The organism is Thermoleptolyngbya sichuanensis A183 (assembly GCF_013177315.1).
GTDB lineage: Bacteria > Cyanobacteriota > Cyanobacteriia > Elainellales > Elainellaceae > Thermoleptolyngbya > Thermoleptolyngbya sichuanensis.
This window is the reverse complement of sequence record NZ_CP053661.1, coordinates 4,604,394-4,661,437: the sequence shown is the minus strand read 5'-3', so window position 1 is coordinate 4,661,437 and position 57,044 is coordinate 4,604,394. Positions and strand designations below refer to the sequence as shown.

Below are 57,044 nucleotides of genomic sequence, written 5' to 3'. Positions count from 1 at the left end.
GCCTTCTAGACTATCGAGCCCCTCTCGGTTGCTATTGCGATACAAAATCTCGGCGATCTCTGCTGTACAAGTTTCCAATCGCTTTTGGTCTTCAGGTGTCATGGTGAGTCATCCCTGGGGCTACCCTCCCATTCTCACCCTTCGCACTGTTTTCGCGAAAGTGGGATGCTCCCTCTCAAGTTTTTATATTGCTAGCATAATTTACAATATTTTCATCAGAAACGCGGTTCCTGCGGCGCTACTTACGCAGAAAAATCATGAAGAATCCGTGAAGAAGTATTAAGAGCTAATTTATGAAGCAAATCTTAAGAAGCCTGAAACTCTTGGCATGTGTGGCTTTGAGGTCATGTTTGCCCAGGAAAAGAGGTTTCTCGGAAATCCTTGATTAACAAGGCTTTCAGGCTCCTTTACAAATTAGCTCTAAAAAAGTCCGAAAAACACCTAAGCAAGCCGCAAAGCCCCGTCTAGCGAGTTTCCAGGGCGATTGTTTGCAAGTCATACTCGTTATGAGTATGCTTAAGAGAAGCAGGCTGCTGGCTGACTGCCTGACACATCTCCTAAAATCCTTGAAACTACGTTACGTACTTCCCCCATTTGAGGCACTTGTGTCAGGCAGCCAAGGCTGCTGGTGCAGATGCAGCCTCACCAGACCTGCCTTGCACAAACTACATTGCACAAACTGCACTGCACACGACGTTCCACCACCCTTTTCACTGCCATGAGAATCGAAGCAATCCCCATTCGCTTAATCCAGCGACCGCTCTTTCGCCAAAATGACCAAGAAAAAGTCCGGGCGCTGATGGAATCCATCCAAGAAATTGGACTCCAGGAGCCGATTGACGTACTAGAAGTAGACGGGCAATATTACGGATTTTCAGGCTGCCACCGTTTTGAGGCCTGTTCGCGCCTGGGACATGAGACGATTTTATGCAAGGTGCGGCGGGCCTCTCCGTCGATTCTTAAGATGCACTTGGCATAGCGTCTGGCTCACCGCGTGTTTGGCTCACCGCATGGCTTCGTCTAAAGATTCGTTTCCCTATACGCCGCAGTTGCGATCGCTCATGCAGCAGGCTGGCATCCCCAGCTTTGCCGCCCTAGCTCAGCAAGCAGGCGTGTCCACCTGGCAAATCGACCAAATGCGGCGCGGCAGCGTGCTAAAGCTGCGCGTGGGAGCGATCGCCCGACTCAGCCACGCCTTAGACACCTCGATTAGCAACCTGATTGCCACCTTTTCGGGTTCTCCGCCCGTCGCACGTCTAGACCTACAGTCCACTTCAAAAGCTGCTCGATCCGAATCGCCTACGACCCTGCAAAATACGACTCTGCAAAATACGACCCTGCAAAATACGACCCTGCAAAATACGACTCTGCAAAAAGAGTATGAGCGGTTGCAGCGCCAAGTCGAACGGCAGACCGCCGAAGCCGTCCAGTCCTGCCAGCGGGCCGCGCTGTTGCAGCTAGAGCCGTTGCTCGAAAAACTGCCCGTCTTCCTGAATGTGATTGAGCAAAACCCCGACTTTCCAGCTCGGCAACTCGTGCCCCACTTGCGCCCGCTTGAGCGACTGCTCACCGATTGGGACGTGACCACCATTGCGCCGATTGGCAGCGAAGCAGGCTATGACCCCCAAAAGCACGAGCTGATGGAGGCTTCCAGGACAGCAGTGCAACCGGGCGATCGCATTCGGGTGCGCTTTGCTGGATACTATTGGGGCGATCGCTTGCTGTTTCGAGCCAAAGTCAGCCCGGTGCAGCCCAACGATGCCCACCCTTCATAGATCCACCCCTAAGAGTCTGTCGAAGAGACTGTCAAAATGCGCTTTAGCGAAATTGTCTACCAGCTTGGCAAGCCAGGTCACACCCTGGATAGCAGCCTCCCCCAGCAGCCCGACCTTGACCCAGAGATCAGCGCGATCGCTCCCATCGAATCGGCCCCCAGCGGCACCCTCAGCTACATCGAAGGCGGTAAATTTGCCAAGCAGGTCGCTACCACCGCCGCCAGCGCCCTGATCTTGCCCCAGGATGCCGCCCTGCAACAGGCCGCCAGCGATCGCTCCATCGCCTGGGTCGCCACCCCCAACCCGCGCCTCCTCTTTGCCCAGGCGATCGCCCTGTTTTACCAACCCTTTCAGCCCGCCCCCGGCATTCACCCCAGCGCCATCATCGACCCCACCACCACCCTCGGCAAGCATATCTCCATCGGCGCAAATGTGGTGATCCAGACAGGCTGCGTCCTTGGCGACCACGTTTGCATCCATCCCAACGTCGTGCTGTATCCCGGCGTTTCCGTGGGCGATCGCACCATCCTCCATGCCAACTGCACCCTCCACGAGCGCACCCAAATCGGCGCAGATTGCGTCATCCACAGCGGCGCAGTCATCGGTTCCGAAGGCTTCGGTTTCGTCCCCACCCGCGACGGCTGGCTCAAGATGGAGCAATCCGGCCGCACCGTCCTCGAAGACGGCGTAGAAATCGGTTGCAACAGTGCCGTCGATCGCCCCGCCGTCGGCGAAACCCGCATCCGCCGCAACACCAAGATCGACAATCTCGTCCAGATCGGTCACGGCTGCACCATTGGCGAAGCCTGCGCGATCGCCGCTCAAACAGGCATGGCCGGCGGCAGCAGCCTGGGCGATCGCGTCATCGTTGGCGGACAGGTCGGCATCAATAACCAAATACACATCGGCAACTTCAGCCAAATTGCCGGGAAATCCATGCTCCACGCCGATATTCCGCCCAACAGCATCATCATGGGCGCACCCGCCATGCCCGCCACCGAATTTCGCCGCATCGCCGCCGCCTGGAAACGCCTCCCCGACATGCAGCGCACCCTGCGGCAGGTGCAAAAACATTTGGGATTGTAGGCAAGGTTCAATGAGGTTTAATCTAGACGCAGAAACCAGACAAACGCCCAATCCATCCTCCGTAGCGCTGCGAATAAAATCGCTGAAAGCTGCCCAAAAGCTTAATCGGCAATCCAAAATCCAAAATCCAAAACCCCGCCTAGTCCACTCGCTCAATTTGGGCGCGAACCCCGTTCTGACGCAGAATATCAATCACTTCCTGAGCATTGGCTTCGCTATTGAACGCGCCCACCTGCATAACCACCGACTGACGGCGATCGTAGGTGAGAAACGCGCCAGGAAACACGCTCAGCACGCGATCCTGCACAGCCGCACTGGCAGCGGGAACCACCACCCGATAGCGCAGCCCTAGCTCACTGGCGCGGCTGGCAACGGGCGTAGTGGGGCGGGGACGAGCGCCAGACACAGGCACACTGGGCACACCGCCGACATTGCCAATCGGCGCATTGGGGTCGGGCACGGGCAGCAGCGTGTATTGCGTGTATGGAGGGGCAGGCGGAACAGCGACGGGCGATCGCCCCACCGCAGGCGGCCGCTCATATCGCTGCACTGTTCCCCCAGACTGGCGCGGAGCCACACGTCCAGAGCTTTCTGGCGGCGGTACAGGAATCTCAATCACGCCCTGAAAATTCGCAACGGGTTCCTGACGAGACGGCGAGAGCGCCACTGCACCACCCTGGGAGGTGCGCTGGGGCAAAGGACGAAAGGCACGCTGCTCAACCGGCCGCCGCCCAGGAGTCGGCGCAGCAAAGCCCCCGGACGAAAGGGGCTGGCTAGGCATGGGCTGGCCAATAAACTGACTAGACAATGGGCTGTTGCCATCTCCAGCGTGAGATTGTTGCGGGTAGATCACCGCAGGCGGCGCAACGGAAATGGGAATGCCCTGGAGAGACTGGGGCGCAATCTGCGTTGGCATCGAACCCTGCATTGGCATAGACCCATGCGTTGGCATCGGCGCTGCGGATGCACTGGCAGACGAGGGCGATCGCCCTCCAGCCGCCCGCCCAAACGTGCGCGGGGCGGCTCCTCGCTGCGGGTTCAGCCCACTGGATACCGGAAAATCGCCCGTCGGCGTGGTTGGCAAAAACCCTGCGCCCGCTGCTGCAAAGGGAAACGGCACGGCGGGTTCTTCCACAACCTCAGCACTGATGCTCGCCTGCGGCGCAATTGGCATAGCAGACTGGGCGGCTGGGCGCGGCGTAGCTGGGCGCGGCATAACATTAGGGGCAGCAGGGGCAGCAGGGGCAGCAGTCACAGCCATCGGGGTCGCACCGCCCTGCGCGATTTGCCCCTGAATCACCACCCCCTCGCCGCCCGTGGTCGGGTCTGCCTGCACCGCCACCCCCGGCGGCAGCAAAATCGGAAACCGTTCCCCGTTGGCCGCTGCATAGGTTCCCGCTGCAAGCAGAATGACCGTATTGGGCGGCGCAAGTCGGGCCGCGTGGGTAATCGTGCGGAAGGGCGATCGCGGCGATCCGTCTCCCGTGGCATCGCTGCCCAGCACCGGATGCACAAAGATCAGTTGGGAAACGGCCGCTTGCACCACAGGTTCATTGGCCTGGGCAGATCGGCGAGGCACACCCTCCAGCGCTCCCAACGTCCCCAACAGCCCCAACATTAGAACAGCCAACTGGCTCCACTGCTGGATGTGCAGAGTCGCTGGAGATTGCCGAATCGACCGAATAGATTGCACTCGCATCCCAACTGGCGGCCGTACCCATCCCTTTAGAGTCATCGTTGCCCTCCCAAAAAAGCTGGAAATTCTGACGGGGTTATGGTGTTTAGAAATTCAGCCATTCATACTAGCGAATCTCTCAAAAACTGCTCACTTTTCTATGTAAAAAAGTTCTGAAGCCGGTCGAATAAAGACAACTTCTGGCGATCGCCCCCATCATTTCCCCCGCTCCTTCTAGCGCCCTCTGCCCCAATTTCTCCCCAGCAACATTCACACTTCCCCTCCCGCCTTTGCCCCCGCTACCCAAATTCGCTACGATCGCTCTTGGCATGGCTCTCGGCTCTGTTTTGCTGCAACTTGCTCCCCGATTCCGCCTACCCCCCTCTAAAGCCCATCATTTCCACCCCCATTCCTTATCGTATGAACCACCCAGTCGACCGCCCCCTCACCGCGATTCACCGCATTTTGGATGCCAACCTGGATCGGGCCCGCGAGGGACTGCGAATCGTAGAAGAATGGTGCCGCTTTGGGCTGAACGATGCCAGCCTGACCGCAGAATGCAAAGACCTGCGCCAGCACCTCGCCCAGTGGCACACCGCCGACCTGCGAGCCGCCCGCGACACCCCCGGCGACCCCGGCACCGACCTGACCCACACTGCCGAAATGGAGCGTCCCAGCCTGGGTGCGCTGCTACAAGCCAACCTCTGCCGGGTGCAAGAGGCGCTGCGAGTGCTAGAAGAATACGGCAAGCTCGATCGACCAGAGATGGCCGCCGCCTGCAAGCAACTCCGCTATCGCGTCTATGCGCTGGACAGCCAGCTAATGGGGCGATCGCACGACGGACGGATGCACAAACTGCGGCGATCGCCCCTCTACCTCGTCACCTCGCCCCACGAACATCTGCTGCCCATTGTGGAAGCCGCGCTCCAGGGCGGGCTGAGCCTAGTGCAATATCGCGACAAAACCGCCGAAGACCCCACCCGGCTCCAGCTTGCCGAAAAGCTGTGTCACCTCTGCCGTCGCTACGATGCCCTGTTTTTGGTCAACGACCGAGTAGACATTGCCCTGGCCGTCGATGCCGACGGCGTGCATCTGGGTCAGCAGGACATTCCCATCGCCCTGGCCCGGCAAATCCTGGGTCCCAGCCGCATCATCGGCCGCTCCACCACCAACCCCGACGAAATGCAGCGGGCCCTTAGCGAAGGCGCAGACTACATCGGCGTGGGCCCCGTATACGAAACGCCAACCAAAGCGGGCAAAGCCGCTGCTGGGCTGGACTACGTGCGCTACGCCGCAGCCCATTCGCCCATACCCTGGTTTGCCATCGGCGGCATCGATGCCGAAAATCTGGGCGACGTAATCGCTGCTGGCGCAACCCAGGTTGCCGTCGTGCGAGCCATCATGCAAGCGCAGCAGCCGACCCAAGCTACCCAAGCGCTGCTAACCAAGCTAGGAGCTGGGGCGTAGCGCTTAGGCCTTGAACCGGGTTTTGCTGAAGAAACCCCCTTCTCCGTCGCCCCTATTGTTCAGGCACTTAGCTAGGCGGCAACTGGTCTGGATCAAAGCCGTGCGATCGCAAAAACGCCTCCAGTTGTTCTCGCCGCCGCCGTTCGGCTTCAGCTTCACTCAGGTAGCGATCGCCCTTCGCATCAAACCACGCCAACTGCTCCTGCGGCAGATTGCCAAACAGCGCTTGATGTCGCCCAATTCCCAGCCCAACTTCCGGCATCCAGTACGGCTCCCCAATCTGCAACTCGTACTGCCCATTGGTTAATTTGTACACCTCAAAGGGCTGATGCCCGTCCCGCTGCCAAAACTCTGGATTGTAGATGACATAGTACAGCACTCCCAGGCGGGCGTAGATGTCCATCTTTTCGTCATACTCCCCGCCATAGCTGTGGGAAACCAGCTCCAGCGTCAAAATCGGCGGAATATTGTTCTCTTCCCACAGCACATAGCTGAGCCGTCCTCGTCCCTTGCGGCTCGGCTTGCGACGTTCAACCCCCAAGCTCAAAAAACCATCCGGAATCACAGGCACCTTCGGACTCTTGCCCGTCGTGTGATAAATGCCCATGTCCACGCCAAAGTACCAATCGTTGCGGTTCGCCCAAATCGAGTTGAGCAAAAACAGCAGGATATTGGGCAAAAGATTCTGGTCTTCATTGTCCACGGGCGTATCATCCGAGCAAGGTAGCTCTTCGCTGGAGGGCAAATGCTGTAGGTCAATCGGCAGCATAGCGAAACCTCAAACGTCCTCGAATGTATCTCTCGAATGCATCTATTCTAGGCGGGCAGGGAAATAAGGGAGGTTCGGAATGCAAGGTCACATGCAATGTGCAACGCAATGTGCAACTTTGCCAATCTCCCTCACCCTTTTCTGGTGTGCCGAAGGCTTTAAACCCTCTCCCAGAGCGGGCTACTGTGTATACACATCTCGATAGTTTGCGTGAGGCTCTGAAAGATCCCCCTAATCCCCCTTAACAAGGGGGACTTTCGATCCAGTTCTCCCTGCTTCGGGTCACTCCGGGTTCTGAAAGATCCCCCTAATCCCCCTTAACAAGGGGGACTTTCGATCCAGTTCTCCCTGCTTCGGGTCACTCCGGGTTCGATTCCCCCCTTGTTTAAGGGGGGTTAGGGGGGATCAAAGCATCGCCACTCAAGCATAGAGGGTTCAAAAAATATTGCTAGTCAAGCCTCTACGCTCTAATCCTTCCAGAATGTTGTGAGCCTCCACCAACTCACGATTTTCTGGTTTTTGCAGCCACTCTGTCAGAGCTTCCACTGCAATATCACTGAGCGTCCAGTCTTTCCCTGCGTTTTTGAAGGGGGCGATCGCCCGAATCAGGAAATCAATATCCTGTGGAACCTGCGCTCTAAACTGAACAGTTTTAACCTTAACCATTGCGAAGACAGATAAACATTATTGCAATTCTGTCATAGGGCAATATGCGCTGTGGCAGAATTGCTTATCCGTTTAACTGCTTATTTGCTTTTGTACAATAATGCAGAGACTTGGTAAATACTAACAACGGAGCTTCAGCAAATGGTGGTCTCGTCTGACGATGAAGTGGCACTGATTCGCGCTTTGCTGAGGGCCGTGCGGGCGATTAAAGTGCAGGATATTGAAAAAGCCCTGGTGATTTTGGCGAAAGGCGAAAAACGGGGAACACCGCCGAATCCAGCGGCACGGCTAGACTAACGGGCTATGGCAAATCTGGTGGCGGGTGCGTGGGATGATGCAAGGGCAAACGCTGTGGCGAACCTTGTGACCGGTAGATGGGGGTCAGGCAAAACGTGGAGGCGCGGCTGGGCAGGCAACTGAAGCAACCGTGGGCAGGCTTGCGGAGGCTGGGATGGGTCGGGGCGGTGGCGTTGCTGGTGCTGGCGATTGCGCTGGGATGGATGCCTCCCGCCCAGGCCGCAGCCCCGCTACAAGATCAGCAGCCCCTGACGCTGGAGCTATTGCAGCAGCGGCTCAAACAGCCCTTGACCCTGGACGATGGCGCAGCAATTGATCTGCGGAATGTAGCGATCGACCTGCGGCCGGAAAATATCGCCTTCCGCGACCAGTTTTATCGGCTGGTGCAGGCAACCTTGCGGCGATCGCCCACACCCCTCGGCCTCGACCTCAGCAACAGCCTCATCCAGGGCAAGCTCGACATCGCCCAACTGGGCTTGCAGGCTCCGGTCTTTGGCGACGAGCTATCCGATTTGCTAACGGAAGACGAGCAAAACCAACTCAAGCGCGATCGCCGTCGAATTACCCAACTCAGCCAGCTATCCAGATCCCTGCTCACCCAGGACCCACCCCCCGTACTTAAGCTGACCCTACTGCGCGGCCCCCTGCTGCTGGCCCAGGCGCGCATCGAGGGTGTAGCAGATTTCAGCAACACATTTTTTTTGGGCAAAGTAGACATCGCCGGAGCCGATTTTAGCCAAGAAGCAGATTGGTCCGATGCCCGCTTTGGGCAGCCCACTAGCTTTGCCGATGCTCGCTTTCGTCAGGAGGCCCGGTTTCGCAGCGTCATCTTTTTTGAGCGAGCCACCTTCGGGCGATCGCGCTTCCTGAGCGCAGCCACCTTCCAAAGCAGCGAGTTTCAGGGCGCAGCAAATTTCAATCGGGCGACGTTCCAGCAAGTCGCCAACTTCAGCCGGGTGCGCTGGCAGGGGAATGCCGACTTTGCCCAAACCCATTGGGAAGCAGCGGCAATTTTCAACCAGAGCCAGTTTGCCCAGTCGCTATTCCTCTCGGATGCAGTGTTTGAGCAGGCAGCAACCTTCCGCGAAGTGCAGTTTGGGCAGCCCGTGAATCTGCGCGGCGCAGTCATTCAGGCGCAGACCGACTTTGGTGATGCCAGCTTTGCCCCAGGGGCCTATCTCAACGTTGCAGGGCTACAATTCAACCCCGATCGCGCCAAAATCCTCGGCAGTCCAGGGCAGATCGGCCGGGCCATTTCCGTGCCCACCCTGCAAGGCAACGAAACCATTCTGCGAAACCTAGTGCGAAACTTCCGCTCCATCGAGCAAATTGACGATGCCAACCAGATCGGCTACTTGGCGCAACGACTGCGATCGCGCCAAATCGAGCGCTCCCTCTGGGGCCTGAACCTGAACACCGCTTCCCAGGCACAGCTTCAGCAGATTGGCTTTTCGGCAAAACAGGCCGAGGCGATCGCCCTTTCCCGCACCCAGCACCCCTTTCGCAGCCTGGGCGACCTGCTCAAACTCGACAGCATCGACCTGGCCACCTATGTCAAAGTGCGCGATCGCGTCGTTGCCAGCGAACCCCGCTCTATCTTTGGCTGGCTGGGCACTGCGCTAAACTGGGTCGGGCTAGCGCTCCTGCTCACCCTGACCCGCTACGGCACCAGTTCCGGACTCACCTTCGGCGTGGGGCTAATTGCCGTCGCCTACTTTGCGCTCGTATTCTGGCTAGTAGACCGCGTGCGGCGGCTCCATCCCCAGCCCATCTTGCCCACCCCCACCGAAGCCGTGTGGATGCTTAGCAGCACCGGGCTACTGGCCACCGTCGGACTATCCATCGTCTTTCGGCTCGCAGAATCACCCTGGCTCACCCTCGCCTGTCTGGGCACAGTCATCATTCCCGTCCCGGCGATCCTGCTGTTTTTGCTCTATCGCGGCGGGCGGTTCCATCCCAAAATGGACGTGAGCTACTTCGTCGAAGAAGGCACGCTGCGCCAGTTGCGGATTCTCATCGGACGCTTGCCCACCATTCCCCGCTACCCCATGTTTCGGGAACGTTATGCACCGCTACTGTGGGATCGCCGCTGGAACTGGCTCAACTATCTCGACCTCAGCGCCAACAACCTGCTGCGCTTCGGGTTCAACGACATCCGCCTGCGCGACGAGCATCTGCCGGGGCTAATCACCACCCTGGTCTGGTATCAGTGGGCCTTTGGACTGAATCTACACCGGCCTGTTGCTGTGGACACTCTCGCGCACCATTCCGGGGCTAAACTTGCTTATTTACTTCAAGTAAATTACTTCAAGTAAAGTACCTCAAGTAACTAATCTTCAAAGGATTCACAAACACCCTACGGCAAGCAATCCAGATACACACCCTCAAACCCAGTCACCCTGTCGGCAGTTCCAAACGGTTCACAAACACCCTACGGCAAGCAATCCAGATACATCTCCACATCCCAGTCTGAGGTCGTCGCCAGAAACTTCTCCCATTCATCTCGCTTGTACCAGGCGTAGAGTTTGTACATCTCACCCGGCAGCGCAGACCGAATCACCTCATCCTCATCCAGTCGTACCAGCGCCTCCCCCAGCGACATCGGCAGCTTCTTCACCTGCTTTCCAGCCTCCATCGCTTCATAGAGGTTTCGGCTTTCCGGCTCACCCGGATCGAGGTTGCGCCGAATCCCATCATCAAACGCCTTCAGCAGAGCAGCCGCCATCAAATACGGGTTGACCATCGAATCCACCGCGCGATACTCAAACCGACCCGGTGCCGAGACTCGCAGCCCGCAGGTACGATTCTGAAAGCCCCAATCCGCATAGACCGGGGCCCACAGTCCCTTATCCCACAGGCGGCGATAGGAGTTGACCGTAGAGCAGCCAATCGCCGTCAACGCCCCCAAATGCTCAATCACGCCGCCAATCGACTGTAGCCCGATCGGGCCAGGCTTGGTCTTGCTGAGGCTGGGGTCGGGCAGGAAGGTGTTTTCGCCGCCCTTGCGATAGCTAAACGTACCAGGCATTCCAGGCAGCGAATCCAGCCCCAGGGCGTTGACCTCATCCTGTCCGCCATACCATAGTGACAGGTTGTGGTGGCAGCCGTTGGCCGATAGCCCCATAAACGGCTTCGACATAAAGCAGGCAATCAGATTGAATTCGCGGGCCACTTGGGCGCAGATCTGGCGATAGGTCGTGAGGCGATCGCACGTCCGCAGCGCCTCATCAAACATAAAATTCAGCTCCAACTGCCCCGGCGCATCCTCATGATCGCCCTGAATCATATCCAGCCCCATCGCATTCGCATACTCAATCACCCGCAGCACCACCGGCCGCAATTCCTCAAACTGGTGGATATGGTAGCAGTTGGGCTTCGTCACTCCGCCATCCGGCTTGCCATCTGGCCCCTTCTTCAGCCACATCATCTCCGGCTCTGTGCCATGACGCAGGTGCAGCCCGTTATGATCCGCCTGAAACTGGGCATGGATACGGCGCAAATTGCCGCGACAGTCAGCCGTCAGATAAGATCCGGGCGCTTCCGGCTCCTCGCGGTTGCGGAAGCACGTACAAAAGACACGAGCCACCCGCTTGTCCCACGGTAACTGGCAAAAGGTATCCGGGTCAGGAATCGCCACCAGTTCCGACGCTTCGGGCCCGTAGCCAATATAGTTGCCGTAGCGGTCGAGAAACAGATTGGCCATCGCCCCATACACAAGCTGGATGCCGCGTTCTGCAACGCTTTCCCAGTGGGCCGCAGGAACCCCCTTACCCGTAATCCGCCCCGTCACCGACACAAACTGGTAATAGATGTACTGGATACCCAGTTCATCAATCTTGGCGCGAACTTGGGCCACCAGGTCTGCACGCCCCGGCTGAGCGACGTAGGCTTCTAGGTGGGTCAGGGTTTCTGGCTTGGGAACGAGAGCAGTCACGGGTCAACCTCCTTAGTGCAAAATCTTAGTGCAAAATCCAGGTCAGTTCTGGTAGGTCTCAAGTCAGTTCGACACAAGCAGCGAAGCATCAGGAACCGGGACGCTAGTTCCCTAACTAGTTCCCCAACTAGTTCCCTAAGAAGCTAGCCAGCGAATCATCCATCGCCTCAATCCACGGGGTATGGTGTACCGTTGCTTCCGTCCCCGTGCAGGGAGATCGAAACACCTTATCTCGATAGCCCAAAATGCTCTGTTCCTTATCGTGTTCCCAAACCTTAAATAGCTCCGTCGTCAGTTCCCAATCACAGGAAGGATAGTCCACCTGATCCGCCAGATCGACAATGTAATCCTTCTGAAAGTCAATCTGCTCAAAGGGATTGGCCAGACTCTCTTCCCGCGCCTGCCAGTGGGCAATGTCGGCAGCCATCTCCTCATAAGACGGCAAAGCAATGCGCCCCAGCATCACATCCCGCGCATACCATGCTTGCACATCAAACATGCTGAAGGTATAAAACTGATCCTGCATTCCCAAATACATCAGCTTGGGATTGGACATCCAAAAAATGCCCTTGTAGAGGGAGCCGGGATAGAGTCGGTTCTTGGTTTTGAGCCGCAGACTGTCTTCCACAAACGGAAAGTTGTGCTGGTAGCCCACGCAGAATACGATAGCATCCACCTTTTTGCTGCTGCCGTCCTGGAAATGCGCCACTTTGCCCTCCAGCTTGGTCAGCAGCGGCACTTCTTCAATGCCCTCCGGCCACTTGAACCCCATTGGCGCAGTGCGATAGCTGATGGTGACCGATTTCGCGCCGTACTTATAGGTTTGCAGCGCAATGTCCTCGGCCGAATAGCTGCTGCCTACCACCAGCAAATCCTTCCCTGCAAATTCGCGGGCTTCCCGAAAGTCGTGGCTATGCAGAACGCGGCCGGGAAACTGCTCAATCCCCTCGAACTTGGGCAGGTTGGGAATTGAAAAGTGCCCCGTTGCAACCACCACAAAGTCAAAGGTTTCAACGCGCTCCTGGTCAGCCACCAAGTCTTTGACGCGGACGCGAAACTGTCCTTCGGTAAACTCCACCTGCCGCACAACCGTACTGAACCGGATGTAGCGCCGGAGATGATTCTTCTTAGCCCGCCCGGTGATGTAGTCGTACAGCACTTCGCGCGGCGGAAACGAGGGAATTGGGCGCTGGAAGTGTTCGTCAAAGGTGTAGTCCGCAAACTCCAGGCATTCCTTGGGGCCATTCGACCAGAGGTAGCGATACATGCTGCCGTGGACGGGTTCGCCATACTCGTCCAGCCCAGTGCGCCAGGTATAGTTCCACAGCCCGCCCCAGTCGGCCTGCTTTTCAAAGCAGACGATTTCTGGAATGTCGGCCCCCTTCAGCCGCGCCTGCTCGAAGGCTTGAAGCTGAGAGAGTCCGCAAGGGCCCGCCCCAATGATTGCCACGCGAGGAGTCATCGTTTGGTTTCACCTCTTTTGCCCGACAGTTTGGAGCTGAGATTAACGCTCTGAGCCTAGAGCGATCGCCCGCTCCAAATACTGGGGTTTATAGCTTGTTCCGACAAGCTGATTTTGCTAAAGCGGATACTGAATGCCGTCGGCAGGAGCAGAGGGGGGCAGTCCTTCGGTCTGGGGTGCTTGCTGGGCGGGACTTTGTGAATTTTGACCAGGTTCGATGGGGTTTGGATCGGGTGAGCAGAAATGTTTTCCTCTGGTCAGAGTTCTGGGCTTCGTTGGGTCAGGGTTCTGGGCTTCGTTGTAGGGCGCTTCTAAGGGGCGATCGCCCGCTGGTCTTCCTCCATCCCCGCGTCCGCCATCTGCGCCCGCACCAGGGGCACATCAGCGGTGGCCAGGTGGAGGTCGAGCCGGGGTTGCCCCAACCACTCGTGATGCCAAATTAGAACAGCAATGCCATCCAGTCGGGCAGGAACCGCGCGATCGCCCGGCAGCGGTTGCAGCGTATACAGCGGCTTGGTCGTGGCCCGCCGATAGAGCCAGGAGAGGCCCGGCCCAACAGGCAGCGTGAGTGCAGTCAGGTAGGGCGATCGCGCCACCCAGACCCGCCAGGGCAGCGGACGAATCAGCTCATTCAGCGCCAACGCCTGGGGCAAGGCAACCCGAAAGTTGTTTTCACACAGCCGCAGCACAGCGCAGGGATAGCCTTGCAGCGCCGTGGTCAGGGATTGGAACGGGCTAATGTGGGCAATGGACTCACCAAACAGGTGGCGGGCGACTTGCAGCCCGTCAATTCCAGCAAAGTCCCAGAGCGTGCGATCGGTCGAGGGGGCGAGGGGCATAGAACGCAGCGTAGATGGAGATGGGGATACAAGTGTTGCGGAACGCCAAAAGGTGGAGACGGAGGTAGAGATACAAGCGTTGCGGAACACCAAAAGTCGGAGTCTGCTGGCTATCTATGCTTTGACCCGGCTTTTGGTGGGGTCGTAGGGGGAAAGGGGGCCGACCGTTGCGCGATCGCGCCGCTTAATGCCATCCAAAAAGCCAACCTCAACGACCGTCCCCAGTTGGGCATAGTCCGGCGCAATCTGGGCGATCGCAATGCTGCGGTTCAGCACAGGCGAAAACGTCCCGCTCGTCACCTGCCCAATCCGCCAGGGCTGCCCTGCGGCATAGACCCCCTGCCCGCCACAGGCGACCTCATTCCCCGCCAGGGTTAGCCCAACCGCGACGAAGGGGGGGCGCGATCGCAGCGCTTCCAGAGCTGCCCGACCGATAAAATCGCCCTTACTCTTCAGCGCCACACTCCAGCCAATGCCCGCCTGATACGGCGAGATCAAATCACTAAACTCGCGACCAGCCGCCAGCAGCCCAGCTTCGATGCGGGCGCAGTCGATCGCTTCCATCCCCATCGGCAACAGCCCAAAAGGTTTGCCCGCCTGCATCACGGCATCCCACAGCGCCAGTCCGTCGCAGGGGTCTACAAACAGTTCATAGCCCAACTCTCCCGTGTAGCCCGTGCGCGAAATAAACACCGGGATGCCCTCCAGCGTCCCCGTGGCAAAGCGGAAGTAGCCCAGTTCCGCCAGCGTCGAGAGGCCCCACTGGGGGTCGAACCGGATTAGCGGAGTCAGCAAATCGCGGGAGCAGGGGCCCTGCACGGATAAGTTATGGAGGCGATCGCTCATCGGCAGAATCTCCACCGCAAAGCCCCGCTCCTGGGCCACGGTGTGCAGCCACAGGGCATCGGTGTCGCAGTTGCCCACATAGCGAAAAGCCGCCTCCCCCAAGCGAAACACAATCCCATCGTCCACGATCCCCCCGTGGGGATTCAGCAAGCAGCCATAAGCCGACTGCCCCACCGCCAGTTGAGCCACATTGCGCGAAAACACCCACTGGAGCAGCACCAGCGCATCTGCTCCAGTGAGGTCAAACTTTCGCAACGCCGACAGATCCATCACCGCCACCCGCTCCCGCAGGGCCCAATAGTCCGCCGCCTTGCCCTGCTGAGGATACGAGAGGGGAACCCAAAAGCCGTTGTAGTCTGCCAGATGCCGCGTCAGGTCTCGAATGCGCGGCGTGAAGGCGCTGTCTTGCGTCAGGCGCAGCGGCAGACTGGGCGCAGCGCGATGGCCCCTCAGCCTGGGGAACGAAGACTCTGCCCCATAGATGCGGACGTGAATGGGCGTAGGGTTCCAGCCATTTACAGGGTCGATGTCGTCGGGGCAGGCCGAACTAGCACAGAGCAAGTCCTGGTGCGCCCTCAGCAGCACATAATCCCCCGGACGCGACCAGGCTTCTCCGGCGATAATTGCGCCCGTGCCATCCACCTCAGTATTAAAAAAGAAATTGATCGCAGGCCAGCCCAGCCGGGGCGCAATGCCGTAGGGCCCAAGCACCTGATTAAAATTTTCGCTGCAACTGGGATGCCCTGGATAGCCTGCATCTTCGTAATAGCGGCGAGTGCAGGCCAGCATGAAGCTATCATGGCGACCGCAGGTATCCTGCACCACTTCCACCAGCGGCCGCATCTGCTGAGAAAAATAGTGGCCGAACAAACCCACCTGGGGCATCGCCAAGCCCAGCAGCGTCCGCGTCACAGTGCCGTCCAGTTCCTCCCCATAGCCCTCGCCCGCAAAAGCCAGAAAATCTGAACACTGGCTGCCGTCTACGTCGATAATCTGGATGAATTGACCCGCTTTGACCGGATAGGCGATCGCCGTTCCGGGCGCAATCCGATACTCTGCCACAACAGACGCGAGGGGCGCGGGCAGGTCATCATAGCGGTCTGGCGCGGACACCCAAGCCTGCTGCATCATAGCCCCCACTACACAGCCCCCACTACATAGCCTCCACTACACAAACGGAAACGGTCGCCAGGGAATCCACTGGCCCCACAGCGCCGCCAGCGTGCCGTCGCTGAGCAGCGCCTCTAGGGTCTGATCCAGCGCCTGTCGCAGGTCTTCGTCGGTCGGTCGGAGGGCGATCGCAAACGGATGCCGCGTTTCCACCGTAAACGCCAGCCGCAGCGACGGGTCAGCCTCGGCCGCCGTGATCAGCACCAGTTCATCATCCACCAGCGCGTCAATCTCGCCCGCCCGCAGCGCCGCCAGCATCTCCGGCAACACCTGATCGCTCCCCGGAAACGGCACCAGCGTCACGTCGGCAAATTGCTCCCCCAGCGCCAGGTTTGTGCTATCCGCCAGCCCGCCCAGCTTCATGCCCTGAAGATCAGTCGCCGTGTGGATGGGGCTATCGGCCCGCACAATCACCGCTTCGTCATAGATCCCGTAGGGCCGAGTAAAGCGGCTGTGGCTGAGGCGCTCTGCCGTCACCGCCTGGTTAAACCACACCACATCACACTGGCCCGCGTGCAGTGTGGAATAAAACTCAGACATGGGCAAATTTTGCCACACGGGCACCAGCCCTAGCTTGGCACACACCGCCCGCGCCACAGCGGGTTCATACCCCAGCCGCTCGCCGTTTTCAAGGTAGCTCATTGGGCGAGCATCAAAATCACTGGCGGCGATCGTGAGATGCCCCGGCGTTAGCGTTGAAAATTCCATAATCCTGCACAAACAGACGCACCCCATTGTGCGGAACTTGGCCTCCGCAGACCGTAGCGAATTTCACAAATAGAGTGGGCAGGCAGCGCTACAGTGGCCCTCGATGCCGGGGGCCTGTCCTGCTGGTTGTCCAAACAGGCTCGATTCCCCCCACGTTTCACTCGGAATTTCTGCGGTATGGCTTATTCTCCCCTTCAGATTACTGAGGACGACATTCAACGGTTTCAGACAGACGGGTTTATCATTCTGGAGCAGTTTATTGATCTGGAGCTAGTGCAGCAGTTGCGCGATCGCATCGAGCCGCTGTTTCGGGGTGAATTTGAAACGACGGTCTACCCCGACGAGTGGCACTGGCGACCAGGGCTGAGCCTGCCAGACGTGACCCGCGAAATTTGCAATGCGTGGAAGAGCGATCGCACGATTGCCAGTGTCGCTCTATCAGCAGAGGTCGGCCGCATCAGCGCCCAACTGGCGGGCTGGCCAGGGGCACGCATCGGCCAGGATAGCCTCTGGTATAAACCACCCGGTGGCGGCAAGGAGATTGCCCTGCATCAGGACGGAGCCTACATCAACTATCTCACGCCCGCCGAAATGGTCACCTGCTGGATTGCGCTGGATGATGTGAGCCTGGAAACGGGCACGCTTCAGTATGTGCGAGGGTCCCACCGCTGGCCCTTGCTTGAGGTCGCGGGAGAGTTTCATGCGCCCCAAAAAGACTATCGCTGGGCCATGCTGGAAACCGCAAAAGCAGCCGGAGTCAGCGAGCCAGACATTGTGCCCCTGACAATCCCCGCCGGGGGCTGCGCCTTCCATCACGGGCTATTGTGGCACGGCTCTGGCAAAAACCTGAGTGAAACCACCCCGCGCCGCAGCCTGGGCATTCACACGATCAGTTCTGAAGCACGGTTTAGCGACGTTCCCCCCGGTTATATCTACGGTCGCTACAAGCGGATTAACGACAGCACCCTGGATGAATCCTTCTTCCCCATCCTGTGGACGCAGGAGGGCTACCGATCGCCCCATCTAGCCAGCTATTGCAGAGATGCGATCGCCCTACCCGCCCTAGTTTAGCCCTGGTTTAGCCCTGGTTTAGCCCATCTCTAATCCAATCCCAAATCTGCCGAAATACCCCCAATCGGTCTGCGCTACAGGCAGCAGAAGTTGCGCTCCGCCAAACTGGAAGATCGCATCTTGATGATTCCGCTGGGCCCGCTGCCCCCTAGCTGTGTAAGGCGTTTGGCGATGAATTCGATCGGTCAAGGCATCGTCAAAGTAAAGCTGGGAGGTAAACTCATAGCTGCTTGGGGCGATCGCCCCTGAGGGAGACCCGGTGCGAATCTTGAAGTGAATATGAACGGCTCTGCCAGGATACCAACCCGGATAGATAGTCAGGAACTCAGCCACACCGTTTTGATCAGTCCGCTGGTAGCCCCGTAGAAAGGCCTGACCTGTGGTGTCTGACCGGCGATCGCGCACGCCAGAATATACGCCCGCTGCATCACACTGCCAAACATCCACCACAGCATTGGGCAGCGGCACACACCTGCGGGGGCCTTCCGGCTGAAAGCTTTCCACCTGAAAGACCTGAAAAAGCAACCCCAACGGCACTCCCGCACTGATCTGCCCTGTGGCAGGGTCAGTGCGAAGATCAACCCGATTGAGCTGCGTATCGACAAAGAAAGGCCCTGCCGTTTGCTGAGGCCGCACAATGCAATCGAGCAGGGCTTCCGCCTGCGCCGAGCCAGAAGACGCAATGGGCGGCAACCCCTCCGGCTGACGGGAACACCCAAACAGCGCCGTACCCGCAACGCTGCCCAAAAAGCCAAGGACTTCTCGCCGAGATCGCGCAAGCCTGCGGACTGGGGAGCGTGAAATTGCTGGCGATCGCAGTGGATTCATGGCGCTAACTCTTTTGAATGCAGGTTTGGATACAGGCTCAGTCATTGGCAGACACTCGCACTTAATCCATACACCTAATCCATGTTAGACCTCCTGCACGAAGACCTCTTTGAGGCCGTGAATCGTTGCGCGGCGTTACTACACAACGATTCACGCAGGAATTTCCTGGTCGATCCCCCTTGAATCCCCCTTAGAAAGGGGGACCTCCGGAGCATTGCAGCCCAGTCCCCCCCTTCCTAAAGCAGTGCCGCTCAGCTTCCCCCCCTTCTAAGGGGGGCTAGGGGGGATCTAAGGGAGGCTAGGGGAGATCAAACGGTTTAGCACACCCTAGGACTGCTGCTTAAAGGAAGCCAGCCATTCGCGAAGCTGCTCCGCGGCAACCTCACGCCCGCCCAGCCCAAAGGCGATCGCCAGCGCCACGGCGATCGCCCCCAGCAGCAGCCCAAACGCCAGCGCCACAATATTGGTCGCAATGCCCATCTGCTGGAGCGCCATCGCAGAAACCAGCGCAATAATCGCAATCCGAGCCGCCTGCGCCAAAATTCGCGCCTGCCGACCGCCCGATCCCGCAATGAGATTGAAGGCCAAATTCGCCAGGTACAACCCCACGCCAAAGACAATAACCCCCACCAGCACCCGCGCCGACACTGCCAAAATACCATTCACAATGGCCGTTAGCTGCTGGAATTGCAAGACCTCAGCCGCTGCCACGGCGGCAAACAGCATAATCCCCACCAGCGCCAAAATGCCGACAATTTCCGAAGGGGTGCGCCGAGGCAGCGTCGCAGCAGGCTGGACGACCGTGGGTTCTCCTCCCGGCGTTGCATCGTAGGGCGAGCTGGACGGCGAGGGCGAAACCGTGGCCACCGTTTGTCTAGGCAGCCCCATCCACTCAAACACATTGTTGAAGCCGAAGCTGGTCAGCAGGTTCGTCACCAAGTCTGCAATAAATCGCCCAATGACATAAAACACGATCAGCAGCACTGCCGCCGTGAAGATGCGAGGCAACGCGGTCAGAATGTCGTTCAGCATGGCGACTGCCGGATCGGAAATCGCCCGAATTCCCAGTGCTTGCAACGCGGCGATCGCCGTCGGAATCAAAATCAGCACATAAACCAGCGTGCCAATCAAGCTAGAAAGCGACAGCGCCCCCTGAGTGCGGGAAAGGCCGAACTGAGTGCCCAGCCGATCGACCCGCGCTGCCCGCAGCAGATTCGTAACGATATTCCGCACGACCTGGGCAATGAACCAGCCTGCCGCACCAATGGCGATCGCGCTCAAAATTCGTGGCAAAATCACCAAAAAGTCGTTGAGCAAAGTCTGCACAGGCTGCAACGGCCCCTGCAATTGCAGCACATCTAAAATCAGCGGCAAGAAAAACAGAAAGACAAACCAATACAGCACATTGCCCAGCGTTTCACTCAAGAGAAACGGGCTTTCGGCTACGGGCTGTCGGGATGGATCGACCACGCCTGCCTCTGCGCTTCTTGCAGCCACATTGGGATCAGCCATCCCCGTTTCTGCCTCTTTTGGGGCAACATTTAGCTTTTCGTCTAATCCAAATCGAGCCAATCCGCGAGTTACCAAGGCTTTAACCAGACTTGCCAAAACCCAGGCTAACGCCACCAAAATTGCAGCACCGCCCAGCCGAGGCAGATAGCTGAAAATCTGCTGGAGGAAATTATTCAAAGGTTGCGAAACCACATCCAGCCGCAGCGCATTTAGAAACGCCACGATAGCAAAGATCATAATGATCCAAAACACCAGCGCCGCGCCCCACTGCTCTACATGGGGACGAGCCGTTGATCCGGCGGGTAAAAAGGTAGAGACCAGTCGGTTGTCTAGGTTCGTTCGCAGCAGAATTCGCTTGGTAATCGAAGCTGCGATCGCCGCCAGAACCCAACCGGCAATAAGAATGAAGACTGCACCCAGCAGACTGGGCAAAAAACTTCCCAACTGAGTACTAATGTTTGTCAGAAAAGCAGAATCAAACACCATAAAACCATTCAGATGCAAAGAGGACAACCCAACTGTTCAGACGGCATCCTGAGAACTGATGAAGAAGTTCCCCAAGGATCGACCGAACCTTTAAGGTAATGGAGGCGTATGATGCAAAATCTCAGCAGCCCTGACCAACATCAGCTAGAACAAGACTTATCTAGAAACACCACACCACCAACAGTATATTAACCACCCCTTAGACAAGAGAGGTCACTCTATCGATAGACAAATCTTTAACAATGCTGTCTGACAATTGGGCAACTGTAGTGTATTTGTTTTACTACTTGGATTAGTGAGCGGCAGGATACATAAGGTACAGCGCTGACTGCCTGACACATCTCTGGAAACCCCTGATTTCTCGTAGGGGACGCTGGCCCAAAAGCTCCTCTGACCAAGCCCTCCGGCTCCAACTCAGGAGCTATGGGCCTGACTGCCTGACACAAGTGGTTGAAAGAGTTGAGACCTCGTCAACAGAGGGAAAAGGTGAGCTGACATGAGATGCTGAAATTTGCGTCATCTCAGGGTCTGTATCATGCCAGCCACCACCTGCCTCTATGATCAAGTGCTGTCGTTATTGCGTCAATCCAGTAATGCCCGCGACCTGCGCCACCTCAAAGCGCTGGCGTGGATGGTGACGGCCCTGGTGTGCAGCGGTCGGTTGAGCCTGCCGCAGTGGGAAGCCTATGTGCCCAGTCGGGCCCGTCAGGCGCAAAGCACCGAACGCCGGTGGCAGCGCTTCCTAGGCAATCGCCGGGTGCGGGTCAAAAGTCTGTACGTGCCGCTGGTGCTAGCCGCCATCCATCGCTGGCAAGGTCGGCGGCTTTACCTGGCGCTCGATACGACGGTGTTGTGGAATCGCTACTGCAGGATTCACCTGACGGTTACCTGTTGCGGACGAGCGGTGCCGCTGCTGTGGCGGGTTTTGGAGCATCCCAGTGCCACCGTCAGCACAAAGCGATACCTCCCCATGCTGCGGTTAGCCCATCGGCTGTTGCAGTCGTACCCCGATGTGATGGTTATGGGGAGACAGAACCGCAACAGAGAGGAGACGACCATGCATTGAGCGACAGTCAGATGTCTACTAACATATCGCTTCGCTCCTCTCATACAGCTCACTAAGAGCCAGAGAAATGGTAATAGGAAAAGGGACTGGGCTAGGGATTGAGGACGACCATCCAACGTCAGACATCTCGATGTCTACTAACATATTGCATCGCCTCAACCTTGACCAGCTTCCTTCAACGAATTCTCAGGGAGTGGTGACAGACACCTTCCATAATCTCTTCGCTCAGAAGCAGGCAGCCCAGTTCCAGACAACAAACTATCCCCAACTTAGCTGATGGAAAGAACCTTTGTCGCCTACATCGGCATTGACTGGTCAGATCGCAAACACGACATCTGTCTGTACGACCCCGAGAGCGCACAGCGAGAATACAGCGTGATTGGCGCTCAACCGCAAGAGATTGCCAACTGGGTTGCGACCTTGCAACAGCGATACGGCAACAGCCCAATTGCCATCTGCCTGGAGCAAAAGCGAGGACCCCTGATTTACGCGCTGTGCCAGTACGACAACCTAGTGCTGTTTCCCATCAATCCGCGCACGGTTTCTAACTATCGACGAGCCTTTCAGCCCTCACGAGCAAAATCAGACCCCGTAGATGCCCAGATTTTGATTGAGCTGCTGCTCAAGCACCCAGACAAGATCCCCCCGTGGCAAGCCGCATCTTGTGAACTGCGAGCGTTGCGGCAGTGGAGTGAATCCCGCCGCATGCTGGTGGGAGAGAAGGTACGACTGACCAATCGCATCACCGCTGCTTTGAAAAACTTTTATCCTCAAGTGCTGGAGTGGTTTGAGGATAAAGACACCCAAGTGTTTTGTGACTTTATCACTCAATACCCTTCAAGGCGCTGTTGCATCGACTCGATGAGTTAAATCAAACGATTGAGCAATTGTTTCAGTCTTTGCCAGATGCGGCGTTTTTCGATGCTTTACCCGGAGCAGGACCCCATCTTGCGCCCCGGCTACTGATTGCGTTTGGCGATGACCGCAGTCGCTTCGGCAGCGCCCAGGCGTTTATGAGCTATATCGGCATTGCACCCGTCAAAGAGGAGAGTGGCAAGAAACGTTGGACGCATTGGCGCTGGAGTTGTCCAAAGTTCTTGCGGCAGTCCTTTGTAGAGTGGGCTGACCAGTCGCGGCGGCACTCATCGTGGGCCAATGCGTTCTATCAGCAGCAGCGGCGATCGGGCAAAAGTCATCCCAAAGCGATTCGCGCTCTGGCGTATAAGTGGGGACGGATTCTCTGGCGCTGCTGGCAAGACCGAGTGCCCTATGACGAAGACCGCTATCTGGCGGCGCTCCAGCGGAAGAGGTCACCACTGGCGGTAATGCTAGTTCAAAGCGCTGCTGAAGTGACGACGAGTGCAGGAGGTGAGTGCAGTAATTCTAGGGTTCAAGTTACGCTAAAAGACACATGACAGTTCAACGAACGGAACGCTTTTGGGAATGTGGCGATGAATGTGATGCAGTCAGCATGAGGCTGACTTATAATCTGCTGCGTTTAGATTTTGTGTATCCATTGACTCAATGTTTCTTCACGGCTACCTATTGACTCCGTCTCCCTCAGGGCCTATGTTAGCCGTCGCCATTACGTTCGATCTCACGCTCAATAATCTCTTTGACAAACTCAGGCAGTTCCTTTTCTACGCTAACAGCCCTTTGCTTGAGCCTTTCATAAATCTCAATGTCATCTCCTTCCCAAAGCAGATCTATTCTTCTGATTTGCCGCATTGCAATATGCTCATAGCTTTCCGGATACGCCCAGTAGCAGGATAGACAAATAGACTTATCCTTAATGTTGTTCCAGTTTTCGCAATGTTCGCATGACCACGATTTAGCCCGGTTGGCAGAGCCACAAAGTAACATAAAGTTTTCCGGGGCTAGATCCGGCTCACCATCAACTTCAAAAGGAACACGATGATCAATTTGCAACTCGCGTTCATCTACCTCTTCAAGATAAATAAAACACTTACATCCGTATCTACTAATCAGTGCCTCTTTAATCTGCTTGGATAAACCTGTTCTTCCAGAAAGGCGAGTGAATCTTGCCTTGCTAATATCTCCAAACCGATATGCAGCTATTTTTCTGCCATCACTTCCAGTAACACGAAAAGTCTCTAACGGGATATAGCGTTTTTCATTCTGGCGAGGCATAGTAACAGCAATGGGAGAACCAATTCTGTAGGTCATTCAATGACACTTGGGAGAAGGACTCCTCAATGGCTTTGTCTAGATCAAGATAGCTCCGTGCCCCAAGGGAGCGCAGAATACTCTTAATCTTTGAAAAGCAATTCTCGATGGGTGAAAAGTCCGGCGAGTACGGCGGTAGAAACATCAGTTTAGCACCTGCATCCTCAATCAACCTCCTAACTTCTTCACCAAGATGAATCGAGCAGTTATCCATGATGACACATGCCCCTTTCCACAACTTAGGAACGAGTCTCTGGGAAATGAAGGCTTCAAAGGTAAGTCCATCGACTGAACCGATGAGATTGGAATAGGTAATTACCTTTTTAAGGCTAATTGCACCAAGAATCGAGACCCGTTTCCCTCGTTTGCTGGGACGCTTGCCATGGGCTCGTTTTCCTTTCGGGGCACGTGCCCGGAGTCGAGTCAAAGCCAGGTTCACTCCTGATTCGTCAATAAAGATTAAGTCTTGAGCCAGGAATCCTCGAACCAGTTGCCAAAATTTGACTCGTTCGATTTGCACCCGTTCAGTTTCCTTTTTGTCGGGATACAGCGTTTTTTTTAAGGGTTAAGTTCAGTTTCTCTAACATACGAAACATCGTCGAAACGCCAATCCGAACACCGACCCTTTGTTCCAGCAAGTCACACAACTCTGCCAATGTCGCGTCATGATTTGATTCAGCAATCGTTTTTAGGATCTCTAGTTGCTCATTACTTAATTTGGTTGGCGTTTGCTCAGTGCGGCGTTTGGGGGCAATCTCACCTGTTTCCCGATATTGTTTGATCAGCTTTCGCACGAAACTGTAAGCAACTCGAAATTGTTGAGCGATTTGACGTTGCGACGTATTCCCTTCAATGTAGACATCAATAATTTTTTGTCTAAGATCTAGTGAGTAGGGTCGCATTTGAGTTAAGGGTAAAGTAAATTCACTGAATAGATTATATCAAAATACGCCTCACTAGGCTAGAAATTGCTATACCATTCTCTCTGACATCTCTAGCTGCTCTTGGAGGATGGTTATAACCGTAGGTTTCTTTCAACTCCTCAGTTGTAATAAATCCGTGTTGCAAGATGTGATCAATGACTGCCTTCGGTCTCTTTGCTGTTACAGAGCGACAAAGTTCTAAGAAGTCATCGGGTAGCTGCTGCGAATTCTCCATGCTTTTCCAAGAGGGTTAGCTGCTTTGGTTTCTTTCCAACATAGCTAAAATCTATGATCTTAGTATTCATTAAGCTTTTGGATAAACTTGGCGATAAGTACAACGACTCAATTGTAGTTTCTTCCTTGCCCAATAATGTAGACTGTGAAGATCTGCCAACTTCGATTTCGATTCTTTCAAGATTTAAGCTTTTAGGAAGAATCTTGCCAAAAGCCTTATCACCCAATTTACCGTCGTAACTGATAGCAAATGTAGCTCCTTTTCGATTTAATTGTTCAAGAGCTAACACAAAATCATCGAAATTTATCCCAGACAGATATCTTGAATCTCTATTTCCGCATACACCTTGATACGGAGGATCCATATAAATAAAATCATCTTCTTGGACTTGCTCTAATACTTCTCGATAATCCAAACTCGTAAACTTGCATCTGCCTTTGAGCAAACTAGATACACCTGCTATATTTTTTCTCATTGTTTCAGGTCGTGTTCCTTTGCGTCTTTTGTCCGGACTTTGGTTGAACAATCCTTCAGAATTGTAGCGAACCGAACCTTTAACGCATCTCGCTAGTAGATAAAGGAACAATTTTGGATCATTAGTCTCATTAAATTTTGACCTAACTTCAAAATAATGGGCTACAGAATTAGTATGTTGCTCATTCCATAGCTCCAAGTAAAAATTTGCTATTTCGTCTGGTCTTTCTATAGACAGTTCTAGTAGCTCGATTAGCGGCTTGTTCAGATCATTCAACCAAAAACTGTGGGTAATCTGACTTGCAGACGTAGCAACACTAATCGCAGCAGTTCCAGCAAAAGGCTCTACCAGCCTATTGAGATTTTTTGGAAAAAACTGGAGGATGTGCTTTGCCAGATTCCTCTTGCTGCCTTGATATTGAATGAAGTGGGGTAGATTCGCCATCATCATGCAAGAACAAATGATCTTGCAGCAGTTTATCACGATAGCCTGAGCTTGTCGCTTAACTCCAGCATTTTTTCAAGAGGGACAGAGGGGGCGAGGCTGAAGCCTAAGACGGCTAACGGTGAAGCTCAACGGCGGCAGACAACCTTTGAGTCCCAGTCAAGATCTCTGCTCCGTCCGTTGCAGCGCAGTTATGGGGAGACAGAACCGCAACAGAGAGGAGACGACCATGCATTGAGCGACAGTCAGATGTCTACTAACATATCGCTTCGCTCCTCTCATAGAGATCGCTAAGAGCCAGAGAAATGGTAATAGGAAAAGGGACTGGGCTAGGGATTGAGGACGACCATCCAACGTCAGACATCTCGATGTCTACTAACATATTGCATCGCCTCAACCTTGACCAGCTTCCTTCAACGAATTCTCAGGGAGTGGTGACAGACACCTTCCATAATCTCTTCGCTCAGAAGCAGGCAGCCCAGTTCCAGACAACAAACTATCCCCAACTTAGCTGATGGAAAGAACCTTTGTCGCCTACATCGGCATTGACTGGTCAGATCGCAAACACGACATCTGTCTGTACGACCCCGAGAGCGCACAGCGAGAATACAGCGTGATTGGCGCTCAACCGCAAGAGATTGCCAACTGGGTTGCGACCTTGCAACAGCGATACGGCAACAGCCCAATTGCCATCTGCCTGGAGCAAAAGCGAGGACCCCTGATTTACGCGCTGTGCCAGTACGACAACCTAGTGCTGTTTCCCATCAATCCGCGCACGGTTTCTAACTATCGACGAGCCTTTCAGCCCTCACGAGCAAAATCAGACCCCGTAGATGCCCAGATTTTGATTGAGCTGCTGCTCAAGCACCCAGACAAGATCCCCCCGTGGCAAGCCGCATCTTGTGAACTGCGAGCGTTGCGGCAGTGGAGTGAATCCCGCCGCATGCTGGTGGGAGCTGCTTGACTGACAAAACTAAGAAGCTGGAATACGGCTGAGGACAGTGAATTCACGCTTTAGGGAGTCATCGTGTTGTCGCCTTGATGCGATGGCAGGTTGAGGGTCAGGTGAACAGGAGAGGAACTGATAAACGTGAATCTTCCACTGGTGAGTGATAGCCAGCCGAATCCAATTCCAGCCCAGCTTGAGATAACTCATGCCGCGCTTCCAGTGAGCATCGACTTGGCGACGCTTGCCGGATGCGACCACTTGCACCCCTTGGAGAACTAAGAACAGCATCGTCAAGGCGATTACCCCACACAACTGGGAAAGGGCAACCTTGTCTCTGAGTCTGGAGGCTTCGAGATTAAACCCGTTGGACTTCAAATCCAAAAACGACTCCTCCACCTGAAATCTCAGTCGATATTGGGCAAACGTCTGCAAGTTCGTCGGCTCATCACTCACAATTGTCCAATTCTCGCTGCTGAGTTTGTCGTGGGCAAAGGCAAGGTAAACATTGTCGTAGGGCTTTGTTCTACCCACCGACACTGCAGGCGTAAAGTAAGCTTGTCCTGGTTGCAATTGAACCGACGATACCTGGCGCCACTGCCCTTGGTGCTGAAATTGGAAGGAGCGTTTGATGCGGATGCGGAAATGCCAACCCAGATTCTCCCGGAGGTATTTCATCAACTTGCCATCGGCAAACCCTCGGTCTGCCAAAAGGACAATCGCGACACCCTCGGGCATCAGCCGTTGCGCTTGCCGCAGTACCCGTTGAATCGTCCACAACCTGACGGTGCTGCTTGATTGCGCCACCACTTTCCAAGCGACCGGAACCGTTCTTCCTCGGTACACCACTGCGACCCAGACGATGCAGAAACAATTCCATACGACCGTTGTATCGAGGCTTAAGTAGAGTCGTTGGGTCTGCCAGTTGGACAGAGCCTGCCCAATCAGCGCATGATGAGCGGACGCGACATTGATCCGCCGATTCGACAACCAGCGGCGAAACCGGCGTTGGTGGGATTGAGCCATTTGAGCGCGACTCCTCACATACACCCCAAATCCATTGAGATGAACGTTTTGGCTTCCAATCATGCCAATGATCATCCAGCACAGTGTTTGCAGATGGCGAGCATCCTGCCACTGAATGTCGCATTGACGCAGAAAATCATTCAACGCATCATAAAGACGGGAAGTCGGTGACATTGATTTGACTGGTTTGTGTGGTTACTTCTCAGCCTAAATCATGCTCTGCTTCCCGCATGGCTTTCGTTCCAGCTTTAACCTGTTTTGTCAGTCAAGCAGCTGGTGGGAGAGAAGGTACGACTGACCAATCGCATCACCGCTGCTTTGAAAAACTTTTATCCTCAAGTGCTGGAGTGGTTTGAGGATAAAGACACCCAAGTGTTTTGTGACTTTATCACTCAATACCCTTCAAGGCGCTGTTGCATCGACTCGATGAGTTAAATCAAACGATTGAGCAATTGTTTCAGTCTTTGCCAGATGCGGCGTTTTTCGATGCTTTACCCGGAGCAGGACCCCATCTTGCGCCCCGGCTACTGATTGCGTTTGGCGATGACCGCAGTCGCTTCGGCAGCGCCCAGGCGTTTATGAGCTATATCGGCATTGCACCGGTCAAAGAGGAGAGTGGCAAGAAACGTTGGACGCATTGGCGCTGGAGTTGTCCAAAGTTCTTGCGGCAGTCCTTTGTAGAGTGGGCTGACCAGTCGCGGCGGCACTCATCGTGGGCCAATGCGTTCTATCAGCAGCAGCGGCGATCCGGCAAAAGTCATCCCAAAGCGATTCGCGCTCTGGCGTATAAGTGGGGACGGATTCTCTGGCGCTGCTGGCAAGACCGAGTGCCCTATGACGAAGACCGCTATCTGGCGGCGCTCCAGCGCAAGAAGTCGCCGCTGGCGGCAATACTAGTTCAAAGCGCTGCTGAAGTGACGACGAGTGCAGGAGGTGAGTGCAGTAATTCTAGGGTTTAGATCACACTAAAACACACGCAACAATTCAACGAACGGAACGCTTTTAAGAATGCAATGTGGCCAACCTCAGGATGGCTTATGGTCTGCTGCATTTAGAATCTGTGCATCAATTTACTCAGTGCTTCTTTACGGCTGACTGTTGACTCCGTCTCCCTCAGGGCCTATGTTAGACTACTAAATCTTTGAGATATTTAGCCTCTACTAAGTTGAAGCTGCAAGATTTAATGCAGCTATTTTCTCTTCATAGTGTTTGATAAATTCTTGAAATTTACAGGTAAATCGAATTATCTGCCCTGTTGATCTTCTGTATCTTGAAGGATCTGTATATCGTTCAAAAACATCAAGGAATCTCTGTTTATCATTTGGATTTAGCTGTTGTGCATCTATGAAGTACTCTTCGATTTTCTTTTCCCATCCATTAAGCTGGTTGCTAAATTCGTACACCATAAGCCAAGGTAAGGCTATCTCCCAAATTCGGTGATGTTTACAAGCATAGGCATACTTGAAGAATCTCGCCTTAGTAGCATCACTAACTTCAGTATCACCCAGAACACGCATACCATACTGGTTCATCAAGGAATAGACGATTCCAGGATATCTTCCTATTATCGCCTCCAACACCCCTTCTAAATCGTCAATATAATCGTCTAAATCAGCAGAGATAAAAACATCTACGACTTTTTCTAACGAAGCTAAAAACTCAGGTCTACTCGTAATTTCTTTAGAATCTTTTATGATATCAACGACTTCCATGACAGCATCTCGCTCTGCATTGGAGAAACTATCTCTAGATTTATCTGATAAATCCGAAGCTAGGTTAGAGAATTTATAAAATGCAAATTCTTTGTTTAGCTGCTCTACTTTTTCATCAATTCTTGACAACGCAACTTTGCGTACATTTTCTTCTATAGCTGCTTTAATCGACTCATTGATGTTAATTTCATCCTTGAGTTGTGCATATATCTTCTTCTGCAAATCCTTATATCCTGCAACTCCAGCAACAGTAATTGCACCTACCAGTAATGCTGTGATAATACTAACAATAGTCCAACGCAATGCTTCACGTTCTCTAGCTAATCTGTCAAGTTCGCTGACAGTCTGAGAAACTAAAGCATCATATAATTCTTTTCCTGAAAGGCGTACTTCCAATTCTGAGGGTTCAGCATCTACTTGGCTACTTTGCTCACTATTGACCCTATCCTGAGCAATACCATCAGCACATTTAGATATTGAAACGAACCCAATAACAACCGCCATTAAAAGCAATTTACCAAAGCTCATGTTTCTTACCTCTCAATAAGACCAATTCTTTGATCCGGAAAGAATTAGGAAAGGAATCAGTAAACATTATATGGCTTGGGCTATAGATTTCCCTTTGAATAAACAAAAATTACAGGTTTTGTATTCGGCTAGAACCGTAGAACAGACTGGTAGTCTAACTAGTAATTAGACTGATCGTGTCTGCCTATCTACCTCCAGAAGGGCAATTAGGCTGAAATTTGTCAGCCTAACTCCCCAAATCGGGGGATTAGGCTGATTCAGATCTGTCTAAGATCCCAATTTGGGGAGTTAGGCTGACGCTATAGCAATTTCTAGCCTAGTGAGGCGTATTTTGATATAATCTATTCAGTGAATTTACTTTACCCTTAACTCAAATGCGACCCTACTCACTAGATCTTAGACAAAAAATTATTGATGTCTACATTGAAGGGAATACGTCGCAACGTCAAATCGCTCAACAATTTCGAGTTGCTTACAGTTTCGTGCGAAAGCTGATCAAACAATATCGGGAAACAGGTGAGATTGCCCCCAAACGCCGCACTGAGCAAACGCCAACCAAATTAAGTAATGAGCAACTAGAGATCCTAAAAACGATTGCTGAATCAAATCATGACGTGACATTGGCAGAGTTGTGTGACTTGCTGGAACAAAGGGTCGGTGTTCGGATTGGCGTTTCGACGATGTTTCGTATGTTAGAGAAACTGAACTTAACCCTTAAAAAAAACGCTGTATCCCGACAAAAAGGAAACTGAACGGGTGCAAATCGAACGAGTCAAATTTTGGCAACTGGTTCGAGGATTCCTGGCTCAAGACTTAATCTTTATTGACGAATCAGGAGTGAACCTGGCTTTGACTCGACTCCGGGCACGTGCCCCGAAAGGAAAACGAGCCCATGGTAAGCGTCCCAGCAAACGAGGGAAACGGGTCTCGATTCTTGGTGCAATTAGCCTTAAAAAGGTAATTACCTATTCCAATCTCATCGGTTCAGTCGATGGACTTACCTTTGAAGCCTTCATTTCCCAGAGACTCGTTCCTAAGTTGTGGAAAGGGGCATGTGTCATCATGGATAACTGCTCGATTCATCTTGGTGAAGAAGTTAGGAGGTTGATTGAGGATGCAGGTGCTAAACTGATGTTTCTACCGCCGTACTCGCCGGACTTTTCACCCATCGAGAATTGCTTTTCAAAGATTAAGAGTATTCTGCGCTCCCTTGGGGCACGGAGCTATCTTGATCTAGACAAAGCCATTGAGGAGTCCTTCTCCCAAGTGTCATTGAATGACCTACAGAATTGGTTCTCCCATTGCTGTTACTATGCCTCGCCAGAATGAAAAACGCTATAATCTGCATAATACCCCTGATTCCGGGAATTAGGCAGACAACTTCAGTAAATCTTTAGATAAGGAAAACTCATGGAATGCAGTTGAGCGTTGGCGAAGCCTTGCGGAGCAATATCGTTCTCCTTGATCTTTAAGCGCATAAGAAAGCGTGGGCAAAGTCTTGCAGAGCAATATCGCCCACGCTTTCAGTCAGCAGTTACTCATTCGCCGCAGCATCACTTCACACATCGCGATGCAAGTATCGCAGCACCTCGCCGGGGCGGGAGTTGATGACGATGCCGTTTTGGGGGACTTGCAGGGCGCGAGTCCACTCGAAGCGCTCGGCGTAGTGGAGCAGGTGCAGGCGATCGATCGCCATCTGGGCATCTTCGGGCAGGCCGACGAGGTAGTGGCGCAGACGGCGACGGTGCGGCAGCTCGCAGGTCAGCGGCGGCAGCGAAAACTGGGTCGCCTCCGACAATGGGGACGACCAGACATATTGAATGTGTAGCATTTGGGGTTTCCTCCAGGAAACGAGGGGTAGGAAACCCCGAAAAGTTGGCCGCCCATAGACGTGAAGCGCTGATGACAGGGCGGCCTAAAATGGACGCAGCCCTGAGACAGACTATACCTGTCCAGGGGTCAGGTGTTGGTAGATGCTAGGAACATCTACCAACGCCGTAAATGACTAAACGACCAAAGTTTCGGGGGGAAAGTCAAGCCGCGCTGACTTGGCATCATCACAGCTTGATGGTTGATTGTAAGGGATGCGATCGCCCCCGTCAATTGCCCGATCAATCGCCCCCACCAGTCCTCGACTTTTGACGGTTCAGACACTTGCTTCAGCCCTGCTTTAGACCTTGATGGCTTTCCCGTTTATCTCCGCGAACGAAGGACATCAGACTATCATCCCCAACTCCCCTTAACTCCGCTGAATAATTGGACAAATGGTTTCCGCCGAAGCAGTTGGCGCTGCCTGCCAGCCAGACAGCAGCCCGCCCAGTTCTTGCTTGAGAATTTGAAGCTGTTGAATCTGCTGCTCGATTTCAAGTAACTTATCTTCCAGCTTTTCGCGAATATGGTCACAAGGTAAGTTTCCCTGGTCATAGACCGCCAGGAATTCCTTGATTTCCATCAGGCTCAGCCCAAGGCTCTGGGCGTGTTTGATGAAGCGAAGCCGACCCAACACGTCTGGGTCAAAGAGCCGATAGCCGCCTTCGGTTCTGCCAGAGATTTTCAGCAAGCCCAACTCGTTGTAGTAGCGAATCGTCTTAATTGGCAGGCCACTGACTCTGGCAACTTCACCAATTCGCATTGTTTTTTCGCGCGTGAGCATACTCAATTCCGCCAAACTCTTATGCCCATGATAAACCCTCCAGTTGGCTGGAGAGGTGAGGCGGGATGGAGTTCGGAGAAACGAGTGAAGCTGTCTACTCTCCAGGTTGCGAGATCGAGGCGGCGGTTTGCCCAAAGAGGATTTTGCGGCTTTCGTCGTTGATGGTGGGCGTGTTGCTGAAGGGCTGCCCCCGTTCGTAGGCGCGGATGACGGCAGGGCGATCGCGCATGGTTTCAAACCAGCGCTTCAGGTGGGGAAAGTCCTCCAGGTTTTGCTGCTGCCGCTCGTAGGGCACGATCCAGGGATAGCACGCCATATCGGCGATGGAATAGTCCCCAGCAATATATTCACGCCCCCGGAGTTGTCGATCGAGTACGCCGTAGAGCCGATTGGTTTCGTTGACGTAGCGGGCGATCGCATAGGGAATTTTTTCTGGCGCATACTGCGAAAAGTGATGGTTTTGCCCCGCCATCGGCCCCAGCCCGCCCATCTGCCAAAACAGCCATTCGGTGACGGTCTTGCGCCCTCGCAGGGTGTTCGGCAGAAATAACCCCGTCTTTTCCGCCAGGTACAGCAAAATCGCCCCCGATTCAAACACCGAAATCGGCTCGCCGCCATCGGACGGAGTTGGGTCGATAATGGCAGGCATCCGATTATTGGGCGCAATTTTCAAAAAATCAGGCTTGAACTGATCCCCTGCGCCGATATTGACGGGCACAATGCGATAGTCCAGCGCCGCTTCTTCCAAAAAGATGGTGATTTTGTGTCCGTTGGGGGTTGGCCAATAGTAGAGGTCAATCATAAATTTTGGATTTGCAATTTTGGATTTGCGATTTTGTGTGATTTTGGATTGCCGAGTCGAGCTTCTGGGGGCTTCTGGTAGTTTCATTCGGAACGCTACATCAAGCGCCACAGCATTAGGAGAACTAATGCGACATATGCGACATGAAGAACTACGGTGATCGAGGCGGGTGCGCGTGCAAATCCCGCTCCATTCTATAAGACGCGGCGCGTGTCTGGGTTTGCTCAAACTCTGGTGCGACTCCGATGCTCTGGATACGATCGCCCCTTGCCGTCTTGCTGTAAGCTTTTGGGGGAGATGTATGAGTAACCAAGTGGTATGAGAGTTGTGGCCCTTGTTCCGGGGGGAATTGGCGACCAGATCCTGTTCTTCCCCACCCTGGATGACCTGAAGCAAGCCTATCCCAATGCGGATATTGATGTGGTGGTGGAACCCAGGGCAACAAGTGCCTATCGGGTCAGCAAGTCAGTCAGCGATGTGCTGTCCTTTGACTTCAAAGACAACAATAGCCCGGCGGATTGGGCAAACCTGCTGGGCGTATTGCGCGATCGCTACTACGATGTAGCCCTTTCCTTGGGGCAGCGCTGGGGCGTGGGGCTGCTGCTGTGGCTGACGGGTACGCCCAAGCGCATCGGCTATCAGAGCGGTTCGAGCGGTCTGTTTCTCACCGATGCAGTGCCGCTTAACACCGACCAGTATGCGGCTGCGATGTACCACGACCTGCTGAAGGGGCTAGGCATCGACACGCCCTGCCCCGATCCGTCCATCAGCATTCCCAAAAAAGATCTGGACTGGGCCGAGGCCGAGCGGGCCCGGCTGGGACTGGGCAGCGGCGGCTATGTGCTGATCCACGGCGGCTCTAGCCAGCTTGCCAAGGTTAAGGGCATCGACAAGATTTATCCCGTCGAAAGCTGGCAGGCGATTATTCAAGACTTTCAGACCAAGCAGCCCAACCTGCCGATCGTAGTGGTGAAGGGCCCAGAGGATGAGGCGTTTGTGGCGACGTTGGCTCAGGCAGCCCCCGGTATCAAAATCACCTCGCCGCCGGACATTGGCAAACTGGCCGCCATGATTGCCGGGGCAAACCTGATGCTCTGCACCGACAGCGCCCCCATGCACCTGGCCGTGGCGCTGAAGGTCTTCACCCTCGCCCTGTTTGGCCCCACCGATCCCGAAAAGCTGCTGCCCAAGAGCGATCGCTTCGCAGGCATCAAATCCCCCACAGGCAACATGGCTGATATTGACCCGAAGACGGTGTTGAGCAAGGTGTGGGGAGGTTGAGGGAAAAACGGAAAAACGAAGAACGAAAAACGAAGAACGAAAAACGAAACCTCTTCCCTCTTCGTTCTTCTCTCTTTCCTCTTCCCCTACCCCCTCCTGGCCCGCAACTGCCCACAGGCCGCATCCGCCTCTAGCCCGCGAGAATAGCGGACGCTGACGGCGATGTGATGATCCTGGAGCGATCGCACGAATGCTTTAATCCGCCGCTCGTCGGGGCGCTGATAATCGACTTCGTTGATGGGGTTGTAGGGAATTAGATTGACGTGGCTCTGGAAGCCGCGCAGGTGGTGCGCCAGATCTTCGGCGTGTTCGGGTTCGTCGTTCAGCCCTGCCAGCAGGATGTATTCAAACGTGACGCGCCGCCCAGTGTGCTGGACGTATTCGCGGCACTCGTCGAGCAATGCTTCCAGAGGATAATGCTTGGCGCTGGGGATGAGGGCTTCGCGGGTGGGCTGGTTGGAGGCGTGCAGGCTGACGGCCAGCGTCACCTGGAGCTTGTGCTGGGCCAGGCGGCGGATGTGGCCGGGAATGCCCACGGTGGAAATCGTCATCGTGCGCTGACCAATGCCCACGTCGGTATTGAGCGATCGCACGGCCGCCAGCACATTGTCCGTATTCAGCAGCGGCTCACCCATGCCCATAAACACGATATTGCTGACCCGCTGCCCAAAGTCTTCCTGCACCGTCAGCACCTGGTCGATAATTTCATGCGCTTCCAGGTTTCGCAAAAAGCCGCCCTTGCCCGTGGCGCAAAAGTCGCAGGCCATGGGACAGCCCACCTGGGAGGAGACGCAGACCGTCAGCCGCGAGAGGGGAGTCGGGGAACTGAGGTGTTGAGGCTCGGAAGTCCCCTTTGTTTCTAGCGGAGCGGCGTGTAAGCGCGGGAATTTAGGGGGATCAAGCGGGCTGGCATAGGTCGGCATCCCGACGGTTTCGATGATGTGCCCATCGCCCAGGCGCAGGAGAAACTTCACCGTGCCGTCTGGAGCCGTGGCGCGATAGTGGACGTGCGATCGCCCGATGGGATAATCTGCCACCTCGGCCCGCCACGCCTTAGGAAACACGGTCACCTCCGAGAGCGATCGCGCTCCCCGCTGATAGAGCCATTGATAAAGCTGCTTGCCGCGATAGGCGGGCTGTCCCTGCTGCTGCACCCACGCGGTCAACTGGTCGAGCGACTGGCCCAGCAGCGGTGCTTGGAGCGAGTCGGCCGCAGGTGCAGCAGTGGATTCGGCAGCTTCAGCCGATGACAGATCGGCGGGCAGCGTGGAAGAGTCGGAGTGAATGGATGGCATCAGGGCGGCAGAGGGCAGAAAGTTGGCACGCTTTCCATTATCGCTTGCGGTTTGAAGGACGGGGCGATCGCCCTCACTATACGCCTCCACCATGCGCCCCCAGCACGCGCCTCACCCCAAACCAGCCACCCAGCGTTTTGGACTAGAATTTAAAAGCTGTCAAGAAAAGCTGTCAAGCCCGATATTTTTTACGCCCTTCTCACCCGCATATCCAAGCATGACCAAAATTGTTGTCGGCCTCTCCGGCGGCGTAGACAGTTCCACCGCTGCTGCCATTTTGCACCACCAGGGCTATGAGGTGGTGGGCGTGACGCTGTGGCTGATGAAGGGCAAAGGTCAGTGCTGCTCGGAGGGCATGGTGGACGCGGCTCGGCTGTGTGAGGAACTGGAAATCCCGCATCACATTGTCGATAGCCGGGATCTCTTCCAGGAAAATATTGTGGACTATCTGGTGGAAGGCTATGGCGCGGGCATTACGCCGCTGCCCTGTTCGCAGTGCAACCGGGCGGTGAAGTTTGGCCCGATGCTGCGCTATGCAAAAGAGGAACTGGGCATCGACGCGATCGCCACAGGGCACTATGCCCGCATCAGCCACAACCCCGAAACTGGGCGCTATGAGCTACGCCGCGCCGCAGACCTGAGCAAAGACCAGTCCTACTTTCTCTACGACCTGCCGCAAGACGTGCTGGCCCACGTCCACTTTCCCCTGGGCGACCAGACCAAGACCGAAACGCGCCGGGTGGCCGCCGAGTTTAACCTGCACACCGCCGAAAAACCCGAAAGCCAGGACTTGTGCCTGATTGAAGCACACGGCTCTATGCGTGATTTTTTGGACAAATATCTGGCTCCTAAACCGGGCGATATTGTCGATCAGTCGGGTCGCGTGTTGGGTCAGCACGACGGCATTCACCACTACACCATCGGTCAACGCCGGGGTATCGGGGTTGCGGCGGCGGAACCGCTGTATGTCGTGGGCATTGACGTGGGGCGGAATCAGGTGATTGTGGGCGATCGCGCCAGTGTTCACCAGCCAGAATGCACCGTGCAGCGGGTGAACTGGGTGTCGATCGCCACGCCCAGCGGCCCGATTCGCGCCTTTGTGCAGCCCCGCTATCGCGCCACGCCCGTTCCCGCCACGCTCGTCCCACTCAACGACGACGCGACTCGCCTGAAAATCACCTTCGACGAACCGCAGTTTGGCATTACCCCAGGGCAAGCGGCCGTGTGGTATGACGGCGACGGGCAGGACGCGACCAGGGGCGATCGCGTCTTGGGCGGCGGCATCATCGAAGTGCATCCCTAGCAGTAGACTCCTAATCCAGGGCGATCGCCCGGTATCAGCCGTCCTTCCTGCATCTCCGCACCGAGAAACGGGTCATCCAGCAGGTTCAGGTGGCTATCCAGATCGACGTGGGTCGCAAAGGGCGTGAGGTGGGCGGCGGCGGTGTTGGCCAGCGTGCTGTCAGAATAGCAGCCAAACATCAACTGCAAGCCGTGAGCTTGGGCCGTATGTACCATTGCCAGCGCTTCACTCAGCCCGCCCGCTTTCATGAGCTTGATATTAATGCCGTGGACGCGATCGCCCAGCTTGGGAATATCCGCGCGGTCAAAGCAGCTTTCATCGGCAAACAGCGGCAGCGGCGACTCGCGGTAGAGCTTTGGCAAATCGGCTTCCTGTCCCGGTGCGAGCGGCTGTTCTAGATAGGTGACCCCGCGCTCTGCCAGCCAGTGACTCATGGCGATCGCCCCTGGCAAATCCCAGCCGCCGTTGGCATCCACGCTCACCTTTGCGCCCGTCGGCACGTCTTGCAGCACCGCCGAAAACATGGCGCGGTCGGCTTCCAGCCCCGCCGGACTGCCCAGCTTGATTTTCACCGCGTGAACCTGGGTTAGCTCCAGCCAGCCCCGGAGTCGCTGCTGGGCGGACTCCGGTGTGTTGATGCCAATGGTGATGGAGGTGGGCACGATGCGATCGCGCTCCAATCCCCACAACTTCCACAGCGGCAGCCCCGCTCGTTTGCCGAGCCAGTCGTGCAGCGCCAGATCCAGCGCAGTCCGGGCCGCCGAGGGCAGGTGCAGCTCCCCCAGACGAGCGGCGATCGCCTGCTGGTCGTAGGGCGTATAGTCTGCCAGGTGTGGTGCGGCGGCTTCCAGGGCGGCGGCGATCGTGCTGGTCGTCTGGGGCGATCGCCCAGCGGCAAACGGCGACGCTTCGCCCCAGCCTTCAATCCCGTCGTGTTCCAAAATTAGCCACAGGTTCGTGCTTTCGGCCGTCGTTCCCCGGCTAATGGTGAGCGGGACTCGCTTGTGGACGGTAAACGGCTGAACCCGAATCTGCATGTGATGAGATGTGATAATGGGTCTCAAAAATTGCGTCAGGATTAGGTCAAGCCGACTTCTTCCTTTGAATCTTTCTAGAATATCTAGGATATTGTCTCGAAACCTGATCACAGGCGCAAGCTTGGGACGAGAAATCCGGCAAGGCCTGGGGCGATTTTAGAGTTTAGCTGGGTGATTTTGGATAAGCGATTTTGGCTGGACAACTTGGATTATCTTATCCTTGTGTCTTGGCAATCGCCTCGTCTAGGTGATCGATGCGAATGGCGAAGGTCAGCACAGTCTCATCTACGCCCTTGAGTTCCAGCGGGCTGAACTTGGTAATCGTGTGCTGATCCAGGTAATCGGCCACGGCAGCAGACACCAGAATCGTATCGGGTTCGGCGGCTTCCTGGATGCGGGCAGCAATGTTAACGCTGGGGCCGATAGCGGTGTAGTCGGTGCGTTCGGAGCCGCCGAACATGCCGACGACGGCCGTTCCCTGGTGGATGCCGCAGCGAAACTGGACGCGGCTGATGCCCTGAGCCTGCCAGCGCTCGTTGAGCTTGTCGAGGGTGCGATACATCTGCTGGGCAGCGGCGATCGCCCGCTTCACCTGCTCGTTGGGGCTAATTTCCTCTGGCGCACCAAAGATCGCCAAAATCGCATCGCCCATGAACTTATCAACCGTGCCACCATGCTCAAAAATGGCGTGGGTCATTTCGGTCAGATACTCGTTCAGCAGTTCGGCCACCCGGCGCGATCGCAGCGTGTTGGAAAGCTGCGTAAACCCGATAATGTCGCTAAACAGAACCGTAATCATGCGCGGTTCCGGTCGCAAATCCAGCGCCAGGTTGCCCCGTGCCGCTTTTTCCACCAGCGACGGCGGCAAAAATCGCTTCAGCACCGATTCCGTCAGATAGGTATTTAGCTCCGCCACGCGCCGTTCGCTCTCTTTCAGCGCCAGCAAGTTCCGCACCTCGGCCACCAGTTCCCGTGCGTTAAACGGCTTAGAAAGATAGCCGTCGGCTCCCTTTTCGGCTCCTTCAATGCGGGTTTCTTCGTCGGCCTTAGCAGTGACCAGCACGATGGGCGTGCCCCTCAGGTCGTCGTCCTGGCGCACCATCTGGATTAACTCCAGCCCCGACACCAGCGGCATCATCAGGTCGGTCAGGATGAGCTGCGGACGATGCACCTGGGCCGTCATAAAGCCTTCGGCTCCGTTGCGGGCAGTAATCACCTGATAGCCCGCCTGCTGCAAGACGCTGGACACATAGCCGCGCATGTCGGCGTTGTCATCTACCACCAAGACCGTGCTTTGTGAAGTGGCAGCAGCTTGGGCAAGGGGCAGCGACTCTAGGGCCGGTGCGCCCGTAATCTGGGTCGGGGGAGCGTTGGGGGAAGGGGCGATCGCCACGGGTCGCTGCTCTGTATCCTGGGCAAGCGCTAGATCGCCCTCAATATCCGCCAGTTCCACCGTAGAGCGGCTATGCTCCAACTCAGCGGGAATCTCGATCACCTGGTCGGACGGCAGATGGGTCAGTCCGGTTTGCAACCACACGATAAAGGACGTACCCTCGCCATAGACCGATTCCACCGTTACCTGGCCGCCGTGCATTTCGACCAGTTCCTTCACCAGTGCCAGTCCCAAACCGCTGCCCTCGTAGCTGCGGCTAGCAGAACCGTCGGCCTGACGGAATCGCTCAAACAGATGCGGAATCTGGTCAGCACGGATGCCGATGCCCGTATCCTGCACCCGAATCTGGCAATGATCCCCTGCTGGAGCCACGGTGACGGTAATTGTGCCGCCCGACGGCGTGAACTTCATGGCGTTCGACAGCAGGTTGTACAGCACCTTGTCGAACTTTTCGACATCCAGGTACACCGGGGGACACGGCTCTAGGTGGGTAATCAGATGAATCTGCTTCTTTTCACAATAGGGGCGGAAGCTGTCGATGATTTGGCTGGCAAAGTCGCGCAGGTCGCAGGGGCGGAAGCTAGGCTGCATTCGTCCCGCATCGAGCCGCTGGAGATCGAGCAGTTGGTTCACCAGTCGCAGCAGACGGCGCGAGTTTCGCAGGGCAATTTGCGACTGCTCGAAGCTGAGGCCCTGCTGCTGGGACACGGCCGACTCTAGCGGGCCGATGGTGAGGGTCAGCGGGGTGCGAAATTCGTGGGATACGTTTTGGAAAAACTCGGTTTTCTGGCGATCGAGTTCCAAAAGCTGTTCTGCTTGCTGGCGCGTTTTTTGATAAAGGCGAGACTGCTGCACGGCGATCGCCGCCTGCGCTGCCACGGCCTGGGCCAGTTCAATCTCATCCGCCGACCACTGGCGGGGCTGGTGCATCTGGCGCAGTGAAATACTGCCGATAATCTGGCCATCGCTGAGCAGCGGCACAACCAGCAGGGCACGGGCGGGCGATCGCAGCGGCAGGTCAGGGACATTTAGCTCTGGATGCTGGCTGAGATCGTTGATCACCACCGGAGCCTGGGTAGACAGCAGCCGTTGCAGCACGGGATTGCCCGAAATGGGAACCAACGACAGCGGCAACTGGTGGCGTGAACTGGGGTCACTCCGCCCCCATTCATCTAGCGGTAGCCCAGAGGACACCTCTTTGCCGTCGTGGGTCAGCTCGTGCAGCCCAACACATTGCACAAACTCGTTGCCCTCCGTCCACAGCGACAGGGCGCAGCCGTCTACATGAATCGCCTGACCCAGCTTTTGGGTAATAGCAGAGAAAATATCCTGGGGATCGAGGCTAGAGCGGATGGCAGTGGTGATTGTGTTCACCAGCGCTTCTCGCCGAGCGAGCGATCGCACCTGTTCATAGGCCTTGGCCTGCGACAGCGCCAGGGCTGCCTGATCCGACACCATCACCACCAGTTGCACCTCGTCGTCTTGCCAGGTGCGCGGCATTTCGCACTGATGCAGCGCCAGCACTGCCATCAGTTCTTGCTGACAGATCAGCGGCACCACCAGGCTAGAGGCAATGTTAGCAGCGCGATAGGCCTGCTGTCCGGCTTCGGTAGGGCAGGTGGCCAGCAGTTCCGCTTCGGCGCGGGCATCGTAGATTATCTGCACGTCTCGCGTTTCCCAGACGGTGTGGGCGAGGCTGCTGACATCATCCAGTCGGTGGGCCAGGTCGGTGTGTTCCTCGGCTTCGGTGACGCTGCGAGAGCGATAGACAAACACCTCGCTCCCCAGGCGGTTATCGTGAACCGGCCGCAGCAGGCAGCAGTCCACCTCAAACATGTGGCCGACGGTTTCCACAATGGTTTGCAGGATCTGCCGATAGTTCAACGCGCCGCGAATGGTGTTGGTGACGGCATTCAGCAAAGATTCCTGACGGAGCGATCGCTGCAATTCCTGAGTGCGAGCTTTCAGGACATTGTGCGTGTCTACGGCTTGTCGCACCACGCCCTTCAGTTCCTCATCGTCCCAGGGCTTGGTAACGTACTTGAAGACTTTGCCGGAGTTGATGGCTTCGACCAAATCCTCCACATCGGTATAGCCCGTGAGGATAATCCGGATAATGTCTGGGTACTGGGTTGCGGTCAGGCTCAGGAATTCTGTACCGCTCATAGACGGCATCCGCTGGTCGGAAATGATCACCGCCACGCCACCTTCGCTGGCCAGAATGTTGAGCGCTTCTGGCCCGCTCTCTGCCCGCAGCACTTTGTACTCGCGGTGAAAGGTGCGATAGAGCAGGTCTAGATTATCGGGTTCGTCATCGACGACCAGAATTTTGGGCTTGTTGGGATTTATCGCCGCCATGCATCGCGCTCCTGCCGGGAGTTCATCGCTCTCAAGGGACGGCTAGAAATAATGTGCCGCATAGAATTCAACGTGCTGCCAAACTGTGAACACCAAATGCACCACGGACTTACCTGACTCTTAGCGTTCCCAATCTAGCAATAGATGTAACTGTAAATGCCAGACGCGCAATAGTGGGGGAATACTGATACAAGGCAGATGGGACAAGGTAGATGAGACAAGGCAGGGTAGATGCGACTCGTTTTCGCTCGTTCTCGGTTTTCGCTCGGTCTAGAATGGGGAGATGCAGTGATTACGGGCGTGGCCGTGGGTCGAGACGTGTTTTTATCGGCGTTGCTGGCTGGGTGGATGGATAAGCCGTGTGGGATATCCCAAGTAGATGAACCTGGAACGATCTTAATCCGAACAGCGCGATCGCGCGACCTGCCCGATCTAGCCGAGGTGCTAGCGAGCAGCTTTCACAATCCAGACGGGCTGCTGGGCTGGGCCTATCCGCTGTTTCGAGCGGGTATTTTGGACGATTTGCGCGGCCGGCTGCATCGCAAAACGCCACACTATACCTGCCTGGTCGCCGTTGAACAACACGGCAGCGACAACACCCTGACCGAGCGTGTAGTGGGCACGCTGGAGATGAATCTGCATCGTCCTGCATTTTGGAATGTGGTGGGCGATCGCTATCTCTATATTTCCAACCTAGCGGTGCGGTCGGGCTATCGGCGGCGGGGCATTGCGCTGCAACTGCTGCAAGCGTGCGATCGCATTGCGGTCGAGTGGGGCTTTGCAGCACTCTATTTGCACACGCTGGAAAACAATACGGCAGCCCGACTGCTGTATGAAAAGGCAGGCTATCACGTTAGTAAATCTGAGTGGAATCCGTTCACTTGGGCAGTGGGGCAACCCCAGCAGCTTTTCTTGCAAAAACGCCTGTCACAGCCACAGGGATAGGTCACAGCTACAGGGATAGCACTTATAGAATGTATTGAGTAAATGCATCGCATCAGTTCTACCATCGGTTCTACCTTCAGTTCTATGCCAGCGGAGAGGTGCCGATCGCAACGGTGGAACAATCTACTCTTCTTGACATCTTTGAAGTTTGTTGGCTGATCTGCGATCGCCCGGCCAATCCGGCGCGATTGAGGATTATGAGGACTTTTCAGGAGAGTTGGCTGGACAGCGCTAACGCAACTTTACGAGAGGTTTAAATTGTCGCATCCAACTTTTACTGGGGCTTTATAAAGCCATTGTGGGTTCCGATGCGTTCTGGATTTGCTGCCCTTAGAATTAACTCTAGATACGGACTGCCGTCTGTCCTCAGAGCTTCGTGGGAACATGCTAGATACCGCTAAAGGGAACCGTCAAGATTCTGCTCGTCAAGAGTCTGCTGCTATCAGCGATCGCGATTTACACCATTCATCCCCTCGCCTGACAACTCAGCAGAATGGGTTGCTGGATCATGCGGAGATTTCTCAGCCTATTGCGAAGGGCGATCGCACAAATCCCACAGGTTCAGACTATTCTTCTAAAGAGAGTCTCCAATCGTCCTCTGGCTTGGCCTCGGCTGAGCGATCCCCTAACGAATCCGCTGCAAACACCTCCGTGCAAATTATTGACTGCACAAATCCAGACGAGCTTTTGCGCTACATCCAAGAAGGGCGCGTGCTTGCGGTCAATAAGCGCAGGCGCAACGGACTCGTTCTCTACAAACAGTTCCATGCTGAGTTCGCTGGGCCTGGTGCAGCGGTCGGCGGCGTGTTTGATGCAGACTGCAAGAAGGTGATCCCGGTGGGCAACTTGTCGCTGGTGGCTCCAGAAACCCACGAAGAGCGCCAAGAAGCGTACCTAATTCGGCGACAGTGGATTCGCCTGACGCAGCAGTTCACCGACACCTCCGAGGCGATTCAGCGGGCCAAAAAGATTTTGAACCAGTTTGAAACCTACTTCGACGCGCCTACTATTGCTCGCATTCCTGACGAATCCTTCGCGCTGATGGTCGGTGTCATGCCCAACACCGTTCGCCTGGCCCGCCGCCCCCCGGCTGGCAAAGTCAGCGTTAAGGTGCGGGGCTAGCAGGCGCAGTGCCCCCTCATTCTCCGGGTGTCTGCGATCGCGCTTGGCGCACCATTGCAATCAGCGTTTGATGCGCGTCTTCCGAGTCTTGCAGCGGATGGTCAAAGGTGACGCGCACGGGGGTTGCTGTCCCGGCTTGTTCCGCTTCTAGCGTCATGCCCTCCGGGTCAATCGACACCATTTTCGCCGCCGTGGCCGCCACTGCCCCGCCGTAGACCTTGGCATAGAGCAACACCGCGTCGGCGTGGTCTTCGTTCATGTGCTTGCAAATGCGCTCACTGATTGCAGGAGAGAGGATGTCGGCCATGAGAGGTTAAGGGGGTTGGAGGGTTAAAACAGTGCGTGTGGAAGCAGGAAAACCTGGCTCAAAGGTTCCTTTTTCCTCAAGGGTTCCTTGCCAGGGAGGTTTGAGGGAATTGGCTTGCCGCCAATAGATTAAGGCATAGATTTAATTGAAGACGCAGACAAGCTAAGAGGGTGTTTGAAAAGGTATTGCCTGTAATGTTAAGCACTCAGAGATCCCCCCCTTAAGCCCCCCTTAAAAAGGGGGGAAAACCGCCTTAAAGTCACCCTTTTTAAGGGGGATTCAGAGCTAATTTGTAAAGGAGCCTGAAAGCCTTGTTAATCAAGGATTTCCGAGAAACCGCTTTTCCTGGGCAAGCATGACCTCAAAGCCACACATGCCAAGAGTTTCAGGCTTCTTAAGATTTGCTTCATAAATTAGCTCTCAGGGGGATCTTGCACGCTTTGCTACAAACAGTAGGACTTTTCAAACATCCTCTAAGACGCAGACAAGCCATCCCCCAAAAAGAATATACCCAGCCGAAACAGGCTACTGGCAATAAACGCCAACAGCATGAACATAATCACCACATTCACCACGTTGCGAACAGACTGCATAAGCGTTCCACCCCTCACATAGGGTGCGTAGACGTTGGACTTTAATCAGGATTCAGGAGTTCGGGTTCAAGGTTCAATCGCGGGGTTTGGATGGTTTCCAAGTTCTTTCCAGCAAACCTCTAGCGACCGATCCTCCTTTATAACCCTATCAAGTTTGCGTCCCCAGCGTAATCTGAACAACCCAAGGCCAATCTTTGGTTGTGATAGAACCTGTGCAGGCATTTCGTGGGCTGCTTCCGAGTCTGCGTTCTGGGTTTCAACGTAGACTACCTGGTGGTTCCGGGATCACTGCTGCCCATGAAGTCGCTGGACGCGAGACCGAACCCTGGCTCCAAAATTAGTAATCTCAAACCCAAAATCGATATGGCGCAGGAAATCGAGCGAAAATTTCTCGTGGTGGGCGATCGCTGGCGTGGGCTGGCGGAAGGCACAACCTATCGCCAGGGCTATCTGCTGTCGGGGGCAGGGCGGACGGTGCGGGTGCGGATTGCAGGAACGCGGGGCTTTTTGACGATTAAGGGCGCGACGGAAGGAGTATCGCGCAGCGAGTTTGAGTATGAAATTCCCCTGGCGGATGCGGAAGAATTGCTGAATACCCTGTGCGATCGCCCGCTGATCGAGAAAACTCGCTACAAAATTCCCTACGAAGGGCTGATTTGGGAAGTGGACGAGTTTTGGGGCGACAACGACGGGCTAATTGTTGCCGAAGTGGAACTCTCTAGCCCCGACCAGACGGTGCAACTTCCCGACTGGATTGGCGAAGAAGTCTCCCACGACCCGCGCTATTTCAACGCGGCGCTAGTGAAGCATCCCTACCGCCAGTGGCACTCCGCTCCAGAATCGTGATCCTTTTTCCTCCAAATCTAACCACTCACGACTTACGCACTTGCGATCATCTCTTTGGGGTTTGGACAATTTCTCGCGGACTGCGCCCGCGAGAAATTGTCCAACTGCGTAAGTCCTAACACTGCCCAATACGGAAAACCGCCCCAACTTTAACGGTTTTTTCCTCACGATTGGCGATCCCCGACTCGTACAATTTGAGTGCAAAATAGCGGGTGAGTTGCGATAGGAGCCGGATATGAACCAAGTAAAAACCCTGGCGCTGTTGAGCCTGTTGAGTGGGCTGCTGGTTGGCATTGGCTGGATGCTGGGTGGTTCCAGCGGGGCGCTGATTGGACTAGCGATCGCCGCCTTTACAAACCTGATGTCCTGGTATTCGTCGGATAAGATTGCGCTGGCTGCCTATCAGGCCCAACCGATTACTGAAGCCGAAGCACCGGGGCTATATGCAATGGTGCGGCGGTTGTGTGAGCGGGCAGACCTGCCGATGCCTCGGATCTTTGTCATTCCCTCTCCAGGAGCCAACGCCTTTGCCACCGGGCGCGACCCAGAACATGCGGCGATCGCCGTTACGCAGGGCATCGTGCAAATGCTCACAGAGCCGGAGCTAGAAGCCGTCATTGCCCACGAACTCAGCCATGTCCGCAACCGCGACACGCTGACCCAAGCTGTAGCTGCAACGGTTGCTGGGGCAATCTCCTGGCTGGCGCAGATGATGCAGTACAGCTTGATGTTTGGCGGCATGGGCAGTCGCGACGAGCGTGAGGGCGGCGGCAATCCCCTGGGCCTGCTGTTCACCGTTCTTCTAGCGCCGCTGGCCGCCAGCGTAATTCAGATGGCGATTTCTCGCACCCGCGAGTTTGAAGCCGACGCTGGCTCTGCCCGGATGACGGGCAATCCCCGTGCCTTGGTGAGCGCGCTGCAAAAGCTGGAGGCAAGCGCCCGACAAATGCCGCTGCGGACCAATCCTGCGTTCGAGCCACTGCTGATTATGAACGCCATTCCTCAACAATTTCTCTCCAGCCTCTTTTCGACCCATCCAACCACCGAAGCCCGCATCGAAAATCTGCTGCGGGTCGAGCAAGAGCTTTTGGCGGCAGGAGACTCGGCAACGCTGAAGTCGTCTGGACTCTAACGTTTCGCTGAGGCTGTCATTTCCTAAGACTGTCATTTCCTGAGGCTGTCATTTCCTGAGACTGTCATTTGAGCCTGCCGCAATCCGACTCTCCCGCTATAGTTTTAGGTTTTTAGGAGGCAACGCGATGAGCTTTGATCCAAATTCACCGAACGGGTCTGACCAAGAGCCAATCGTCCTGGAAGCGCGACCCGCTACGGGCGACCACGGCTCTGCCTTGGAAGGGCTGGATGAAATTCAGCGAGAAACCAAGGCGCTGATTGATGCCATTACGCACCGCGCCCAACAGGAAGCCCGTTCCGCAGGGGAGTTTACCCGCGAAACCTATCTCAAGGTGGTGCGCCAGGCCCGCGAGGCCGTTGAGAAAAACCAGCTTTTCAAGCCTGATGAATTGGAGCAGTCGATCGACTCGATTCAAAAGGAAGCGGAGAAAAACTGGAATGCGCTGGTGAGCGAGGTCAACGAACTGGGCGATCGCCTTTCGGAGGCGGCCAAAGCTGCCTGGGAAAAGCTGATGGAAGACCAAACGCCAAAGTCGTAAATCTTTCGGTTGCGCTTCGCTATCTGTTCCAGCGGCGGCATGATGTTCCCAGTCGTGCGATCGCGCAGATAGTCATACCCTTTGGGTAAATAGGGGTTCCTGCCTATTCAACTTTGAATGAATCTTTGGGAACCTCGATGGATTGAATTTGACCCGATCACAGTCTCAGATGAGACAGAAGTGAATTGCAGGAATCATATCAATTTTCGAGGTTCCCCTTGCTGTTTCAAATGAGTTAGGCAGCGCGAGTAAATACACCCCACAGGAAGATCAGCAGCATTGCCCCAATCACTGCCAGGATAATGCTGGTCAGATTCAGCCCTGTAACGGCTCCTCCCAACAGCACCGTGCCCAGCCATCCGCCCACCATTGCACCCAAAATACCCAGTAGCGTTGTGGCAAAGATGCCGCCGCCCTGCCGTCCTGGATAAATTAGCTTTGCCAACGCGCCCGCGATAAAGCCCAACAACAGCCAAGTCAATAGATTAGCCATGATCTTTCTCCCACAGTTTAAAGAACAAATTAAAGAACAAATTGATCTCAACAGCCGACGAACCTACTCGGTCCGTAGAAGCGTTTAATTTCACGGAAAGCAGTGCGTTGACCCAATATTTCGGTACAACGCATAACCCGCTTTAGAGCTAATTTGTAAAGGAGCCTGAAAGCCTTGTTAATCAAGGATTTCCGAGAAACCGCTTTTCCTGGGCAAACATGACCTCAAAGCCACACATGCCAAGAGTTTCAGGCTTCTTAAGATTTGCTTCATAAATTAGCTCTTAGAAAATCAAAAACACTGCACAGGGCGATCGCTCGATATCCCCTGTTAGTTTTGCAAACTTGCTTGATATGTTGAATGTTACGAGATCACATGTCAGCAAACTTCATTCCGCAGGGATATTAAGCTGCGATCGCCCATTGTTGCAGCTATCCCTCTAGGGAGACTTCCGGGGCGGTTTCTGGGGCGGTTTCTGGGGCAATTTCTGAGGTGGCAAATTCGGTGGCACGGGCAAGGGGCGGGCGGATGGATAGGTAGACCAGCGGCCCCAGCAGGGGAACCAGCGCGATCGCCCAGAACCAGCGGCTTCCCAGACCCCGCCGTGCCAGATCATCGCGCAGCAGCACCGGAAACAGCGCCGACAGGGCAACAAAATCCAGGCTCATGACGTGAATAAACTTGCTGGTTTGCCACTGCTGCACAAAATCAGCCCAGTTGCCCTGGGTGAAGCCGTAGACCAGCAGGGCGATCGCCCCCAATAGCAGCACGCGCCCCGTCCAGACGGAATCCAAGATGCGAATCAGCCAGGACGTTTCGCCGATAAAAGTGGGATTCGGCTTTCGCAGTGCCAGATAGGGCAACAGGGCAAACGCACCTACGGCAAAGCTACCCGCCGCAAAGGGAAACGCCCGCACCCGCTGCCCGCGCCCGTCGGCATACAGCACCGCGCTATAGATCAGCGGCCAGATGCCCATTAGATTAAACAGCGCAATAATCAGGGGATTGATGCCATCCCACTGGCCCGTTGAGAGGTTCTGAATCAGGCTAAGCGTTTCGGGGCGATCGGGCGGCGCGAGGAAGGCGGCGTAGGCAATAAAGCCGAGCCAGATAAGCCAATACAGCATGTTGGGGGTTGGGTGGCGACGCGATGTTGGAACGATAACGAACGGTCTACTGCCCTTGTGCCACAGGTGAGCGAGAAAAAGCAAGCGGCATAGGGGAGAAATAAACAAGCTGGAGAGGGCGATCGCCCCATCCAGCCTGCCCGGTTTATTCATGCCGGTTTATTCACGATTGATTCAAGCTAAGGCGGCTGCAACGCTAGGCGGCGCAGTTTCCAGACTCCACTTCAACCGTCACGGTATTAAATCCAGCTTTATTCAGAATCGTCCTGATCTGCTCTTTGGCGCTGCTATTGGCGGCTTTGAACAGGTTGCCGCTGCACGCTTTTTCGCGAATGATGGCGAGTGCTTCGTGCTGCGCTTCTTCGTATAGATCGGCGGTCGCCGCGGGGCCAAACCACGAGCGGTAGTCGTCGATTTTTGAACTCCGCGCAATGTCGAGATTGATGTTCAAAATCTGAGGAGCGGGCAATTCGGCTTTGATGACGCGATTCTTGAAGTCGAGATCTGAAACCACCAAGTCTTTCAGGTTAAAGCCTGCCTGCACCGTGCCCACGCCTTCATAGATCAGGCTGGTTTTTCCAATAGGAATGCCCAACTTTTTGGCGACTTCTTCCACCTTGACCGTAGCATAGCTGTCCGTCGTGGCGGCCACAAACTCGCTGGCATTTTCCACACCGCTAAAGATCAGGTTTCGCACGCTTTCAGTCGTCATGATCTGGGCTGGACGGAACAGCGAAAACAGCAGCATCGCCAACACTGCAAGACCCACCAGCCCCGCGCCGATGTAAACCTTCGCGCGATCGCCCAATCGCTCCACGACCCCTTGAGCCATTTTCAAAATACCCAACGAATTCATGTTTGCTCCTTTAGCGTCTTGATTCGGATCGTGACCTCTGTTTTTCAAGCGTGAAGCCAACAGGTGATGCCAGTTCTCAATGAAGCACCACTATCTTTTATAGTCACACTTCTATAGTCACACTATTCGCACTTCTATAATCACAAGCGTTTTCGAGCTTCGTCATCCAGGAAATCACAAAGATTTTGAAAATCAAACCATGACTGATAACAACCAGTCCAGACCAAATCGCTTTAGCCCCTCGGATTAGCTCTCTTTGGCAATCCATATTCGGCAATAAAGCAATCACATACTTATGAATGTTTATGAATAAGCTGTTTATGAATAGACTCAGAAGTGTTGAAAGATAGCTCAACATACAAAAAATAGGGGCAGAATATTGTATTCTAGCCCCCAGCAAACAAAAACAATGTTTAAGATGCTAGTGTCATTTCCTGCGCTTGTCAAACCGATACTCAAGCAGTTGTGCCCACATAACTATCCTGTTTTGAACTCTCGCTTATTCTTTGAAATCTGGTTGACCTTCGTTTTAGACCAGGGTTTAACGAGCATGAGAAGCCTGTTTTATCGTCTCAACAAAGCAGGAATCAAGGTTGATATTTCCACCTTTTCTAAAGCCTGCAAGACTCGACAGGATGAACACTTTTGTCGCATCTACGCTGAGCTCATAAGACAGCTAAAACAAAAAAATCCAGCGACAGCACAGATGCTGTTTTCCATTGATTCAACGGTCATCACATTGACAAGCAAGTTGTTCTGGATGCAAGGCTATCATCAAGTCAAATTGCTTAATGGAGTCAACTTAACGCAAGGTAATCCCAGTGAATGCCTGATTCATTTTGGTCAAGGACATGACGCAAAATTTGCTGACAGAGTGACAGGAATGATTCCTGAAGATGCCATCGGCGTCATGGATAGAGGCTTTGCCAGTTGGGATTTCCTTGACCAATTAAGCCAGGATCAGACTCGCTTTGTTGTCCGCCTTAAGAACACGATGAAGACCGAGTTTGAGCATGAGCGATATCGAGTGGTTTGGTTTTGTGACTTAGAGAGCCAAACGGAGTTTCGGCTGGCGACCAATGTAGAACTGATGACGAATGAAGAGATTAGTGAAGTCTATCGCCATCGGTGGCAGATAGAAGTGCTGTGGAAGTTTCTAAAGATGCACTTGAAGCTAGATAAACTAATCTCTAAGAGTGTCAATGGAGTCACCATTCAAATCTACATGGTGTTGATTGCCTATCTGATTCTGCAATTGATAGAAATTCCAGAGTTTTATGGTCATCAATTACTAGATAAGTTGCGCTATTTGCAACTTGAATTGAGTCGTCGTTGTTCGATTGTCCATTGGAGCTACGATCTGCTGCCAGAGACACTCGTAGGAGCTTCGTAGGGTTGAATGTAAAGTTTTATGTCTCAATTCAACACTTCTGGAATAGACTGTTTATGAATAGACTGCTAGGGAAGCGGTTTCATTCCGGCGGATTCTGGATCAAAGCCTTCTGGAAATTGAGTCGGGCAGGGATAAATGGGCGGATAGGTAATATCTACACACAAACTCCTGGACGTTTTTTCGTCAGAATAAAAGGCTCCTTGAAAGTTGGTTTCATCCAGTCTTGTCCCCTGTAGATTGGCTGCGCCCAACTTTGCCCCTCTCAAATTCGCTTCTTCCAAATTTGCCCCCTGCAAGTTGGCTCCCCATAGAACTGCGCCTTCCAAATTCGCTTCAACCAAGCTGGCTTTGGGTAGCTGAATTCCGGCTAGGTAGGCCTTTGCCAAGTCCACCCCGTCCAAGCTTTCCGGTTCCCACTTGGAACAGAGCCAATCTTCAGAGATGCAAATCCAGGGAAAATGCAAACGCCAGTTTGCCCCTGGCGAAGCATTCAGAAACTCTAGAGCCAGGATGCGTCCTCCGTTCCCGCTTTGTCCCTGGGCGTTGGTGATGGTCTGCCAAGCTGCATAAACCTGATCGTCGCGCCGCTGTTTTTCTAAGCCGATGTAACTGACGACGGCAATGATGAGACCAAGGTTACCCAATAACCCCAGCAGGCTGATTAAGGCCTGATTTTCTCCCCAGGAAAGTAGCGGCTCCCAAATCCGCTTCTCCATCCAGACAAAGGGTTTAAGCAAGGCGCTGGGCTGCGGGGCAGGCGGAGTTTGATCGATTTCTTGGGACGAAACTGGATCATCGACATGCTGCTGAGCGTTGATCGAGGTTTCGGAATAGGCGGGGCTGATGGAGTGAAGAATTGGCGAAGAGAGGGTTTCAGTTCTAGAGGCTTCAGGTCTAGAAATAGATGAACCGTAATGACTGCGATCGGCTGCAAATTCCAGGCAAGCCCTGATATCGGTTTCTGTCAGTTCTGGGAATTTATTGACAATTTCAGCGATGGATTGTCCATCGGCAAGCCAGCCCAAAACGTCATACACCGTGATACGTGTGTGGCGAATGTATGGAGTATCGCCATGCTCATCAGGCTTGATTGTGATAACACTACGATTGCTCATAGCGGAAAAATTGCGGTGGAAGGATTGCGAATGATGGATATTAGGATCTAACTTTACCAAGGCTCTCGGCATCAAGAGAGTCATCAACTGTTAGAGAATTTGGCAGAATTTGGCTCTCGATCTCGATTTTTTCCTCTGGCGGCGCGATCGCCTTTCCGTTTCGTTCTGCCAGGTCAGCCTGAAAATCTTCCGACGACTCCTCGCTGTCGCCTAGGGCTTTGGTAATGCGGGCCAGGCGGGCGGCGGTGGTAATGCTCTCTTCCGTGAGCAGGCCGATGACGTGGGTGGGGTGGTCGCGCTCGACGACGGGGATCTGGTGCAAGCCGCGAGTGCCCATGCGGGCGATCGCCTCTTTCACGGTTTCGTCGCTGTAGGCAAACAGGACATGAGTGGTGCAGAGGTCGCGGATGGGTTGCTGGAGCAGGTCGGGGGCTTCTTCAGCCTTGAGAATCAAGCGGTTGATATCGCGTAGGGTCAGGATACCCACTAGTGTTTCGTCGCCGCCCAGATAGTCTAAATTATTCAGGTGATCTACGTTATCTAGCCCGGCCAGGTTGTCCATCACTAAGGCGCAGGTGGCCCGCTGGTCGATCAGGGTGCGGGCGGCTTGTGCCAGCAGCAGGTTCGCAGACAGCTTGAGGGCGATCGGCTGCAAAGCATCGACCACCAACAGCGATGCGGGGACGGAGATTCCGGCAATTGTCTCCTCTGGGGCTTCCTGCTGTTCGCCGTCGGAGTCCATCAGTTTGGTGGGTTGCAGGGTTTCCACCAGCCAGATGCTCAGCCCCACCGCCGACATCAGCGGCAAAATGATGCGGTAGTCTTGCGTTAGCTCAAACAGCAGCAGGATGGACGTGAGCGGGGCGCGGACGCTGCCTGCTAGCACTGCTGCCATGCCCACCATCGCATAGGCCGGCGGCGAGGCCATATAGGGATGCAGCACGGGCAGGGCGATCGCCAATGTTTTGCCATACACCAACCCCAGCGACGCGCCCAAAAACAGCGCCGGGGCAAACACGCCGCCCACAAACCCGCTGCCAAAGCTCACCGCCGTCATCACCAGCTTTAGCCCCAGCAGCGCGATCACCATCCGCAGCGGAAACTGCACATCTTGCAAAATGGACTCGATGGTTTCGTAGCCCACGCCCAGAATTTGCGGAAACCACAGCGCCACAGCCCCAACCGCAATGCCACCCAGCACCGGATGCAGCGGATTGGGAATTTTCGCCAGCCATTGCGTCCCCGGCAGTTGCCCCTGAAACGCCTGCTGGGCGATCGCCATTGCCTGCCGATAGAGAATGGACACCAGACTAGCAAACACCCCCAACCCCACATACAGCGGCAGTTCTAGCAGACTCCGCACCTCATAGGCCGGCAGCGCAAAGGCAGGCTTTGCCCCCAGCCCAATCTGTGCGATCCACGCCGCCACCACCGCCGACAGCAGCACCACACTCGCCGACGACGGGGCAAACAGGCTGCCCAGCACCACTTCCAGCGCAAAGAACACCCCTGCAATCGGCGCATTAAACCCCGCCGCCAAACCCGCCGCCGCCCCCGCCCCCAGCAGCAACAACTGCCGCGCTTGCGACACCTTCAGCGCCTGCCCCAACAGCAGACTAAAATTTGCGCCAATTTCCACACTCGGACCTTCTGGCCCCAGGGACGCACCGCTGCCCAGCGATACTGCGGCCGCCACCATCTTGCTCACGGGCTTGAGCGGGGCCAGTTCCTTGCCGCCCTGTACCGTTTCCATCAGCGCCGACAGGCCCGGCCCAAAGCCCTGCACACCCCAGCGCAACCCGCCCACCAATAGCCCACCCAAAATCGGCAGCAGCGCCAGCGTCCAGTGTCCCCAAACGGACAGCACGCCCGCCACGCGCCCCAGCATGAGTTGGTTGACTAGGTGAATCAGATAGCGAAACGTAACCACGCCCAGCCCTGCACCCGTGCCAATGAGCAGCGCCAGCCCCAGCAGCCGGGAATCGGGCGTGGGTTGAAACCGGGTTAGCACCGCACTGAGGCGCAGGGGCTTGGCAGGAGCCGCGCTATCGGCTGCGTTTGGCAAAGTTGGCCCCACAGTTTGAGGAGAAGCAGGCATGGCGGCAAGTTGGGGCGAGAAGGGGCAGATCTATCTCTATTCTGTGGGATTCAGCACCAAAGGCGATCGCCCCCAAAGGCTCAATTTGCCAAACTGGTTTAGCAGCGCCAGTTTACCAGCGCCAGTGATTTTTGCCGCGCCAAAACACGCCGATAATCAAGCCCATCAATGCAGGCTGGCTGGGCGGCAGCAGCGAGGGGATGCCAGAGAGCGATCGCACCCACACCATCACCACCAAGCAAGCAATCAGCCCCCAAAGAACACCCAGGTTAATAAAAATCTGCCGCTGAAACTGATCCAGCAAATGCACCGCCAAAGCCCCCACGCCAATCGCAATGGACAGCACAATCAGCAAATCCAGCGGCGGCGAAAAGATCAGGGCATTCGTCCGCGCCACAAACGGCAGTCGAGAACCGCCCCACCACAGCAACAGTTCCACCGCAAATAGTCCAATCACGGCATAGCCCGCCGTCTGAAACAGCGGCAGCCAGGGCAGTTGCTTGATTCGGCGGAGGGGGTTGGACATAGTGAGGGAATGTTGGGCTGTGAGCGTTTTGGCGTAACGGGGACGAGCATTGCGGGTTTGGCGTGTTGAAGACGACCACTCGCGCATCCTATCCCCCCATCCCATCATCTCTGAATCTCCGCCACCCTGCATCCCCCATCACGCTACCAACCGCTGGCTCGCCGACAGCACCGCCTGCCGCGCCCACTGATCGGCTGCAAGGATGTCGTCGAGGGTGGGCTGGGGCAGATTGCGCGGATGATGGCGATCGCACGCTTGCTCAATCAGCCGGGGAATGTCGAGGAACTGGATTTTTTCCCGCAGGAACAGATCCACCGCCTGTTCATTGGCAGCGTTTAGCACGGCGGGCATAGAGCCGCCCGCCCGTCCCGCCGCGTAGGCCAGTCCCATGCAGGGATATTTCTGGTGGTCGGGGGCGCGGAAGGTAAGATCGCCGCATTTCACCAAGTCGAGTCGTTCCCACTGGGTCGGCACCCGGCCGGGATAGGACATGGCATAGAGCAGCGGCAAGCGCATATCGGGCAGCCCCAACTGTGCCAGCACGGAGGTATCTTCTAGCTCGATCAGCGAATGGATAATGCTCTGGGGATGGATGACGATTTCGATGTGGTCATAGTCCAGCCCAAATAGGAAGTGCGCCTCGATCACTTCCAACCCTTTGTTCATCAGGGTGGCAGAGTCGATGGTGATTTTACGCCCCATCGTCCAGTTGGGGTGCTTGAGCGCGTCGGCAACCTTAACAGTGGCCAACTTTTCCACCGGCAAATCGCGGAATGCGCCGCCCGATGCCGTCAGCAGGATGCGCCGCAGCCCGCCCTCTGGAACCCCTTGGAGGCACTGGAAAATGGCGGAATGTTCAGAATCTGCGGGCAATAGCTTCACGCCATGCTTTTGCACCAGCGGCAGCACGACCGGGCCGCCCGCGATCAGGGTTTCCTTGTTTGCCAGCGCAATATCTTTGCCCGCTTCGATGGCAGCAATGGTGGGCAGCAGCCCCGCACATCCCACAATCCCCGTCACCACGGCCTCGGCATCGCCATAGCGGGCGACTTCGACTACGCCATTTTCGCCCGCGAGCAGGATGGGTTGCGGCGTGAGGTCGGCGATCGCCTCTTTCACCTGGGGCAACAGCGCCGGATCACAAATTGCAGCAATTTGGGGGCGAAACTGGCGAATCTGCTGAGCCAAAAGGTCTACGTTTCGCCCCGCCGCCAGCCCCACAATCCGAAACTGGTCGGGATATTGGCTCACAATGTCCAGGGTTTGGGTGCCGATGGAGCCAGTGGAGCCAAGCAGAGTAATCGCTTTCACAATTGCTTAAGGAATGAGCAGCAACTCCACTATAAAACGCAGCGTTACCGTAAAAACGTGGCGTTACTGAGAATTCCCTAAATTCTCATGCAACCTTTAGGTACGCCCATTAAGCAAAGGGTTCCAAGCTGCGACGAGCAGCTTCAGAGAGGACATCCTGCGCCCAGGAATCAATGCTTTTGCCTGCGTGGTCGGCGGCACGGCACAAATCGGGCGTGGCTTTTAAGGCGATAGTTTTGGAATCAGGCTGAAGACCGGGGCGATTGGGTTCTTGCTGAGTTTCCTGGCAAAATTCTAGGTATACATCAATACAGCGGCGAAACTTGCGCTCTAGCTCAGCCGCAGTCTCGGCTTCAAAGGTCACGACATCCTGAATGTCGCGGA

The 57,044-nt window shown here is 55.2% G+C and carries 51 protein-coding genes and 3 pseudogenes (2 of these 54 cut by a window edge); 21 read left to right on the top strand and 33 right to left on the bottom strand.

The features are described 5' to 3' along the window. Nucleotides 1-102 (bottom strand): ISKra4 family transposase gene (locus HPC62_RS19275; protein WP_172355863.1); it reaches 962 nt to the left of the window's first position. Within the gene, nt 1-102 belong to an annotated coding region that runs on past the window's edge; the region does not span the whole gene. A gap of 616 nt (nt 103-718) precedes the next feature. Between HPC62_RS19275 and HPC62_RS19270 the strand changes: the two genes are divergently transcribed. Genes HPC62_RS19270 through lpxD form a run of 3 tightly spaced genes read left to right on the top strand, consistent with a single transcriptional unit; the run spans nt 719 to nt 2,861 of the window. After that, entirely contained in the window at nt 719-979 is a 261-nt protein-coding gene (locus HPC62_RS19270) for a sulfiredoxin (RefSeq protein ID WP_172358108.1), read from the top strand. A 31-nt stretch (nt 980-1,010) separates the two neighbouring features. Beyond that, entirely contained in the window at nt 1,011-1,775 is a 765-nt protein-coding gene (gene grpE, locus HPC62_RS19265; protein WP_172358107.1) for a nucleotide exchange factor GrpE, read from the top strand. Between the two features lie 36 nt (nt 1,776-1,811). After that, complete coding sequence (gene lpxD, locus HPC62_RS19260; RefSeq protein ID WP_172358106.1) at nt 1,812-2,861, top strand: UDP-3-O-(3-hydroxymyristoyl)glucosamine N-acyltransferase; 1,050 nt, start codon at nt 1,812-1,814, stop codon at nt 2,859-2,861. A 139-nt stretch (nt 2,862-3,000) separates the two neighbouring features. Here lpxD and HPC62_RS19255 read toward each other — a convergent pair whose 3' ends face one another. Continuing rightward, nucleotides 3,001-4,596: a DUF1565 domain-containing protein gene (locus tag HPC62_RS19255; protein ID WP_172358105.1), complete on the bottom strand. Its 1,596-nt coding sequence runs from the start codon at nt 4,594-4,596 to the stop codon at nt 3,001-3,003. 360 nt (nt 4,597-4,956) lie between these two features. On the opposite strand from HPC62_RS19255, the gene HPC62_RS19250 reads away from it, so the two are divergent. Beyond that, complete coding sequence (locus HPC62_RS19250) at nt 4,957-6,003, top strand: thiamine phosphate synthase (RefSeq protein WP_172358104.1); 1,047 nt, start codon at nt 4,957-4,959, stop codon at nt 6,001-6,003. Nucleotides 6,004-6,070: 67 nt separating this feature from the next. On the opposite strand, the gene HPC62_RS19245 is transcribed toward HPC62_RS19250, so the two are convergent. Next, nucleotides 6,071-6,772, bottom strand: coding sequence for a Uma2 family endonuclease (locus tag HPC62_RS19245; RefSeq protein ID WP_172358103.1), 702 nt, complete (start codon nt 6,770-6,772; stop codon nt 6,071-6,073). A 435-nt stretch (nt 6,773-7,207) separates the two neighbouring features. After that, entirely contained in the window at nt 7,208-7,438 is a 231-nt protein-coding gene (locus HPC62_RS19240; protein WP_068514778.1) for a hypothetical protein, read from the bottom strand. A gap of 141 nt (nt 7,439-7,579) precedes the next feature. On the opposite strand from HPC62_RS19240, the gene HPC62_RS19235 reads away from it, so the two are divergent. Continuing rightward, nucleotides 7,580-7,735, top strand: a complete 156-nt coding sequence (locus HPC62_RS19235; protein WP_172358102.1) for a hypothetical protein — start codon at nt 7,580-7,582, stop codon at nt 7,733-7,735. Nucleotides 7,736-7,812: 77 nt separating this feature from the next. Continuing rightward, the gene (locus tag HPC62_RS19230; RefSeq protein ID WP_228721660.1) at nt 7,813-10,050 is read left to right on the top strand and encodes a pentapeptide repeat-containing protein; all 2,238 of its coding nucleotides are present in this window, start codon (nt 7,813-7,815) and stop codon (nt 10,048-10,050) included. Between the two features lie 116 nt (nt 10,051-10,166). On the opposite strand, the gene HPC62_RS19225 is transcribed toward HPC62_RS19230, so the two are convergent. The 5 genes from HPC62_RS19225 to HPC62_RS19205 form a co-directional block, all read right to left on the bottom strand. Beyond that, entirely contained in the window at nt 10,167-11,639 is a 1,473-nt protein-coding gene (locus HPC62_RS19225; RefSeq protein ID WP_172359056.1) for a glutamine synthetase family protein, read from the bottom strand. Between the two features lie 157 nt (nt 11,640-11,796). Next, nucleotides 11,797-13,131, bottom strand: coding sequence for an NAD(P)-binding domain-containing protein (locus HPC62_RS19220; RefSeq protein WP_172358101.1), 1,335 nt, complete (start codon nt 13,129-13,131; stop codon nt 11,797-11,799). A 311-nt stretch (nt 13,132-13,442) separates the two neighbouring features. Continuing rightward, on the bottom strand, nt 13,443-13,970 hold the full coding sequence (locus tag HPC62_RS19215) for a hypothetical protein (RefSeq protein ID WP_172358100.1): 528 nt from the start codon (nt 13,968-13,970) through the stop codon (nt 13,443-13,445). Nucleotides 13,971-14,084: 114 nt separating this feature from the next. After that, entirely contained in the window at nt 14,085-15,947 is a 1,863-nt protein-coding gene (locus HPC62_RS19210) for a DUF1989 domain-containing protein (RefSeq protein WP_225906664.1), read from the bottom strand. Between the two features lie 36 nt (nt 15,948-15,983). Continuing rightward, nucleotides 15,984-16,694 (bottom strand): substrate-binding periplasmic protein, encoded by a 711-nt coding sequence (locus HPC62_RS19205; protein WP_172358099.1) that lies wholly within the window; start codon nt 16,692-16,694, stop codon nt 15,984-15,986. A gap of 177 nt (nt 16,695-16,871) precedes the next feature. Here HPC62_RS19205 and HPC62_RS19200 point away from each other — a divergent pair, with 177 nt between their 5' ends. Further along, on the top strand, nt 16,872-17,765 hold the full coding sequence (locus HPC62_RS19200; protein ID WP_172358098.1) for a phytanoyl-CoA dioxygenase family protein: 894 nt from the start codon (nt 16,872-16,874) through the stop codon (nt 17,763-17,765). 18 nt (nt 17,766-17,783) lie between these two features. On the opposite strand, the gene HPC62_RS19195 is transcribed toward HPC62_RS19200, so the two are convergent. Together HPC62_RS19195 and HPC62_RS19190 are read right to left on the bottom strand one after the other, a co-directional pair. Further along, complete coding sequence (locus HPC62_RS19195; RefSeq protein WP_172358097.1) at nt 17,784-18,593, bottom strand: intradiol ring-cleavage dioxygenase; 810 nt, start codon at nt 18,591-18,593, stop codon at nt 17,784-17,786. Between the two features lie 327 nt (nt 18,594-18,920). Beyond that, on the bottom strand, nt 18,921-20,591 hold the full coding sequence (locus HPC62_RS19190) for a mechanosensitive ion channel (RefSeq protein ID WP_172358096.1): 1,671 nt from the start codon (nt 20,589-20,591) through the stop codon (nt 18,921-18,923). A gap of 535 nt (nt 20,592-21,126) precedes the next feature. Here HPC62_RS19190 and HPC62_RS23215 point away from each other — a divergent pair. From HPC62_RS23215 to HPC62_RS23780, 3 genes are all read left to right on the top strand, one after another. Then, nucleotides 21,127-21,657 carry a hypothetical protein gene (locus tag HPC62_RS23215; protein ID WP_216655264.1) on the top strand — a complete coding sequence of 177 codons (531 nt, stop codon included), beginning with the start codon at nt 21,127-21,129 and terminating at the stop codon, nt 21,655-21,657. Nucleotides 21,658-21,933: 276 nt separating this feature from the next. Further along, nucleotides 21,934-22,527 carry an IS110 family transposase gene (locus HPC62_RS23785; RefSeq protein WP_228721659.1) on the top strand — a complete coding sequence of 198 codons (594 nt, stop codon included), beginning with the start codon at nt 21,934-21,936 and terminating at the stop codon, nt 22,525-22,527. 17 nt (nt 22,528-22,544) lie between these two features. Then, nucleotides 22,545-23,072: a transposase gene (locus HPC62_RS23780; RefSeq protein ID WP_228721658.1), complete on the top strand. Its 528-nt coding sequence runs from the start codon at nt 22,545-22,547 to the stop codon at nt 23,070-23,072. Between the two features lie 157 nt (nt 23,073-23,229). On the opposite strand, the gene HPC62_RS19175 is transcribed toward HPC62_RS23780, so the two are convergent. The 4 genes and pseudogenes from HPC62_RS19175 to HPC62_RS19165 form a co-directional block, all read right to left on the bottom strand. Further along, entirely contained in the window at nt 23,230-23,808 is a 579-nt protein-coding gene (locus HPC62_RS19175) for an HNH endonuclease (RefSeq protein WP_225910577.1), read from the bottom strand. Continuing rightward, a protein-coding gene (locus HPC62_RS19170; protein WP_205370770.1) for an IS630 family transposase occupies nt 23,792-24,746 on the bottom strand; the annotation gives its coding sequence in 2 pieces (ribosomal slippage) (nt 23,792-24,404 and nt 24,403-24,746; 957 coding nt in all). Before HPC62_RS19170 ends, HPC62_RS19175 begins: the two co-directional genes overlap by 17 nt. Before the next feature lie 58 nt (nt 24,747-24,804). Beyond that, nucleotides 24,805-25,002, bottom strand: a pseudogene (locus HPC62_RS24240) (HNH endonuclease); the annotation flags it as partial. Then, nucleotides 24,974-25,921 (bottom strand): DNA adenine methylase, encoded by a 948-nt coding sequence (locus tag HPC62_RS19165; RefSeq protein WP_172359054.1) that lies wholly within the window; start codon nt 25,919-25,921, stop codon nt 24,974-24,976. The pseudogene HPC62_RS24240 and the gene HPC62_RS19165, both read right to left, overlap by 29 nt. A 514-nt stretch (nt 25,922-26,435) precedes the next feature. Here HPC62_RS19165 and HPC62_RS19160 point away from each other — a divergent pair. After that, nucleotides 26,436-26,885: an IS110 family transposase gene (locus HPC62_RS19160; RefSeq protein ID WP_216655290.1), complete on the top strand. Its 450-nt coding sequence runs from the start codon at nt 26,436-26,438 to the stop codon at nt 26,883-26,885. 9 nt (nt 26,886-26,894) lie between these two features. Here the strand turns inward: HPC62_RS19160 and HPC62_RS19155 are convergent, their stop codons facing one another. Next, on the bottom strand, nt 26,895-28,067 hold the full coding sequence (locus tag HPC62_RS19155; protein WP_172353422.1) for a transposase: 1,173 nt from the start codon (nt 28,065-28,067) through the stop codon (nt 26,895-26,897). A gap of 93 nt (nt 28,068-28,160) precedes the next feature. Between HPC62_RS19155 and HPC62_RS19150 the strand changes: the two are divergent. Next, nucleotides 28,161-28,852 (top strand): annotated as a pseudogene (locus HPC62_RS19150) (transposase); the annotation flags it as partial. 201 nt (nt 28,853-29,053) lie between these two features. Here HPC62_RS19150 and HPC62_RS19145 read toward each other — a convergent pair. Beyond that, a complete protein-coding gene (locus HPC62_RS19145; RefSeq protein ID WP_172358095.1) occupies nt 29,054-30,133 on the bottom strand; it encodes a hypothetical protein in 1,080 nt (359 codons plus the stop codon). A 374-nt stretch (nt 30,134-30,507) separates the two neighbouring features. Here HPC62_RS19145 and HPC62_RS19140 point away from each other — a divergent pair. Continuing rightward, a protein-coding gene (locus tag HPC62_RS19140) for an IS630 family transposase (RefSeq protein WP_216655289.1) occupies nt 30,508-31,462 on the top strand; the annotation gives its coding sequence in 2 pieces (ribosomal slippage) (nt 30,508-30,851 and nt 30,850-31,462; 957 coding nt in all). Nucleotides 31,463-31,691: 229 nt separating this feature from the next. Here HPC62_RS19140 and HPC62_RS19135 read toward each other — a convergent pair. The 3 genes from HPC62_RS19135 to HPC62_RS19125 all read right to left on the bottom strand — a co-directional run bounded on the left by HPC62_RS19135 (nt 31,692) and on the right by HPC62_RS19125 (nt 33,588). Then, on the bottom strand, nt 31,692-31,964 hold the full coding sequence (locus HPC62_RS19135) for a hypothetical protein (protein ID WP_225906662.1): 273 nt from the start codon (nt 31,962-31,964) through the stop codon (nt 31,692-31,694). A 408-nt stretch (nt 31,965-32,372) separates the two neighbouring features. Continuing rightward, entirely contained in the window at nt 32,373-32,786 is a 414-nt protein-coding gene (locus HPC62_RS19130) for a heavy metal-responsive transcriptional regulator (protein WP_172358094.1), read from the bottom strand. A gap of 94 nt (nt 32,787-32,880) precedes the next feature. Then, entirely contained in the window at nt 32,881-33,588 is a 708-nt protein-coding gene (locus HPC62_RS19125; RefSeq protein ID WP_172358093.1) for a glutathione binding-like protein, read from the bottom strand. Nucleotides 33,589-33,906: 318 nt separating this feature from the next. Here HPC62_RS19125 and HPC62_RS19120 point away from each other — a divergent pair, with 318 nt between their 5' ends. After that, on the top strand, nt 33,907-34,869 hold the full coding sequence (locus tag HPC62_RS19120) for a glycosyltransferase family 9 protein (protein ID WP_172358092.1): 963 nt from the start codon (nt 33,907-33,909) through the stop codon (nt 34,867-34,869). 86 nt (nt 34,870-34,955) lie between these two features. On the opposite strand, the gene rlmN is transcribed toward HPC62_RS19120, so the two are convergent. Next, entirely contained in the window at nt 34,956-36,257 is a 1,302-nt protein-coding gene (rlmN, locus tag HPC62_RS19115; protein WP_216655288.1) for a 23S rRNA (adenine(2503)-C(2))-methyltransferase RlmN, read from the bottom strand. A gap of 124 nt (nt 36,258-36,381) precedes the next feature. Here rlmN and mnmA point away from each other — a divergent pair, with 124 nt between their 5' ends. Then, entirely contained in the window at nt 36,382-37,467 is a 1,086-nt protein-coding gene (gene mnmA / locus HPC62_RS19110; protein WP_172358091.1) for a tRNA 2-thiouridine(34) synthase MnmA, read from the top strand. Here mnmA and HPC62_RS19105 read toward each other — a convergent pair. Next, nucleotides 37,464-38,504, bottom strand: a complete 1,041-nt coding sequence (locus HPC62_RS19105) for a dipeptide epimerase (RefSeq protein WP_172358090.1) — start codon at nt 38,502-38,504, stop codon at nt 37,464-37,466. The two genes, mnmA and HPC62_RS19105, sit on opposite strands and share 4 nt — an antisense overlap. A gap of 214 nt (nt 38,505-38,718) precedes the next feature. Continuing rightward, nucleotides 38,719-42,255 (bottom strand): response regulator, encoded by a 3,537-nt coding sequence (locus tag HPC62_RS19100; protein ID WP_172358089.1) that lies wholly within the window; start codon nt 42,253-42,255, stop codon nt 38,719-38,721. A gap of 231 nt (nt 42,256-42,486) precedes the next feature. Here HPC62_RS19100 and HPC62_RS19095 point away from each other — a divergent pair, with 231 nt between their 5' ends. After that, entirely contained in the window at nt 42,487-43,200 is a 714-nt protein-coding gene (locus HPC62_RS19095; RefSeq protein ID WP_172358088.1) for a GNAT family N-acetyltransferase, read from the top strand. A gap of 384 nt (nt 43,201-43,584) precedes the next feature. Further along, on the top strand, nt 43,585-44,322 hold the full coding sequence (locus tag HPC62_RS23775) for a hypothetical protein (protein WP_228721656.1): 738 nt from the start codon (nt 43,585-43,587) through the stop codon (nt 44,320-44,322). 16 nt (nt 44,323-44,338) lie between these two features. Here HPC62_RS23775 and HPC62_RS19085 read toward each other — a convergent pair whose 3' ends face one another. Continuing rightward, complete coding sequence (locus HPC62_RS19085; protein WP_172358087.1) at nt 44,339-44,629, bottom strand: DUF2470 domain-containing protein; 291 nt, start codon at nt 44,627-44,629, stop codon at nt 44,339-44,341. A gap of 956 nt (nt 44,630-45,585) precedes the next feature. Here HPC62_RS19085 and HPC62_RS19080 point away from each other — a divergent pair. The 3 genes from HPC62_RS19080 (at nt 45,586) to HPC62_RS19070 (ending at nt 47,741) form a co-directional block, all read left to right on the top strand. After that, nucleotides 45,586-46,068 (top strand): CYTH domain-containing protein, encoded by a 483-nt coding sequence (locus HPC62_RS19080; protein WP_172358086.1) that lies wholly within the window; start codon nt 45,586-45,588, stop codon nt 46,066-46,068. Between the two features lie 235 nt (nt 46,069-46,303). Beyond that, complete coding sequence (locus HPC62_RS19075) at nt 46,304-47,200, top strand: M48 family metalloprotease (protein ID WP_172358085.1); 897 nt, start codon at nt 46,304-46,306, stop codon at nt 47,198-47,200. 127 nt (nt 47,201-47,327) lie between these two features. Then, nucleotides 47,328-47,741, top strand: a complete 414-nt coding sequence (locus tag HPC62_RS19070; RefSeq protein WP_172358084.1) for a hypothetical protein — start codon at nt 47,328-47,330, stop codon at nt 47,739-47,741. A 235-nt stretch (nt 47,742-47,976) separates the two neighbouring features. Here HPC62_RS19070 and HPC62_RS19065 read toward each other — a convergent pair whose 3' ends face one another. The 3 genes from HPC62_RS19065 to HPC62_RS19055 form a co-directional block, all read right to left on the bottom strand. Next, a complete protein-coding gene (locus HPC62_RS19065) occupies nt 47,977-48,234 on the bottom strand; it encodes a GlsB/YeaQ/YmgE family stress response membrane protein (RefSeq protein ID WP_172358083.1) in 258 nt (85 codons plus the stop codon). Between the two features lie 431 nt (nt 48,235-48,665). Further along, complete coding sequence (locus HPC62_RS19060) at nt 48,666-49,361, bottom strand: DUF2834 domain-containing protein (protein ID WP_205371447.1); 696 nt, start codon at nt 49,359-49,361, stop codon at nt 48,666-48,668. A gap of 196 nt (nt 49,362-49,557) precedes the next feature. Beyond that, the gene (locus HPC62_RS19055; RefSeq protein ID WP_172358082.1) at nt 49,558-50,217 is read right to left on the bottom strand and encodes a DUF4230 domain-containing protein; all 660 of its coding nucleotides are present in this window, start codon (nt 50,215-50,217) and stop codon (nt 49,558-49,560) included. 418 nt (nt 50,218-50,635) lie between these two features. On the opposite strand from HPC62_RS19055, the gene HPC62_RS19050 reads away from it, so the two are divergent. Next, nucleotides 50,636-51,610, top strand: coding sequence for a transposase (locus HPC62_RS19050; RefSeq protein ID WP_172358810.1), 975 nt, complete (start codon nt 50,636-50,638; stop codon nt 51,608-51,610). Nucleotides 51,611-51,675: 65 nt separating this feature from the next. Here HPC62_RS19050 and HPC62_RS24235 read toward each other — a convergent pair whose 3' ends face one another. The 6 genes and pseudogenes from HPC62_RS24235 to HPC62_RS19020 form a co-directional block, all read right to left on the bottom strand. Continuing rightward, entirely contained in the window at nt 51,676-52,326 is a 651-nt protein-coding gene (locus HPC62_RS24235; RefSeq protein ID WP_172359050.1) for a pentapeptide repeat-containing protein, read from the bottom strand. A 198-nt stretch (nt 52,327-52,524) separates the two neighbouring features. Further along, nucleotides 52,525-52,725: pseudogene (locus HPC62_RS24230) on the bottom strand (DUF433 domain-containing protein); the annotation flags it as partial. A gap of 40 nt (nt 52,726-52,765) precedes the next feature. Further along, the gene (locus HPC62_RS19035) at nt 52,766-54,823 is read right to left on the bottom strand and encodes a chloride channel protein (protein WP_172358081.1); all 2,058 of its coding nucleotides are present in this window, start codon (nt 54,821-54,823) and stop codon (nt 52,766-52,768) included. Between the two features lie 112 nt (nt 54,824-54,935). Further along, nucleotides 54,936-55,349, bottom strand: coding sequence for a peptide chain release factor 1 (locus tag HPC62_RS19030; protein WP_172358080.1), 414 nt, complete (start codon nt 55,347-55,349; stop codon nt 54,936-54,938). Nucleotides 55,350-55,487: 138 nt separating this feature from the next. Next, complete coding sequence (locus HPC62_RS19025) at nt 55,488-56,660, bottom strand: 1-deoxy-D-xylulose-5-phosphate reductoisomerase (protein ID WP_172358079.1); 1,173 nt, start codon at nt 56,658-56,660, stop codon at nt 55,488-55,490. 109 nt (nt 56,661-56,769) lie between these two features. After that, nucleotides 56,770-57,044: the 3' portion of a type II toxin-antitoxin system HicB family antitoxin gene (locus HPC62_RS19020; RefSeq protein WP_216655287.1), read on the bottom strand. 85 nt of this gene lie beyond the right edge of the window; only the last 275 of its 360 coding nucleotides appear in the window; its start codon lies off the right edge, out of view; the stop codon is at nt 56,770-56,772.

Excerpts from the sequence above, each read along its gene's own strand:
- HPC62_RS19270 (WP_172358108.1), top strand. The coding sequence starts at position 719 with ATGAGAATCGAAGCAATCCCCATTCGCTTAATCCAGCGACCGCTCTTT.
- grpE (WP_172358107.1), top strand. The coding sequence starts at position 1,011 with ATGGCTTCGTCTAAAGATTCGTTTCCCTATACGCCGCAGTTGCGATCG.
- lpxD (WP_172358106.1), top strand. The coding sequence starts at position 1,812 with ATGCGCTTTAGCGAAATTGTCTACCAGCTTGGCAAGCCAGGTCACACC.
- HPC62_RS19255 (WP_172358105.1), bottom strand. The coding sequence starts at position 4,596 with ATGACTCTAAAGGGATGGGTACGGCCGCCAGTTGGGATGCGAGTGCAA.
- HPC62_RS19250 (WP_172358104.1), top strand. The coding sequence starts at position 4,957 with ATGAACCACCCAGTCGACCGCCCCCTCACCGCGATTCACCGCATTTTG.
- HPC62_RS19245 (WP_172358103.1), bottom strand. The coding sequence starts at position 6,772 with ATGCTGCCGATTGACCTACAGCATTTGCCCTCCAGCGAAGAGCTACCT.
- HPC62_RS19240 (WP_068514778.1), bottom strand. The coding sequence starts at position 7,438 with ATGGTTAAGGTTAAAACTGTTCAGTTTAGAGCGCAGGTTCCACAGGAT.
- HPC62_RS19235 (WP_172358102.1), top strand. The coding sequence starts at position 7,580 with ATGGTGGTCTCGTCTGACGATGAAGTGGCACTGATTCGCGCTTTGCTG.
- HPC62_RS19230 (WP_228721660.1), top strand. The coding sequence starts at position 7,813 with ATGGGGGTCAGGCAAAACGTGGAGGCGCGGCTGGGCAGGCAACTGAAG.
- HPC62_RS19220 (WP_172358101.1), bottom strand. The coding sequence starts at position 13,131 with ATGACTCCTCGCGTGGCAATCATTGGGGCGGGCCCTTGCGGACTCTCT.
- HPC62_RS19215 (WP_172358100.1), bottom strand. The coding sequence starts at position 13,970 with ATGCCCCTCGCCCCCTCGACCGATCGCACGCTCTGGGACTTTGCTGGA.
- HPC62_RS19210 (WP_225906664.1), bottom strand. The coding sequence starts at position 15,947 with ATGATGCAGCAGGCTTGGGTGTCCGCGCCAGACCGCTATGATGACCTG.
- HPC62_RS19205 (WP_172358099.1), bottom strand. The coding sequence starts at position 16,694 with ATGGAATTTTCAACGCTAACGCCGGGGCATCTCACGATCGCCGCCAGT.
- HPC62_RS19200 (WP_172358098.1), top strand. The coding sequence starts at position 16,872 with ATGGCTTATTCTCCCCTTCAGATTACTGAGGACGACATTCAACGGTTT.
- HPC62_RS19195 (WP_172358097.1), bottom strand. The coding sequence starts at position 18,593 with ATGAATCCACTGCGATCGCCAGCAATTTCACGCTCCCCAGTCCGCAGG.
- HPC62_RS19190 (WP_172358096.1), bottom strand. The coding sequence starts at position 20,591 with ATGGTGTTTGATTCTGCTTTTCTGACAAACATTAGTACTCAGTTGGGA.
- HPC62_RS23215 (WP_216655264.1), top strand. The coding sequence starts at position 21,127 with ATGCCAGCCACCACCTGCCTCTATGATCAAGTGCTGTCGTTATTGCGT.
- HPC62_RS23785 (WP_228721659.1), top strand. The coding sequence starts at position 21,934 with ATGGAAAGAACCTTTGTCGCCTACATCGGCATTGACTGGTCAGATCGC.
- HPC62_RS19175 (WP_225910577.1), bottom strand. The coding sequence starts at position 23,808 with ATGCCTCGCCAGAATGAAAAACGCTATATCCCGTTAGAGACTTTTCGT.
- HPC62_RS19165 (WP_172359054.1), bottom strand. The coding sequence starts at position 25,921 with ATGGCGAATCTACCCCACTTCATTCAATATCAAGGCAGCAAGAGGAAT.
- HPC62_RS19160 (WP_216655290.1), top strand. The coding sequence starts at position 26,436 with ATGGAAAGAACCTTTGTCGCCTACATCGGCATTGACTGGTCAGATCGC.
- HPC62_RS19155 (WP_172353422.1), bottom strand. The coding sequence starts at position 28,067 with ATGTCACCGACTTCCCGTCTTTATGATGCGTTGAATGATTTTCTGCGT.
- HPC62_RS19145 (WP_172358095.1), bottom strand. The coding sequence starts at position 30,133 with ATGAGCTTTGGTAAATTGCTTTTAATGGCGGTTGTTATTGGGTTCGTT.
- HPC62_RS19135 (WP_225906662.1), bottom strand. The coding sequence starts at position 31,964 with ATGCTACACATTCAATATGTCTGGTCGTCCCCATTGTCGGAGGCGACC.
- HPC62_RS19130 (WP_172358094.1), bottom strand. The coding sequence starts at position 32,786 with ATGCTCACGCGCGAAAAAACAATGCGAATTGGTGAAGTTGCCAGAGTC.
- HPC62_RS19125 (WP_172358093.1), bottom strand. The coding sequence starts at position 33,588 with ATGATTGACCTCTACTATTGGCCAACCCCCAACGGACACAAAATCACC.
- HPC62_RS19120 (WP_172358092.1), top strand. The coding sequence starts at position 33,907 with ATGAGAGTTGTGGCCCTTGTTCCGGGGGGAATTGGCGACCAGATCCTG.
- rlmN (WP_216655288.1), bottom strand. The coding sequence starts at position 36,257 with ATGGTGGAGGCGTATAGTGAGGGCGATCGCCCCGTCCTTCAAACCGCA.
- mnmA (WP_172358091.1), top strand. The coding sequence starts at position 36,382 with ATGACCAAAATTGTTGTCGGCCTCTCCGGCGGCGTAGACAGTTCCACC.
- HPC62_RS19105 (WP_172358090.1), bottom strand. The coding sequence starts at position 38,504 with ATGCAGATTCGGGTTCAGCCGTTTACCGTCCACAAGCGAGTCCCGCTC.
- HPC62_RS19100 (WP_172358089.1), bottom strand. The coding sequence starts at position 42,255 with ATGGCGGCGATAAATCCCAACAAGCCCAAAATTCTGGTCGTCGATGAC.
- HPC62_RS19095 (WP_172358088.1), top strand. The coding sequence starts at position 42,487 with ATGCGACTCGTTTTCGCTCGTTCTCGGTTTTCGCTCGGTCTAGAATGG.
- HPC62_RS23775 (WP_228721656.1), top strand. The coding sequence starts at position 43,585 with ATGCTAGATACCGCTAAAGGGAACCGTCAAGATTCTGCTCGTCAAGAG.
- HPC62_RS19085 (WP_172358087.1), bottom strand. The coding sequence starts at position 44,629 with ATGGCCGACATCCTCTCTCCTGCAATCAGTGAGCGCATTTGCAAGCAC.
- HPC62_RS19080 (WP_172358086.1), top strand. The coding sequence starts at position 45,586 with ATGGCGCAGGAAATCGAGCGAAAATTTCTCGTGGTGGGCGATCGCTGG.
- HPC62_RS19075 (WP_172358085.1), top strand. The coding sequence starts at position 46,304 with ATGAACCAAGTAAAAACCCTGGCGCTGTTGAGCCTGTTGAGTGGGCTG.
- HPC62_RS19070 (WP_172358084.1), top strand. The coding sequence starts at position 47,328 with ATGAGCTTTGATCCAAATTCACCGAACGGGTCTGACCAAGAGCCAATC.
- HPC62_RS19065 (WP_172358083.1), bottom strand. The coding sequence starts at position 48,234 with ATGGCTAATCTATTGACTTGGCTGTTGTTGGGCTTTATCGCGGGCGCG.
- HPC62_RS19060 (WP_205371447.1), bottom strand. The coding sequence starts at position 49,361 with ATGCTGTATTGGCTTATCTGGCTCGGCTTTATTGCCTACGCCGCCTTC.
- HPC62_RS19055 (WP_172358082.1), bottom strand. The coding sequence starts at position 50,217 with ATGAATTCGTTGGGTATTTTGAAAATGGCTCAAGGGGTCGTGGAGCGA.
- HPC62_RS19050 (WP_172358810.1), top strand. The coding sequence starts at position 50,636 with ATGCTAGTGTCATTTCCTGCGCTTGTCAAACCGATACTCAAGCAGTTG.
- HPC62_RS24235 (WP_172359050.1), bottom strand. The coding sequence starts at position 52,326 with ATGGAGAAGCGGATTTGGGAGCCGCTACTTTCCTGGGGAGAAAATCAG.
- HPC62_RS19035 (WP_172358081.1), bottom strand. The coding sequence starts at position 54,823 with ATGCCTGCTTCTCCTCAAACTGTGGGGCCAACTTTGCCAAACGCAGCC.
- HPC62_RS19030 (WP_172358080.1), bottom strand. The coding sequence starts at position 55,349 with ATGTCCAACCCCCTCCGCCGAATCAAGCAACTGCCCTGGCTGCCGCTG.